Annotated in this window: 51 protein-coding genes and 2 pseudogenes (1 of these 53 running past the window's edge); 34 read left to right on the top strand and 19 right to left on the bottom strand. The window is 68.9% G+C overall.

Annotated features, from left to right (window positions below):
- Together ACE3OK_RS08940 and maiA are read left to right on the top strand one after the other, a co-directional pair.
- Positions 1–812 carry the 3' portion of a fumarylacetoacetate hydrolase family protein gene (locus tag ACE3OK_RS08940; RefSeq protein WP_374249183.1) on the top strand. Its footprint begins 175 nt before the window's first position, so the window shows 812 of its 987 coding nt (coding positions 176–987); its start codon lies off the left edge, out of view; its stop codon occupies positions 810–812.
- Positions 813–886: 74 nt separating this feature from the next.
- A complete protein-coding gene (gene maiA, locus ACE3OK_RS08935) occupies positions 887–1,588 on the top strand; it encodes a maleylacetoacetate isomerase (protein ID WP_374249182.1) in 702 nt (233 codons plus the stop codon).
- On the opposite strand, the gene ACE3OK_RS08930 is transcribed toward maiA, so the two are convergent.
- A complete protein-coding gene (locus tag ACE3OK_RS08930) occupies positions 1,564–2,667 on the bottom strand; it encodes a PilT/PilU family type 4a pilus ATPase (RefSeq protein ID WP_374249241.1) in 1,104 nt (367 codons plus the stop codon). The genes maiA and ACE3OK_RS08930 overlap by 25 nt on opposite strands.
- Before the next feature lie 95 nt (positions 2,668–2,762).
- On the opposite strand from ACE3OK_RS08930, the gene ACE3OK_RS08925 reads away from it, so the two are divergent.
- The 7 genes and pseudogenes from ACE3OK_RS08925 (at position 2,763) to ACE3OK_RS08895 (ending at position 9,719) form a co-directional block, all read left to right on the top strand.
- On the top strand, positions 2,763–4,025 hold the full coding sequence (locus ACE3OK_RS08925) for an OmpA family protein (RefSeq protein ID WP_374249181.1): 1,263 nt from the start codon (positions 2,763–2,765) through the stop codon (positions 4,023–4,025).
- Positions 4,026–4,443: 418 nt separating this feature from the next.
- Complete coding sequence (locus ACE3OK_RS08920; RefSeq protein ID WP_374249180.1) at positions 4,444–4,659, top strand: YdcH family protein; 216 nt, start codon at positions 4,444–4,446, stop codon at positions 4,657–4,659.
- 91 nt (positions 4,660–4,750) lie between these two features.
- A pseudogene (locus ACE3OK_RS08915) lies at positions 4,751–4,918 on the top strand (DUF1153 domain-containing protein); the annotation flags it as partial.
- Between the two features lie 51 nt (positions 4,919–4,969).
- Positions 4,970–5,356: pseudogene (locus ACE3OK_RS08910) on the top strand (CBS domain-containing protein); the annotation flags it as partial.
- A gap of 23 nt (positions 5,357–5,379) precedes the next feature.
- Positions 5,380–6,201, top strand: coding sequence for an ABC transporter permease (locus ACE3OK_RS08905; RefSeq protein WP_374249179.1), 822 nt, complete (start codon positions 5,380–5,382; stop codon positions 6,199–6,201).
- Positions 6,191–7,531, top strand: a complete 1,341-nt coding sequence (locus tag ACE3OK_RS08900) for an ABC transporter ATP-binding protein (protein ID WP_374249178.1) — start codon at positions 6,191–6,193, stop codon at positions 7,529–7,531. The genes ACE3OK_RS08905 and ACE3OK_RS08900 overlap by 11 nt, the downstream gene beginning before the upstream one ends.
- The gene (locus tag ACE3OK_RS08895; protein ID WP_374249177.1) at positions 7,524–9,719 is read left to right on the top strand and encodes a glycosyltransferase; all 2,196 of its coding nucleotides are present in this window, start codon (positions 7,524–7,526) and stop codon (positions 9,717–9,719) included. Before ACE3OK_RS08900 ends, ACE3OK_RS08895 begins: the two co-directional genes overlap by 8 nt.
- Positions 9,720–10,269: 550 nt before the next feature.
- On the opposite strand, the gene ACE3OK_RS08890 is transcribed toward ACE3OK_RS08895, so the two are convergent.
- Positions 10,270–11,211 carry an electron transfer flavoprotein subunit alpha/FixB family protein gene (locus tag ACE3OK_RS08890; RefSeq protein ID WP_374249176.1) on the bottom strand — a complete coding sequence of 314 codons (942 nt, stop codon included), beginning with the start codon at positions 11,209–11,211 and terminating at the stop codon, positions 10,270–10,272.
- Positions 11,211–11,957, bottom strand: a complete 747-nt coding sequence (locus ACE3OK_RS08885; RefSeq protein WP_374249175.1) for an EtfB protein — start codon at positions 11,955–11,957, stop codon at positions 11,211–11,213. The genes ACE3OK_RS08890 and ACE3OK_RS08885 overlap by 1 nt, the downstream gene beginning before the upstream one ends.
- Before the next feature lie 171 nt (positions 11,958–12,128).
- On the opposite strand from ACE3OK_RS08885, the gene ACE3OK_RS08880 reads away from it, so the two are divergent.
- Both ACE3OK_RS08880 and ACE3OK_RS08875 read left to right on the top strand, forming a co-directional pair.
- Positions 12,129–12,848: a CoA transferase subunit A gene (locus ACE3OK_RS08880; RefSeq protein ID WP_374249174.1), complete on the top strand. Its 720-nt coding sequence runs from the start codon at positions 12,129–12,131 to the stop codon at positions 12,846–12,848.
- A 1-nt stretch (position 12,849) separates the two neighbouring features.
- Entirely contained in the window at positions 12,850–13,476 is a 627-nt protein-coding gene (locus ACE3OK_RS08875) for a CoA transferase subunit B (protein ID WP_374249173.1), read from the top strand.
- Between the two features lie 187 nt (positions 13,477–13,663).
- Here ACE3OK_RS08875 and ACE3OK_RS08870 read toward each other — a convergent pair whose 3' ends face one another.
- The 5 genes from ACE3OK_RS08870 to ACE3OK_RS08850 all read right to left on the bottom strand — a co-directional run bounded on the left by ACE3OK_RS08870 (position 13,664) and on the right by ACE3OK_RS08850 (position 18,959).
- Positions 13,664–15,355, bottom strand: coding sequence for an electron transfer flavoprotein-ubiquinone oxidoreductase (locus ACE3OK_RS08870; RefSeq protein WP_374249172.1), 1,692 nt, complete (start codon positions 15,353–15,355; stop codon positions 13,664–13,666).
- A 75-nt stretch (positions 15,356–15,430) separates the two neighbouring features.
- Positions 15,431–16,087 (bottom strand): ABC-type transport auxiliary lipoprotein family protein, encoded by a 657-nt coding sequence (locus ACE3OK_RS08865; RefSeq protein ID WP_374249171.1) that lies wholly within the window; start codon positions 16,085–16,087, stop codon positions 15,431–15,433.
- A complete protein-coding gene (locus ACE3OK_RS08860; RefSeq protein ID WP_374249170.1) occupies positions 16,084–17,010 on the bottom strand; it encodes an MlaD family protein in 927 nt (308 codons plus the stop codon). The genes ACE3OK_RS08865 and ACE3OK_RS08860 overlap by 4 nt, the downstream gene beginning before the upstream one ends.
- Positions 17,010–17,834, bottom strand: a complete 825-nt coding sequence (locus ACE3OK_RS08855; RefSeq protein ID WP_374249169.1) for an ABC transporter ATP-binding protein — start codon at positions 17,832–17,834, stop codon at positions 17,010–17,012. The genes ACE3OK_RS08860 and ACE3OK_RS08855 overlap by 1 nt, the downstream gene beginning before the upstream one ends.
- 3 nt (positions 17,835–17,837) lie before the next feature.
- Positions 17,838–18,959 carry an MlaE family lipid ABC transporter permease subunit gene (locus ACE3OK_RS08850; RefSeq protein ID WP_374249168.1) on the bottom strand — a complete coding sequence of 374 codons (1,122 nt, stop codon included), beginning with the start codon at positions 18,957–18,959 and terminating at the stop codon, positions 17,838–17,840.
- A gap of 70 nt (positions 18,960–19,029) precedes the next feature.
- Here ACE3OK_RS08850 and ACE3OK_RS08845 point away from each other — a divergent pair, with 70 nt between their 5' ends.
- Positions 19,030–20,280, top strand: coding sequence for a threonine/serine exporter ThrE family protein (locus ACE3OK_RS08845; RefSeq protein WP_374249167.1), 1,251 nt, complete (start codon positions 19,030–19,032; stop codon positions 20,278–20,280).
- 87 nt (positions 20,281–20,367) lie between these two features.
- Here ACE3OK_RS08845 and ACE3OK_RS08840 read toward each other — a convergent pair whose 3' ends face one another.
- From ACE3OK_RS08840 to ACE3OK_RS08825, 4 genes are all read right to left on the bottom strand, one after another.
- Positions 20,368–20,733: an H-NS family nucleoid-associated regulatory protein gene (locus tag ACE3OK_RS08840; RefSeq protein ID WP_374249166.1), complete on the bottom strand. Its 366-nt coding sequence runs from the start codon at positions 20,731–20,733 to the stop codon at positions 20,368–20,370.
- 110 nt (positions 20,734–20,843) lie between these two features.
- On the bottom strand, positions 20,844–22,553 hold the full coding sequence (locus tag ACE3OK_RS08835) for a proline--tRNA ligase (protein WP_374249165.1): 1,710 nt from the start codon (positions 22,551–22,553) through the stop codon (positions 20,844–20,846).
- Positions 22,554–22,622: 69 nt separating this feature from the next.
- Positions 22,623–22,892: a DUF4124 domain-containing protein gene (locus tag ACE3OK_RS08830; RefSeq protein ID WP_374249164.1), complete on the bottom strand. Its 270-nt coding sequence runs from the start codon at positions 22,890–22,892 to the stop codon at positions 22,623–22,625.
- Positions 22,889–23,275, bottom strand: coding sequence for a DUF4124 domain-containing protein (locus tag ACE3OK_RS08825; RefSeq protein ID WP_374249163.1), 387 nt, complete (start codon positions 23,273–23,275; stop codon positions 22,889–22,891). Before ACE3OK_RS08825 ends, ACE3OK_RS08830 begins: the two co-directional genes overlap by 4 nt.
- 73 nt (positions 23,276–23,348) lie before the next feature.
- Here ACE3OK_RS08825 and pssA point away from each other — a divergent pair, with 73 nt between their 5' ends.
- From pssA to rimI, 3 genes are read left to right on the top strand one after another with little or no spacing between them, the layout of a single operon-like run.
- Positions 23,349–24,128, top strand: a complete 780-nt coding sequence (pssA, locus tag ACE3OK_RS08820) for a CDP-diacylglycerol--serine O-phosphatidyltransferase (protein WP_374249162.1) — start codon at positions 23,349–23,351, stop codon at positions 24,126–24,128.
- Positions 24,125–24,373 (top strand): hypothetical protein, encoded by a 249-nt coding sequence (locus tag ACE3OK_RS08815; RefSeq protein WP_374249161.1) that lies wholly within the window; start codon positions 24,125–24,127, stop codon positions 24,371–24,373. The genes pssA and ACE3OK_RS08815 overlap by 4 nt, the downstream gene beginning before the upstream one ends.
- A gap of 8 nt (positions 24,374–24,381) precedes the next feature.
- Entirely contained in the window at positions 24,382–24,864 is a 483-nt protein-coding gene (gene rimI / locus ACE3OK_RS08810; protein WP_374249240.1) for a ribosomal protein S18-alanine N-acetyltransferase, read from the top strand.
- A gap of 9 nt (positions 24,865–24,873) precedes the next feature.
- On the opposite strand, the gene ACE3OK_RS08805 is transcribed toward rimI, so the two are convergent.
- The 4 genes from ACE3OK_RS08805 to ACE3OK_RS08790 form a co-directional block, all read right to left on the bottom strand.
- Positions 24,874–26,166, bottom strand: a complete 1,293-nt coding sequence (locus ACE3OK_RS08805) for a diguanylate cyclase (RefSeq protein ID WP_374249160.1) — start codon at positions 26,164–26,166, stop codon at positions 24,874–24,876.
- A 79-nt stretch (positions 26,167–26,245) separates the two neighbouring features.
- On the bottom strand, positions 26,246–29,074 hold the full coding sequence (locus ACE3OK_RS08800) for a valine--tRNA ligase (protein WP_374249159.1): 2,829 nt from the start codon (positions 29,072–29,074) through the stop codon (positions 26,246–26,248).
- A gap of 5 nt (positions 29,075–29,079) precedes the next feature.
- Positions 29,080–29,505: a DNA polymerase III subunit chi gene (locus tag ACE3OK_RS08795; protein ID WP_374249158.1), complete on the bottom strand. Its 426-nt coding sequence runs from the start codon at positions 29,503–29,505 to the stop codon at positions 29,080–29,082.
- A gap of 3 nt (positions 29,506–29,508) precedes the next feature.
- Positions 29,509–30,990, bottom strand: a complete 1,482-nt coding sequence (locus ACE3OK_RS08790) for a leucyl aminopeptidase (RefSeq protein ID WP_374249157.1) — start codon at positions 30,988–30,990, stop codon at positions 29,509–29,511.
- A gap of 148 nt (positions 30,991–31,138) precedes the next feature.
- On the opposite strand from ACE3OK_RS08790, the gene lptF reads away from it, so the two are divergent.
- Together lptF and lptG are read left to right on the top strand one after the other, a co-directional pair.
- Positions 31,139–32,218, top strand: a complete 1,080-nt coding sequence (gene lptF, locus ACE3OK_RS08785; RefSeq protein ID WP_374249156.1) for an LPS export ABC transporter permease LptF — start codon at positions 31,139–31,141, stop codon at positions 32,216–32,218.
- A complete protein-coding gene (gene lptG / locus ACE3OK_RS08780; protein ID WP_374249155.1) occupies positions 32,215–33,312 on the top strand; it encodes an LPS export ABC transporter permease LptG in 1,098 nt (365 codons plus the stop codon). Before lptF ends, lptG begins: the two co-directional genes overlap by 4 nt.
- Before the next feature lie 19 nt (positions 33,313–33,331).
- Here lptG and ACE3OK_RS08775 read toward each other — a convergent pair whose 3' ends face one another.
- The gene (locus ACE3OK_RS08775; RefSeq protein ID WP_374249154.1) at positions 33,332–33,763 is read right to left on the bottom strand and encodes an RDD family protein; all 432 of its coding nucleotides are present in this window, start codon (positions 33,761–33,763) and stop codon (positions 33,332–33,334) included.
- A gap of 52 nt (positions 33,764–33,815) precedes the next feature.
- On the opposite strand from ACE3OK_RS08775, the gene xerD reads away from it, so the two are divergent.
- The 17 genes from xerD to ACE3OK_RS08690 all read left to right on the top strand — a co-directional run bounded on the left by xerD (position 33,816) and on the right by ACE3OK_RS08690 (position 52,711).
- A complete protein-coding gene (xerD, locus tag ACE3OK_RS08770) occupies positions 33,816–34,778 on the top strand; it encodes a site-specific tyrosine recombinase XerD (protein WP_374249153.1) in 963 nt (320 codons plus the stop codon).
- 78 nt (positions 34,779–34,856) lie between these two features.
- Positions 34,857–35,663, top strand: a complete 807-nt coding sequence (locus tag ACE3OK_RS08765; protein WP_374249152.1) for a DsbC family protein — start codon at positions 34,857–34,859, stop codon at positions 35,661–35,663.
- Between the two features lie 68 nt (positions 35,664–35,731).
- The gene (purL, locus tag ACE3OK_RS08760) at positions 35,732–39,631 is read left to right on the top strand and encodes a phosphoribosylformylglycinamidine synthase (RefSeq protein ID WP_374249151.1); all 3,900 of its coding nucleotides are present in this window, start codon (positions 35,732–35,734) and stop codon (positions 39,629–39,631) included.
- Positions 39,632–39,896: 265 nt separating this feature from the next.
- On the top strand, positions 39,897–41,612 hold the full coding sequence (gene gspE, locus ACE3OK_RS08755) for a type II secretion system ATPase GspE (RefSeq protein WP_374249150.1): 1,716 nt from the start codon (positions 39,897–39,899) through the stop codon (positions 41,610–41,612).
- A 4-nt stretch (positions 41,613–41,616) separates the two neighbouring features.
- Entirely contained in the window at positions 41,617–42,834 is a 1,218-nt protein-coding gene (locus tag ACE3OK_RS08750) for a type II secretion system F family protein (protein ID WP_374249239.1), read from the top strand.
- Positions 42,835–42,953: 119 nt separating this feature from the next.
- A complete protein-coding gene (gene gspG / locus ACE3OK_RS08745; protein ID WP_374249149.1) occupies positions 42,954–43,385 on the top strand; it encodes a type II secretion system major pseudopilin GspG in 432 nt (143 codons plus the stop codon).
- A gap of 14 nt (positions 43,386–43,399) precedes the next feature.
- Positions 43,400–43,861, top strand: coding sequence for a GspH/FimT family protein (locus ACE3OK_RS08740; protein ID WP_374249148.1), 462 nt, complete (start codon positions 43,400–43,402; stop codon positions 43,859–43,861).
- A complete protein-coding gene (locus ACE3OK_RS08735; RefSeq protein WP_374249147.1) occupies positions 43,858–44,280 on the top strand; it encodes a prepilin-type N-terminal cleavage/methylation domain-containing protein in 423 nt (140 codons plus the stop codon). Before ACE3OK_RS08740 ends, ACE3OK_RS08735 begins: the two co-directional genes overlap by 4 nt.
- Positions 44,277–44,915 carry a prepilin-type N-terminal cleavage/methylation domain-containing protein gene (locus ACE3OK_RS08730; protein ID WP_374249146.1) on the top strand — a complete coding sequence of 213 codons (639 nt, stop codon included), beginning with the start codon at positions 44,277–44,279 and terminating at the stop codon, positions 44,913–44,915. The genes ACE3OK_RS08735 and ACE3OK_RS08730 overlap by 4 nt, the downstream gene beginning before the upstream one ends.
- Positions 44,912–45,739 carry a general secretion pathway protein GspK gene (locus ACE3OK_RS08725; protein WP_374249145.1) on the top strand — a complete coding sequence of 276 codons (828 nt, stop codon included), beginning with the start codon at positions 44,912–44,914 and terminating at the stop codon, positions 45,737–45,739. Before ACE3OK_RS08730 ends, ACE3OK_RS08725 begins: the two co-directional genes overlap by 4 nt.
- Positions 45,736–46,875 carry a PilN domain-containing protein gene (locus tag ACE3OK_RS08720; RefSeq protein ID WP_374249144.1) on the top strand — a complete coding sequence of 380 codons (1,140 nt, stop codon included), beginning with the start codon at positions 45,736–45,738 and terminating at the stop codon, positions 46,873–46,875. The genes ACE3OK_RS08725 and ACE3OK_RS08720 overlap by 4 nt, the downstream gene beginning before the upstream one ends.
- A complete protein-coding gene (gene gspM / locus ACE3OK_RS08715) occupies positions 46,865–47,470 on the top strand; it encodes a type II secretion system protein GspM (RefSeq protein WP_374249143.1) in 606 nt (201 codons plus the stop codon). Before ACE3OK_RS08720 ends, gspM begins: the two co-directional genes overlap by 11 nt.
- Positions 47,460–48,218, top strand: coding sequence for a hypothetical protein (locus ACE3OK_RS08710; RefSeq protein ID WP_374249142.1), 759 nt, complete (start codon positions 47,460–47,462; stop codon positions 48,216–48,218). The genes gspM and ACE3OK_RS08710 overlap by 11 nt, the downstream gene beginning before the upstream one ends.
- Positions 48,219–48,243: 25 nt before the next feature.
- On the top strand, positions 48,244–50,421 hold the full coding sequence (gspD, locus tag ACE3OK_RS08705) for a type II secretion system secretin GspD (RefSeq protein ID WP_374249238.1): 2,178 nt from the start codon (positions 48,244–48,246) through the stop codon (positions 50,419–50,421).
- Positions 50,418–51,272 carry a glycosyltransferase gene (locus ACE3OK_RS08700; protein ID WP_374249141.1) on the top strand — a complete coding sequence of 285 codons (855 nt, stop codon included), beginning with the start codon at positions 50,418–50,420 and terminating at the stop codon, positions 51,270–51,272. The genes gspD and ACE3OK_RS08700 overlap by 4 nt, the downstream gene beginning before the upstream one ends.
- Positions 51,269–52,108 carry a glycosyltransferase family 2 protein gene (locus tag ACE3OK_RS08695; protein ID WP_374249140.1) on the top strand — a complete coding sequence of 280 codons (840 nt, stop codon included), beginning with the start codon at positions 51,269–51,271 and terminating at the stop codon, positions 52,106–52,108. Before ACE3OK_RS08700 ends, ACE3OK_RS08695 begins: the two co-directional genes overlap by 4 nt.
- A 132-nt stretch (positions 52,109–52,240) precedes the next feature.
- The gene (locus ACE3OK_RS08690) at positions 52,241–52,711 is read left to right on the top strand and encodes a YbjN domain-containing protein (RefSeq protein WP_374249139.1); all 471 of its coding nucleotides are present in this window, start codon (positions 52,241–52,243) and stop codon (positions 52,709–52,711) included.
- A gap of 109 nt (positions 52,712–52,820) precedes the next feature.
- Here ACE3OK_RS08690 and pyrF read toward each other — a convergent pair whose 3' ends face one another.
- Positions 52,821–53,654, bottom strand: a complete 834-nt coding sequence (pyrF, locus tag ACE3OK_RS08685) for an orotidine-5'-phosphate decarboxylase (RefSeq protein WP_374249138.1) — start codon at positions 53,652–53,654, stop codon at positions 52,821–52,823.
- Positions 53,655–53,712: 58 nt separating this feature from the next.
- The gene (gene ettA, locus ACE3OK_RS08680; RefSeq protein ID WP_374249137.1) at positions 53,713–55,377 is read right to left on the bottom strand and encodes an energy-dependent translational throttle protein EttA; all 1,665 of its coding nucleotides are present in this window, start codon (positions 55,375–55,377) and stop codon (positions 53,713–53,715) included.
- Between the last annotated feature and the right edge of the window lie 44 nt (positions 55,378–55,421).

Below are 55,421 nucleotides of genomic sequence, written 5' to 3'. Positions count from 1 at the left end.
GCACCGTCGCCACTGCGTTCGATCTCGACATGCACGCACTGGCCGCGCCGCTGCCGCGGGCCTATGAATTCGTCGACGGCAGCGCCTACCTGCCGCACGTCGAGCGCGTGCGCCGCGCCCGTGGCGCGCAGGTGCCGGAAAGCTTCTACGTCGATCCGTTGATGTACCAGGCGGTCAGCGCCGGTTTCAGTGGCCCGCGCGACCCGGTCAAGGTGGTCAGCGAGGATTACGGCATCGACCTGGAGGCCGAAGTGGTGATCGTCACCGACGACGTGCCGATGGCGGTCACGCCGGAACAGGCCGCCGGCCACATCCAGCTGGTCGGGATCATCAACGACGTCTCGCTGCGCAACCTGATCCCGCCGGAACTGGCCAAGGGTTTCGGTTTCCTGCAATCCAAGCCGCGCAGCACGCTGGGCCCGGTGTTCGTCACCCCCGACGAACTGGGTGAAGCCTGGCGTGACTGCAAGGTGCACCTGCCGATGCTCACCCACGTCAATGGCGAATGGTTCGGTGCGCCGGAAGCAGGCGTGGACATGCAGTTCAATTTCGCCCAGCTGGTGGCGCACGCCGCCAAGACCCGCCCGTTGTCGGCCGGCACGCTGGTCGGGTCCGGCACGGTGGCCAACCAGGACACCACGCTGGGGGCGTCCTGCTTCGCCGAACGGCGCACGGTGGAAACCCTGCGCGACGGCAAGCCCAGCACGCCGTTCATGGTCTTTGGCGATCAGGTGCGGATCGAGATGCTGGACGGTGAGGGTCGCAGCGTGTTCGGTGCGATCGAGCAGCGGATCGAGCGGCAGGCGGTTTGACGCGGGCGGGCAAGCGGTCGAAACGACGTGGTCAACGGTGTGGCGGCGCGGAAGCAAGCCGATAAGGTGGGCGGATGACCGAAACGTTGCAACTGTATTCCTACTGGCGCTCCAGTGCGGCCTACCGGGTGCGCATCGGCCTCAACCTGAAAGGGTTGCGCTACGACATCGTGCCGGTGCATCTGGTGCAGGACGGCGGGCAGCAGCATTCGGCGGCCTATCGCGAGCTCAACCCGCAGGGGTTGGTGCCCACCCTGTGCCACGGACACCGCCGGTTGGGGCAGTCGCTGGCGATCCTGGAATATCTCGACGAAGTCTGGCCGGACACCCCGCTGCTGCCGGCCACCGCGCGCGAGCGCCAGCGGGTGCGCGCGCTGGCGCAATTGGTGGCTTGCGACATCCATCCACTCAACAACCTGCGCGTGCTGCAATATTTCGAGCGCGAATGGAACGTGCCGCAGCCAGAGCGCGAGCAATGGGTGGTGCACTGGATCGAGGACGGGTTTGCCGCGGTCGAGGCCATGCTGGCGGGGCACCCGTCCACCGGTGATTTCTGCGAAGGCGAGCAGCCCACGCTGGCCGATTGCTGCCTGGTGCCGCAGGTCTACAACGCGCGTCGTTTCGGCATGGACATCACGCGCTACCCCACCATCGCGCGCATCGAAGCGGCTTGCCTGGCGTTGCCGGCGTTCGATGCGGCGCGCCCGGAAAGCCAGCCGGACGCACCCGCCACCTTCCGCAAAGCCGGGGATCAGCTTCCGAACACGTCGGCGTAGGGGTTGTGTTCGCCGCTGGCGCCTTCCGACAGACGGAACTTCAGCGCCAGGCCATCGCGCGAGTCGGCCGCCTTCAACGCTTCCTCCATCTCGATCCTGCCGTCCTTGTACAGCCGGAACAGACATTGGTCGAACGTCTGCATGCCGTCCTGCAGCGAGTCTTCCATCGCCATCTTCACCTCATGCACCTGCCCGCGTCGCAGCAGGTCGCGGATCATCGGGGTGTTGATCAGCACCTCGGTCGCCGGCATGCGGCGGCCGTCCACGCCCAGCACCAGGCGCTGGCTGACCACCGCCTTCAGGTTCAGGGCCAGGTTCATCAGCACGTTCTTGTGCGCGCCTTCGGGGAAGAAGTTGAGCACGCGCTCGATGGTCTGGTCGGCGTTGTTGGAGTGCAGCGTGGCCAGGCAGATGTGGCCGGTCTCGGCGAAGGCGATGGCCGCCTCCATCGTCTCGGCATCGCGGATTTCGCCGATCAGGATCACGTCCGGCGCCTCGCGCATCGCGTTCTTCAGGGCGGCGTGGAAGCTGTGGGTATCCAGCCCCACCTCGCGCTGGTTGACCACCGAGCGCTTGTGGCGGTGCAGGTATTCGATCGGATCTTCGATGGTGAGGATGTGGCCGGGGCTGGTGCTGTTGCGATGATCGATCATCGACGCCAGCGTGGTGGACTTGCCGGAGCCGGTGGAGCCGACGATCAGCACCAGCCCGCGCGGCGCCATGATGATGTCCTTCAGCACCGGGGGCAGTTGCAGCTCCTCGATGGTGGGGATCACGCTGCGGATGGCGCGGATCACCATGCCCACTTCACCGCGCTGCTGGAACACGTTGACGCGGAAGCGCCCGCAACCGGGCACGGACAGCGCCATGTTGAGCTCCTTCTCGCGCTCGAACTCGGCGATCTGCGCCTTGTCCATCAGCGAATAGGCGATGTCCTTGACTTCGCCCGAGCCCAGCGTGGCCTCGCTCATCGGCAGCAGTTCGCCTTCCAGCTTGACGTTCACCGGCGCGCCGGTGGACAGGAACATGTCCGAGGCGTCTTTTTCCGACATCAATTTGAAGAATTGACTGATATCCAACACGACGCGTGTACTCCCAGTGCGCGGCCCGACATTGCATCGTCGCCGGCGGCTTCCCACAATGACCGCGCCCCGACCACGAGCTGCGACCTCCCATGCGCCCAAGCTTCGCATACTTCCGTTCCAGCCTGCATGCCCCGTTGCTGGCCTGCGTCCTGTTCGCCGCAGGCTGCGCCAGCCTGCCCCCGCCGACCTCGGAACTGGCGGCGGCACAGCAGGCGCTGGCCCGCGCCGAGGCCGCCGATGCCGACCAATATGCCGCCGATGCCCTGATGGAGGCGCGCACCAGTTTGCAGGCGGCGCAGGCCGCAATGGCGCGTGGCCGCAGCGACCAGGCGCGGGCAGGCGCATTGGCGGCCAGTACCGCTGCCGACCAGGCCTGGGTGCGCAGCGGGGTGGCGCGCAGTCGTGCCGACTTCCGCCAGAAACAGGTGGAAGTGGCCCGGCTGCGGGCGCAGCTGCAGGTTGACGATGGCACTGCGGTTGCCGATCCGCTGGAGTTCCCGGTGACGGATGCGCCGCCCGAGCAGCGCCTGCAGGCACTGGATGCCGACATTCGCCTGAATCCGTTTGCCCAGTACGAACGCTTGCAGGCGCGGCAGGCGGTGGCCGCACTGGCCACGGCGGCGCGGCGCGACCTGCCGCTGGTGCTGGCGCAGGCCACGCGCCGGGTGGAGATCGCCGAGCAGGCGGCGCGGGTGGAAGCCACGCGCCGCGAGATCGAGCGACTGGAACGCGAGCGCAATGACCTGCTGGTGGAAGCCAGCCGCCGTGAAGCCGACCGTGCGCGGGCCGAGGCCGAGCGCATGCGCTTGCAGGCGCAGTTGCAGGCGGAGGAAGCCGAACGCCTGCGCGCACAGGCGCAGCAGGCCGAAGCAGCCCTCGATGGCGCCCAGGTGGAGCAGCAGGGCAAGGTGGATGCAGCGCGCGAGAAAGAGGCGGCCCTGGCGCGCAAGGAAGCGGAGCTGACCGCTGGCGGCAAATTGCCGGCCATGCACCGGGATGCGCGCGGCAGCGTGTTCACCCTGCCGGCCGAGGCCTTTGCCGGGGGCAAGGCGCAGCTCACCGCCAGTGCCGGCGCGAGCGTCAAGGCGCTGGCGATTTATCTTGCGGCGATTCCCGGTGGCGCGGTGCAGGTGCTGGCCTACACCGACAACCGCGGCAAGGCGGCGGCCAACCAGGCGTTGACCGACAAGCGCGCGCAGCTCGTGCGTGCCAGCCTGGTGGCGGCGGGCTTGCCGCGCAGCCGGGTCAGTGCGCAGGGCAAGGGCAGCAGCAGCCCGGTGGCCGACAATGGCAGTGCCGCAGGCCGCGCAAAAAACCGCAGAGTGGACATCGTGGTGTCGGATAATCCTTGAAAATCAATGAGATGTGGTGCCCGTGCGGGTGCCGGTCGGCGGCACTTGCCAAGCCATGCGGGCAGGCGTAGGGTCGAACTCCCGGGGTTCTCGGCGGTTCCGCCAGCCCCGGCCGGAGGCCGGTCGATGCATGACTTGTTCGACAACCCGGAGATCGCCGCCGCAAGCCGCACGCGCGGTGGGGGTGGGCGGGTGGTGAGTGTCGATGTCCGCGTGCCTGCCCCCGTGCAAGACCCCTTGACGCCCCGTGCCCCCGTGCCGGGGCGTTCGCATGTGTACGGCCCGGTCGTCACCGTGGCCCCGCAGTTCGCACTGCCCGGCTGGCTGGCCGGCGGTGCCTCCGGCAGCCCCCGCTGCCGTCCCCACGCTACCCCGGCCGTGCTGCCCGGGGTGGCTTCTTCGCGTCAGGAGGTTTTCCATGTTCGAAGGGCAATCACAGGCTGATATCGAAGCAATGATGAAAGTGAACAGCGAGTTCCGGCAGCTGTATTTCCGCCATCGGGAACTCGACAAGCAGGTGCTGGATGCCGAGCTCGGCGTGTTGCCGATCGACGATTCCACCCTGGGGCAGATGAAGCGCGAGAAGCTGGCCGCCAAGCAACGCCTGATGCAGATGTACGAACGCGCCAACTGAAGCGGCGCGAGGCGGTGGCGGCGCCCCTGTTTCGCCGCTGCCGCCTGCCGCGCCGGGTGCGTGGCGATGCTACCCTTCGCGGGTGGCATTCATGGGTGTGGCGATGAGCGGACAAGACACGCAATGGACGGCGCGGCGCAAGGCGGCGCTGGTGGTGGAGATCCTGCACGGCACCGTCTCGGCTGCCGATGCCGCGTGCAGGCACGGGCTGGCACCGGCGCAGCTGGAGGCGTGGGTCGCGGCGGGCCGGCAAGGCCTTGAAGCCGCGTTGGACACCGCCGCCGGCGACCTGCCGGCCGCCACGCCGTTTGGTGATTTGCGGGACCTGATCTCGCGCCCGGCACTGTCCGGCGACACCGTCACCGTGGCTCCGGACGAACCCTTGAACGTGGCGTGGCAGCGGATGCGTGCGCATGACGTCAGCCAACTGCCGGTGCTGGAGGGCGCGCGCATCGTCGGCATGCTGGACGAGTCCGACGTGTTGCTGCATGTCTATGGCGATGAAGCGCGCTTCACCGATCCGGTGGCGGCGGCAATGGTGGCGCGGCTGGACAAGGTGGACAGGCGCGCGTCGGTGGAGGCGTTGCTGCCGGTGTTCGACCGCGGCCACGTGGCCATCGTGATGGATGGCGAGCAGTTCCTCGGTCTGGTGACCCGGATCGACCTGCTCAATTACCTGCGCCAGCGCGTGCAATAGGGCCGGCGGGCCGGCGCGGCGGCATGCGGACGATGCAGGCGACAGGCCACGGTGCCGGGCCGTTGCCGAGGACCCGGCAGCACCTGTGGCTGGCGTGGGTACTGGCCCGGCGTGATCTGCACGGCCGCTATCGCGGCGCGGTGCTGGGCCTGCTGTGGGCGCTGCTCACGCCGATGCTGATGCTGGGCGTCTACCTGCTGGCATTCGGCCCGTTGCTGCGCGCGCGCTGGCCCGGCGTGGACAGTTGGCAGGCCTTCGCATTGATGGTGTTTTCCGGACTGGCGGTACACGGGCTGTTCGCCGAGTGCCTGGTGCGTGCCCCGGCGCTGGTGGTGGAGCGCGCCGGGTATGCCACCAAGGTGGTGTTTCCGCTGGACATCCTGCCGTGGCCGGCATTGGCCACGGCGTTGTTCCACTTCTGCATGCAGCTGCTGGTGCTGCTGGCCGGGGTGCTGTGGCTGCGCGGCGGCTTGCCGCCCACCGTGCTGGCGTTGCCGCTGGTGCTGCTGGCATGCGTGCCATTGTTGCTGGGCGTGCTGTGGGCGCTGGGTGCGCTGGGGGTGTTCCTGCGCGACATCGCGCAGCTGGTGGCGCCGCTGGTGACGGTGCTGCTGTTCCTGTCGTCGGCGCTGGTGCCGCTGGACGTGTTGCCGGCACGCTACCGCTGGCTGTTCGAGCTCAACCCGTTGACGCTGATCATCGAGCAGTTGCGGCGCATGCTGTTCTTCGGGCTGTGGCCGCAGTGGTCGCTGTTGGCCCTGTATGCGGGGTTGGCGCTGCTGGCGGGCGGTGCGGGGTACGCACTGTTCCGCAAGTTGCAGCCGGGGTTTGCCGATGTCCTCTGAGCCGGCGTCTTCCGCGCCGGTGGTGCAGGCGCGCGGGCTGGGCAAGTGCCACCTGCTGCACGCGCGGCCGTGGCCCCGGCTGCTGGGCCTGCTGGGCCTGCGCCAGGCCGGCACCCCGTTCTGGGCCTTGCGCGGGCTGGACCTGGAGCTGCGGCGCGGGGAAACGCTGGGCATCATCGGCCGCAACGGCGCCGGAAAATCGACCCTGCTGCAACTGCTGGCCGGCACCCTGCGACCCAGCGAGGGCACCGCCTGCGTGAACGGGCGGGTGGCCGCGCTGCTGGAACTGGGCAGCGGCTTCAACCCGGAATTCACCGGGCTGGAGAACATCCACCTCAACGCCGCGCTGCATGGGCTGGGACGTGCCGAAGTGCAGGCGCGGCTGCCGTCGATCCTCGCCTTCGCCGACATCGGCGCGCACATCCACCAGCCGGTGCGCACTTATTCCAGCGGCATGGTGGTGCGGCTGGCGTTTGCGGTGATGGCGCACGTGGATGCCGACATCCTGATCATCGACGAGGCGCTGGCGGTGGGCGATGCCTTCTTCGCGCAGAAGTGCATGCGCTTTTTGCGCGAGTTCCAGCAGCACGGCAGCCTGCTGTTCGTCAGCCATGACACCGCGGCGGTGAATGCGTTGTGCCAGCGTGCGATCTGGCTGGAGCATGGCCAACTGCGGATGGCGGGCGCGGCGCGGGCGGTGAGCGAGGCGTATCTGGAATCGCAGGTGGCCGCCCGCGAGGGCGTGGACGAACGGCGTCCGGCGCGGCGCGGCGGGCCGGCCACGGGCATCGATCGCGACGTGCGCGACGACCTGTTGCAGCGCACCGCGCTGCGCAACGACATCCATGTGCCGGTGTTCGACCCGGCCGCCAACACCAGCTTCGGCGAGGGCAGCGCGCGCCTGCTGGACGTGGTGCTGCTGGATGCACGCGGGCGACGCCTGCCCTGCGTGGTGGGCGGCGAACAGGTGACGCTGGAGATCGTGGCGGAAGCCCGCGCCCAGGTGGATGCGCCGATCATCGGCTTCTACCTCAAGGACCGGCTGGGCCAGTTGCTGTTCGGCGACAACACCTACCTGAGCACGCACGCCGCGCCGATCCGGTTGGCGGCCGGCACCCGCTATCGCGCGCGCTTCACCTTCACGATGCCGCGCTTGCAGGCGGGCGACTACGCCTTCGCCATCGGCCTGTCGCGCGGCACCCAGGCCGAGCACGTGGTGCAGGACTGGTCGCACGCGGCACTGGTGGTGCACGCCGACGGCCAAGGCCTGCCCACCGGCATCCTGGGCTTGCCGATGGCGGAGATCACGCTGGAGCCGCTGGATGGTTGAATACCTGCCCTGCACCCTGGCGCTGCCGGCGGGTGCACAGGCCCACCCTGGCGGCTGGTATCTGCTGACGGTGCGGCCGGCCGCCGTACAGGCCGTGCCCGACCGCTTGTATCTGCAAGTGGAGGATGCCGGGCCGCCGTGCGCGCACGAAGCCTGCGTGGTGTTGCCGCAGGCCGGCCCGGACGGCTGCGCGCGCGCGCTGGTGCGCCTGCGCATGGACACGCAGGTGCTGCGGCTGGGTGGGTTGCACTGCGGTGCCGAGCCGGTGCCGGTGACGGTGCGCCTGCGCCGGGTGGGCAAGCTGCGCGCGCTGGCGGCGATGCTGGCGTTGGTGTGGACGCGGGCCACGCCGCGTGCGGCACTGGGGCTGCTGGCGCAGGCGCTGTGGCGCATGTTGCGGGGTGGCTTGCGCGCGGGCGGGGACGCCGCGTACGCGCGCTATCGGGCGCTGCTGGGGGATGGCGGCGGTGAATATGCGGGCTGGGTGCTGCGTCAGGCGCTGGCACCGGAGGCGCAACCTGCCGCATTGCAGGCGCGGCTGGCGGCGTTGCCGCACCGGCCGCGGGTGTCGCTGGTGCTGCCGGTGCACGCGCCGCCGGAGCGGTGGCTGCGGGCCTGCCTCGACAGCGTGCTGGCGCAGGTCTATCCGCAGTGGGAGCTTTGCATCGCCGACGATGCTTCGCCCACGCCGCGCACCCGCGAAGTGCTGGCCGAGTACCAGCGCCGCGACGGCCGCATCCGCGTGGTGACGCGCCCGAGCAACGGACATATCGCCGCGGCGTCCAACAGCGCGCTGGCATTGGCGACCGGCGACTGGGTGGCGCTGCTGGACCACGACGACATGCTGGCGCCACAGGCGCTGCTGGCGATGGTGGAAGCCGCCCAGGCGCATCCGCAGTGGCGACTGCTGTATTCCGATGAAGACAAGGTCGATGCCGACGGGCGGCGCTTCGACCCGTACTTCAAGCCCGACTTCAACTATCCGCTGCTGCTGGGGCAGAACTGCATCTGCCATCTCGGCATGTACGCCGCCGACTTGCTGCGCGAGGTGGGCGGCTTCCAGCCCGGCGTCGACGGCAGCCAGGACTGGGACCTGGCGCTGCGCTGCGTGGAACGCCTGCAGCCCGCGCAGATCGGCCACGTGCCGCAGGTGCTGTACCACTGGCGCGCCATCCCCGGCTCCACCGCGACCGCCGCCGCCGCCAAGGATTACGCCACCGCGGCCGCGCAACGTGCCGTGCAGGCCCATCTGGACCGCACCGGGCAGGCGGCCCGCGCCACGGTCGCCGCACCGGGGCGCATCCGCGTGCATCGCGCGCTGCCGGTGCCACCGCCGCGGGTGTCGCTGATCGTGCCCACCCGCGACCGCGTGGACTTGTTGCGGACGTGCCTGCACGGCCTGCTGGAACGCACCGACTATCCGGCAATGGACGTGCTGGTGGTGGACAACCAGTCGCGGCAACCGGAGACCCATGCGTACCTGGAAACGGTGGCGCGCGACCCGCGCGTGCGGGTGCTGCGCTTCGATGCACCGTTCAACTATTCGGCGATCAACAATGCCGCCGCGCGGCAGGCCCAAGGCGACGTGCTGGGCCTGATCAACAACGACATCGAAGTGCTGGACGCGCACTGGTTGCGGGAAATGGTGGCCGAGGCGGTGGTGCCGCAGGTGGGCGCGGTGGGTGCGCTGCTGCTGTATCCGGACATGCGCATCCAGCACGCCGGGGTGATCCTGGGCATCGGCGGGGTGGCGGGCCACCCATGGTGCGGGATGCCGCGCGACAGCGACGGCCAGATGGGCCGGCTGCGGCAGGTGCAGGCGCTGTCGGCGGTCACCGGCGCCTGCCTGCTGTTGCGGCGCGCGGTGTTCGATGCGGTGGGCGGGCTGGACGAAGCGCTGCCGGTGGCCTTCAACGATGTCGATCTGTGCCTGCGCATCCGCGCCGCCGGCTACCGCAACGTGTGGACGCCGCATGCGGTGCTGGTGCACAACGAATCGGCCACCCGCGGCTACGACACCACCGCGGAGAAACACGCGCGGCTGTTGCGCGAAGCGGCGTTCATGCAGGCGCGGTGGGGCGCGGAATTGCTGTCCGACCCCGCCTACAACCCCAACCTGGACCTGGACGGCAACCATTTCGGGCTGGCCGCCGCGCCGCGCGAGCGGGCGCGGGGTGGGCACGGATGATGCGCTTGATTCTGCGTTTGGGCAGGACGAGGCCCGGGTTCGCATTCGGTGCTGGTGCAGGCGTGGCGGCGGTTAGGGCATCGCAGGCCATTCGATGCGCCGGTGATCGTGGGTGTGAGGAGGGCAAGTGAAATTCACGCGGATGCTGAAAATATTTATCCCATACCTTTTTCTCGCTCCAGCGTCAGCATGCGCAAGTAGTCGGCGACACAGGCTTCGACTTCTTCGCGCGACCAATCCATTCCCGGCATTTTGACGCCCATTGCGACTGCGATGGCCTTAACCCTACCAGGTCTTCTGATCGCTCAGGTTGTATGTGGAAGGCGGGCCAGTCCAGATTCGCTTTTCCACCCATGCCGCTCTTGCCGGCAGTCATGCATCCAGCTTCGGATGCGGTGTGGGCACTCGCGTGAGTGCAGGCCGCACGATACCTGGCCGCAAAAAAAACGCCCCTTGCGGGGCGTTTTGCATGATCGCGGGGCGCGGTGCTTTGTACAGGCGGGTTGCCGCGCGCCCGTGTGCCTCGGGGTGCCGGTGAGGCGCGGGCCGGTCAGCCCAGCGCGGCTTCCAGTTCCGGCAGCACGGCGAACAGGTCGCCGACCAGGCCGATATCGGCGATCTCGAAGATCGGTGCGTCGCCGTCCTTGTTGATCGCAACGATCGTGCCGGCGTCCTTGATGCCGGTGAGGTGCTGGATGGCGCCGCTGATGCCCACTGCCACATAGAGCTCCGGCGCGATGATCTTGCCGGTCTGGCCCACTTGCAGGTCGGAGGGCACGTAGCCGGCATCCACGGCCGCGCGCGAAGCGCCGACAGCGGCCCCCAGGTTGTCGGCGAGCTTGTAGATGATCTGGAAGTTCTCGGACGAACCCACGCCACGCCCACCAGACACCACGCGCTTGGCCGATTGCAGGTCGGGGCGGTCGGAGGCGCCGGCGGCCAGGCCCAGGTAGCGGGTGTGGCTGGGCAGGGCGGCCTCGACATTGGCGGCCTCGATCGTGGCACTGCCGCCTTGCGCGGCTTCCGGCCACGAGGCAGTACGCACGCTGGCGACCACGATCTGGTCTGCCGGTGCTTCGACGGTGATGATGGCGTTGCCGGCGTAGATCGGGCGCTTGAAGGCATAGCTGCCTTCCACCGCCATCAGGTCGGAGATCTGGTTCACGCCCAGCAGTGCGGCCACGCAGGGCAGCAGGTCCTTGCCGAAGGTGGTGGAGGGTGCGAACACGTGGCTGTAGCCCTTGGCCAATGCGGCCACCTGCGGTGCCAGCACCTGCGCGATGGCATGCGCGTTGGCGGGATGGGCAACGGCCAGCACCTTGCGCACGCCGGCGATCTGCGCGGCCTGCGCGGCCACGGCGGCCGGGTCGGCGGCCAGCACCACGATGTCGATGGCGGCAGGTGACAGCGCGGCAGCGGCGCTGACGGTCTTGGCGGTGGCGGCGTTGAGCTTGCCTTCCAGGTGTTCGGCGACGATCAGGATGTTGGACATCACAGGAGCCCCTTCTGCTTGAGCGCGGCCACCAGTTCGGCGGCATCCTTCACCATCACCCCGCGGCTGCGCTTGGCCGGCGCGGCGTAGTGGGTGGTCTTCAGCGAATCGTTGGCCTCGACGCCAAGATCGGCGAACGCGATCGTTTCCAGCGGCTTGCTCTTGGCCTTCATGATGTCGGGCAGCTTGATGAAGCGCGGCTCGTTCAGGCGCAGGTCGGTGGTGACCACCGCCGGCAGGTCCACTTCCAGCGTTTCCAGCCCGGCATCGACTTCGCGCACCACGGTGGCCTTGCCGCCTTCCACGGTCAGCTTGCTGGCGAAGGTGGCCTGCGGGCGGCCCCACAGCGTGGCCAGCATCTGCCCGGTCTGGTTGGCGTCGTCGTCGATCGCCTGCTTGCCCAGCAGCACCAGGTCCGGCTGCTCCTTTTCGATCAGCTTGAGCAGGGCGCGGGCGGCGGTCAGCGGCTGGATGGCGGTGTCGCAAACGACGTGGATGGCGCGGTTGGCGCCCATCGCCAGGCCGTTGCGCAGGTGCGGCTGGGCATCGGCCGGGGCCATCGTGGCCACCACCACCTCGGTGGCGATGCCGGCGTCGCGCAGGCGCAGTGCTTCTTCCAGCGCGATGTCGTCGAATGGATTGGGTGACAGCTTGACGCCGTCGGTGACCACGCCGGAGCCGTCCGGCTTGACCTGAATGCGGACGTTGTAGTCCACCACGCGCTTGTAACCGACGAGGATTTTCATCGTGGGGTTTTCCTTGGAAAACGGGAGAGTGGCCGTTGCCGGCCCAGTCGGACATTTTAACGGACGTTCGCCGCGGCTGCCCGCAGCGGACGCGATTGTCCGAAGGTACGCTGGGCATTGACGCATGCCCGGCTAGAATGTGGGCTCTACAACGCATCCGGAGATCCGCCCGTGGCTTCCGCCAAGAGCAAGCTCTACCCCAGTGCCGCTGCCGCCCTCGACGGGCTGGTGGCGGATGGCCAAACCCTTGCCGTGGGCGGCTTCGGCCTGTGCGGCATCCCCGAAGCATTGATCGCCGCGCTGCGCGATTCCGGGGTGAAGGGGCTGACGGTGATTTCCAACAATGCCGGTGTGGACGGGTTCGGCCTGGGCCAGCTGCTGGCCACCCGGCAGATCAGGAGGATGATTTCCTCCTACGTGGGCGAGAACAAGGAATTCGAACGCCAGTTCCTGGGCGGGGAACTCGAACTGGAATTCAATCCGCAGGGCACCCTGGCCGAGCGCCTGCGCGCCGGTGGCGCGGGCATCCCGGGGTTCTTCACCGCCACCGGCTACGGCACGGTGGTGGCCGAAGGCAAGGAGACCCGCGAATTCGACGGCCGCATGTACGTGCTGGAAACCGCGCTGAAGGCCGACGTGTCGCTGGTCAAGGCGTGGAAGGCCGACACTGCCGGCAACCTGGTGTTCCACAAGACCGCGCGCAACTTCAATCCGGCCTGTGCGATGGCCGGCAAGGTCTGCGTGGTGGAAGTGGAGGAGCTGGTGGAGATCGGGCAGATCGACCCCGACCACGTGCACCTGCCCGGCATCTACGTGCAGCGCATCGTGGTCAACGCCGCGCCGGAAAAGCGCATCGAGCAACGCACCATTCGCCAGCCGGAGGACAACTGACATGGCCTGGACCCGTGACCAGATGGCGGCACGCGCCGCACACGAATTCAGCGACGGTGCCTACGTGAATCTCGGCATCGGCCTGCCGACGCTGGTGGCCAATCACATTCCCGACGGCATGCACGTCTGGCTGCAAAGCGAGAACGGTCTGCTGGGCATCGGCCCGTTCCCGACCGAGGACGAGATCGACGCCGACCTGATCAACGCCGGCAAGCAGACCGTCACCGCGGTGACGGGCGCCAGCTATTTCGGCAGCCACGATTCCTTCGCGATGATCCGCGGCGGCCACATCGACCTGGCGATCCTCGGCGCGATGGAAGTCACCGACAAGGGCGACCTGGCCAACTGGATGGTGCCCGGCAAGATGGTGAAGGGCATGGGCGGCGCGATGGACCTGGTGGCCGGCGTGCAGCGCGTGGTGGTGCTGATGGAGCACACCACCAAGGCCGGCACCTCCAAGATCCTGCCCGAATGCACCCTGCCGCTGACCGGCGTGGGCGTGGTCGACCGCATCATCACCGAGCTGGGCGTGTTCGACGTGACGCCCGACGGCCTGAAGCTGGTCGAGCTGGCCGACGGCGTCAGCTTTGATGAAGCGGTCGCGAAGACCGGCGTGCCGCTGCGCTGAGGGATCACGGGGGCCGCCAACAGGCGAACCCCTTCCGCGAATGTCCTCCGGCAGCGGCGTTGCCGCTGCCTCCCCCTTGATTTCGCTACAGGGGTTCGCCTGCCGACGGCCCTGCGGAGTTGCCCGCCACGGCCGAAACCTCCTCCATGACGAAAAAGCCGCCTCGAAGGCGGCTTTTTCGCGTGCGTCACATGTTCTGGTAATTCGGCCCACCGCCGCCCTGCGGTGCCACCCAGACGATGTTCTGGGTCGGATCCTTGATGTCGCAGGTCTTGCAGTGCACGCAGTTGGCGGCGTTGATCTGCAGGCGCTCGTTGCCGGGCTCGCCGACGAATTCGTACACGCCGGCCGGGCAGTAGCGCGCTTCGGGGCCGGCGAATTCCTTGAGGTTCACGGTCACCGGGATGGCCGGGTTCTTCAGGGTCAGGTGCGCCGGCTGGTTCTCGTCGTGGTGGGTGCTGGACAGGAACACCGAGCTGAGCCGGTCGAAGGTCAGCACGCCATCGGGTTTCGGGTACTCGATCTTCGGCTGGCTCGCCGCCGGCTGCAGGCAGGCGTGGTCGGGTTGCTGCCGGTGGAGCGTCCACGGCGGGTTGCGGATGCCCAGCTTCGGCAGCAGCCACTGCTCGATGCCGGTCATCAGGGTGGCAAAGTTGCGGCCCTTCTTGAACCACTGTTTGAAGTTCTTCGCTTGCCGCAGTTCGGCATGCAGCCAGCTGTTCTCGAACGCAGCCGGGTAGGCGGTGAGCTCGTCGCGCTGGCGGCCTTCGGCCAAGGCCGCGAATGCGGCTTCGGCAGCGAGCATGCCGGTCTTGATCGCGGCGTGGCTGCCCTTGATGCGGCTGGCGTTGAGGAAGCCGGCCTCGCAGCCGACCAGCGCGCCGCCGGGGAAGATCGTCTTCGGCAGGCTGAGCAGGCCGCCGGCGGTCAGCGCACGCGCGCCGTAGCCGATGCGCTTGCCGCCTTCCAGATGCTTGCGGATCGACGGGTGGGTCTTGAAGCGCTGGAATTCGCCGAACGGGCTCAGCCACGGGTTCTTGTAGTCCAGTCCGATCACGAAGCCCACCGCGATCTTGCCGTCCTCGGCGTGGTACAGGAACGAGCCGCCATAGGTATCGCTCTCCAGCGGCCAGCCGGCGGTGTGCACGACCAGGCCGGGCTGGTGCCTGGCCGGATCGGCCTGCCACAGTTCCTTGATGCCGATCGCGTAGCTCTGCGGGTCCTTGCCTTCGTCCAGTTTGTACTTGTCGATCAACTGGCGGCCGAGCTGGCCACGCGCACCCTCGGCGAAGATCGTGTACTTCGCGTGCAGCTCCATGCCCGGCTGGTATTGGTCGGTGGGCTGGCCGTCCTTGCCGATGCCCATGTCGCCGGTGGCCACGCCCCTGACCGCACCGGCTTCGTCGTAGAGCACTTCGGCGGCGGCGAAGCCCGGGAAAATCTCCACCCCCAGCGCTTCCGCCTGCTGTGCCAGCCAGCGCGCCAGCGCGCCGAGGCTGACGATGTAGTTGCCATCGTTATGGAAGCACTCCGGCAGCAGCCAGTGCGGGGTGGCGCGCGCGGAGGTTTCATCGAGACCGGGCTCGCTCAAGAACAGGAACTCGTCGCGGGTCACCGCCTGCTTCAGCGGCGCGCCGCGCTCTTTCCAATCCGGGAACAGTTCGGTCAGCGCCTTCGGATCGACGATCGCGCCGGACAGGATGTGCGCACCCGGCTCGGAACCCTTCTCGAGCACGCAGACCGAGACCTCGCGGCCGGCGTTGGCCGCCTGCTGCTTGAGCCGGATCGCGGCGGCCAGGCCGGCCGGGCCGGCGCCCACCACCACGATGTCGTATTCCATCGACTCGCGGTCGACAGGGGCTGGGCTGGCTGGGTGCATGCGGCGTTCCTCGGGCTGAGCCGCCCATTGTCCGGGCTTTGCCGGCGGCCGGCAACGCGCCGGCGATCCCCCCGCTCAGCGCTTGGGCGATGCCGCTGGCGTGGTGCGCGGGGCGGCCTGCAAGGCCCAGCCGCTGATGTCGTGGCCCAGCGTGGCCAATGCGCCGGCGAAGGCATCGACCACCTGTGCCACGGTGGTGCCGGCCGCCGGCTGCGAGACGCGGAAGTTGCGACTGGCAATGACGCCCTGGCCACTCGTGGCCACCAGCGTGGCATTGACCTCCAGCACCGCCGCAGGCACGGGCTGGCCGGCGTAATCGGCCTGGAAGCGACGGACATCCAGCAGCAGCCGGTAATCGGTGGCGATGCCGCTGCCCTGGCGCACCACGGCGGCCAGCTTGCCGCTGTCTTCCAGGGTGCGCAGCACGGCGTCTTCCACCATGCCGGCGGGGTGGCGTACCCACTCGGCGGCCCGGTACACCTGCAACTCGCCGGCGGTGGGGCTGACGGCGATGCGGGTATCGTCCAGCGCGGCGTCGATGCTGGGCATGACGACGGTGAGCGACCCGGACGCGGTGGGCCATGCGGGATCGGCCTGCACGCGGGGGGCAGGGTCGTAGCGGGTGGGCGATGTCTTGCCGCCGCCGACGAGGCTGCACGCGGATGCCAACAGGGCCAGGGTCAGGGCCAGCAGGGCGGGCAGGCGGGAGTGCGGACGGGGCGAAGGCTTCATCGGGGGTCGAACTCCTTGGGCTGCTCGCGGCCAAGCAGGTAGCGTGCCGGGTTGCGGTCCAGCCGCGTGGTCACGCCGCGCAGTTCGCGCACCAGCGCGCGCAGCTCGACCAGGGTGGGCTCCACTTGCGGCAGGCCTTCCTGGGTGAAGTTGCGGATGGCCGGGCGGTTCTCGGCGATCATGGCATTGGCGTTGCCCGCCGCTGCATCCAGCTTGGCAATGGTGGCGTCCAGCTTGTCCAGCAACGCGGGCAGGCGCTGCACCAGGTGCTGGTCGATGCCCTGGATGGCACCGTTGGCGCTGTCCATGGTGGTCTTCAGCGAAGCGGTGGCATCGCGCGCATTGACGATCAGCTGGGCGATGTCCTGCCGGCGCTCGGACAGGCTGGTGGTGACTTTCTGCAGGTTGTCCAGCGACACCGAGATGCGCGCGACGTTTTCGTCGCTGAGCAGCTGGTCCATCTGCGCCACCAGCCGGTTACCGGCGTCGGTGATGTTCTGCAGCGCCGACGGCTCGGTGCGGATCACCGGCAGGCCGCCGTCGGCGGGGGCCAGCAGGGCCGGGGCATCCGGGCTGCCACCGGTGAGCTGGATGAACGGCACGCCGGTGATGCCCTGCTGCGACAACTTGGCGCGGGTGTCGGTCTTGATCGGGGTGTTGGACTTGAGCTTGAGCACCGCGATCACCTTGCGCGCGTCGTGCTCGTCCAGGCTCAGGTCTTCCACCGTGCCTACCGCCAGGCCGTTGTACTGCACGCTGCCGCCCTCGGTCAGCCCGGTCACCGGCTCGCTGAACACCACCTCGTACTGGTGCCAGTTGCGCGACGAGGAGAACTTGCTGGCCCACAGCGCAAACAACAGCAGCAGCACGGTGGTGAGCACGGTGAAGGCACCGATCAGCACGTAATTGGCACGCGTTTCCATCAGGGGGCTCCTTCCGTGGCGCTGCGCGCTGCGCGCGCGCGCGGGCCGTTGAAATACTCCTGCACCCAGGGGTGGTCCAGCGTTTCCAGCTGGCCCAGCGGGCCGATGGCCAGCACCTTGCGGTCGGCCAGGATCGCCACGCGGTCACAGATCGCGTACAGGGTATCGAGGTCGTGGGTGATCAGGAAGACGGTCAGGCCCAGTGCCTGGCGCAGGGTCAGGATCAATTGGTCGAACGCCGCCGCACCGATCGGGTCGAGTCCGGCGGTGGGTTCGTCGAGGAACAGCAGCGGCGGGTCCAGCGCCAGCGCGCGCGCCAGCCCGGCGCGCTTGCGCATGCCGCCGGACAGTTGCGAGGGGAGCTTGTCGATGGCGTTGGCGGGCAGGCCGGCCAGCTTGATCTTCAGCAGCGCCAGTTCGTAGCGCAGCGAGTCGGACAGCGCCGGGTAGTACTCCTTCAGCGGCACCTGCACGTTCTCGCCGACGGTCAGCGAGGAGAACAGCGCGCCGTCCTGGAACAGCACGCCGCTGTTGCGCTCGATGTGGCGGCGGGTGGCGGCGTCTTCCGCCCGCGCGTCCACCCCCAGCACCTGGATGCGCCCGGCGTTGGGCCGGCGCAGGCCCAGGATCGAGCGCATCAGCACCGATTTGCCGGAGCCGGAGCCGCCGACCACGCCGAGGATCTCGCCGCGGCGAACGTCCAGGTCCACGCCGTCGTGGACGAGCTGCTCGCCGAAGCGATTGACCAGCCCCTGCACGCGGATGAAGGGTGCATCGCCGATGTCGATGCCGTCGAGGGTGCGCATGGCGGTGGCGATGGCCATCGTTCAGTAATCCATCTGCATGAACCACAGCGCGGCGAAGGCATCCAGCACGATCACCAGCGAGATCGCCTGCACCACGCTGGAGGTGGTGCGCTCGCCCAGCGACTGCGCGGTGCCCTTCACCTGCAAGCCTTGCAGGCAGCCGATCAGGCCGATCACCATCGCGAACACCGGTGCCTTGGCCATGCCCACCACGAAGTGCCGGACTTCCAGCGTCTCGTGCATGCGCGCCAGGTAGGCCACCGACGGGATGTCGAGGCTGAAGGCCCCCACGGCCATGCCGCCCAGCAGGCCGGCCATCATCGACACGAAGGTCAGCAGCGGCAGCATCGCCAGCAGCGCCAGCACGCGCGGCAACACCAGCAGGTCGACGGGATCCATGCCCAGTACCCGGATGGCATCGACTTCCTCGCGATTGACCATCATCCCGATCTGCGCGGTGAATGCGCTGGCGGTGCGGCCGGCCAGCAGGATGGCGGTCATCAGCACGCCGAATTCGCGCAGGAAGGCGGCATCGACCAATTCCACCACGTAGATGGTGGCACCGAAGTCGGCCAGCACCATCGCGCCGAGGAACGCGATCACCGCGCCCACCATGAACGACAGCAGCGCCACCAGCGGCACCGCATCCAGCCCGATCTGCTCCATGTGGTGGATGGTGGCGGTGAGGCGGAAACGGTGCGGCTGCTTGAACAGGCGCAGCAGCTTGACCTGCGCCTCGCCGAAGAAGCTGGCCAGTGCGGTGACCTCCGCGCCGGCCTCCACCACCGCGCGGCCCAGCCGCTCCAGTGCCGCGCGCACGCCGTATTCGCGCACCAGTTCGGGGCGGTCGTCGCGCACGTCTTCGATCGCTTCCACCAGCGGCTGCTGGTCGTCGCGGAACAGGAAATCCGCAAGTGTCAGCCCGCGCTGTTCGGCATGCCGCAACAGTTGCAGCACGCCGAGGGTGTCCAGCCGCTCGCAGCCACGCGCATCGATCACGACGATCCCGGGCGGCGCGCGTTGCAGCTCCTGTTCGATGGCGGCGGCGAAGCGCAGCGTCCAGCGCCCGTGCAGGCACAGCGTGGCGCTTCCGTCCTCGGCGAGGCGGGCGGCGGGGGCAAATGGCTGCGGGGTCTGACTCATGTGCCGGGCAAGCTTACGCAATCAGGCGTCGGCGTGTGAATGCGTCGGTGCGGCATGCCATGCTAGGCCGATGCAGACACGTGATGCCATGACCGTCGCCAGCTACACCGAACGCATCGCCTTCGTGGTCGAGCTGGCCAGGCACCTGCACGCCTATGGCACCACGTCGCAGCGGCTGGAAGCGGCCATCGAACTGGTGGCGCACAAGCTGGGGCTGGCCTGCGAGCCCTGGTCGAACCCCACCGGCATCATCCTGGCCTTCAGCGACCCGTCGCGGCCGGCCGGCGAGACCGATACCACGCGCCTGATCCGGCCCGGGTTGGGCGATACCAACCTGTACAAGCTGTGCGAGGCGGACCGAATCGCCGAGGACGTGATTTGCGGGCGCATGGGCGTGGTGGCCGGGCACGAGGCCTTGCGCCGGCTGGATCGGCCAACCGGCCGCCGTGGCCAGGTGATGCTGGTGCTGGGGTTTGCCTTGGCATCGGCCGCCGTGGCGGCCTTGTTCCGCCTGCCGAACCTGGATATCGCCACCGCCGGCATGATCGGTTGCCTGATCGGCGGGCTGGTGCTGGCCGCGCAGCGTCGGCCACGGCTGCACGAAGGTTTCGAGGCCCTGGCCGGGTTGCTGGCCGGCACCGTGGCGATCCTGGTCAGCAGCCTGGTGGCGCCGCTGAACCTCAACACCGTGGTGATCGCCTCGCTCATCGTGTTGCTGCCGGGCATGACGCTGGCGCTGGCCACCAACGAATTGACCAGCCGCCACTTAGTGTCCGGCACGGCGCGTTTCGCCGGTGCGCTGATGACGGTCATCAATCTCACCATCGGCACCGCGATTGCCCTTGGAGGGGCCGAGTTGCTGGGGATCGCCCCGCACATCCGGGCCTTGCGTCCGCAACCGGATTGGGTGGCGTGGGTGGCGATGGTACTGGCGGCCTATTCGTTCGCGGTGCTGTTCCAGGCGCATCGCCGCGATTATCCGCTGGTCATGCTGTCGGCCATGGCCGGTTATCTGATTTCCCGGTTCGGCGGCGAATGGCTGGGGGCGCAGGCGGGGGTATTCCTGGCGGCATTGGCCACGACTGCGGCCGGGAATGCCTATGCGCGTTGGGCCAACCGCCCCGGTGCGCTGATCCGGTTGCCGGGCATCATCATGCTGGTACCCGGCAGCGTGGCCCTGCGCGGGGTGATTTCGCTGGTGCAGGCGCAAAGCCTGAATGCCGGCCAGGATGCGGCATTGGCCGCACTCAATACCTTGATGGCATTGCTGGCCGGGCTGATCTTCGGCAACCTGCTGGTCAGTGCGCGCCGCAACCTGTGATTGCACGGGGCAAAAACGGCAACTGCAGCGGAACCGGAAACGAAAACGCCGGCACAAGGCCGGCGCGTCCGGTGAAGCAGTATCCGATTACTTGATCAGGAACTCTTCCAGCTGCTTGCCATTGGCGATTTCCGCCATCAGCCAGCGCGGCTGACGGCCGCGGCCGGTCCACTTGTCCTTGGCATTGGCAGGGTTCTGGTACTTCGGCGCCACTTTGCCGGTGCTGCGGCCCTTGGCAGGCTTGCGGGCTTTCTTGACGGCCGGGGCAGCGCCATTGCCCGGCTTGCCGAACAATTCCTCGAACGTCCAGCCGGTGGCCTTCAGGGCCTTGGCCACGGCGGCCTTGGCCATGGCGGCGGGTTTGCGCTTGGCCAGCACCTTCTTGCGCTTGCTGGCGCGGGAAATCAGGGCTGCCAGCTCCTGCGGGCTCATGTTTTCGATATTCAGGCTCATGGTTTTGATTTTCTTCGGTTTGGAAAGGGATTATCCGATCCTTGGATGGGCGGATAATACGCGTCCGCTTCCGGAATGCAAATGCGGGGTCCGGAAATTGAATTGCCGGTTCAGGGCGAAAGCCGGGCCAGCAGGGCGGCGAGGTCAAGGTTTTCCGATTCCGCCGCATCACGCGCCCGATATTCGAACGTGCCGGCGTCCAGCCCGCGCCCGGACACCACCACCCGGTGCGGGATGCCGATCAGTTCGATGTCGGCGAACATCGCGCCCGGGCGCAGGCCGCGGTCGTCCAGCACCGTGTCGAAACCGGCCGCCTGCAATTGCGCGTGCAGGGTTTCGGCGGCGCTGGCGACGACGGGGTCGTTTTTCGGATTGATCACGCAGACCGCCACGTTCCACGGTGCCATTGCCTGCGGCCAGACGATGCCGGCGTCGTCGTGATTCTGCTCGATGGCCGCCGCCACGATCCGCGACACGCCGATGCCATAGCAGCCCATCGCCGGATGCACCGCCTTGCCATTGGCATCCAGTACCGTGCATTGCATCGCTTCGGAGTATTTGCGGCCGAGCGCGAACACATGGCCGACTTCGATGCCGCGGCAAAGCCCCAGCGTGCCCTGGCCATCCGGCGATGCATCGCCTTCCACCACGTTGCGGATATCGGCGGTTTCCGGTTCCGGCAAATCGCGGCCCCAGTTCACCCCGGCGATGTGGAAACCGGGTTTGTTGGCGCCGACCACGAAATCGGCCATCGCCGCGACGGTGCGGTCGGCCACGACCCGGATCGGCTTTTTGGCATGCAGCGGGCCCAGGAATCCGGGTTCGCTGCCGAGGTACTCCAGCAGTTCGGCCTCGGTGGCCAGCCGGTAGTCGGCCAGCCCCGGCAGCTTCGCCAGCTTGATTTCATTCACCACGTGGTCGCCGCGCACCAGTGCCAGCACGAATTGCGGGTTGCCATCGGCATCGCTGCCCATCAGCGCCACCGATTTGGCGGTGCGCGCCAGCGCGATGCCCAGCAGCGCGGCGACGTCCTCGCAGGTTTTCTGGGTGGGCGTGGCCACTTCGCGCAGGGCTTCCTGCGCGGGTGCGCGGGCGCCGGGGGCCAGCGCTTCGGCCAACTCCACGTTGGCGGCGTAATCGGATGCGGTGGAATAGGCGATGGAATCCTCGCCGGAATCGGCCAGCACGTGGAATTCGTGCGAGGCGCTGCCGCCGATCGCGCCGGTATCCGCCGCCACCGCGCGGAACTTCAGCCCCAGCCGGGTGAAGATGCGCGAATAGGTGTCGTACATGTTGCGATATTCGCCATGCAGCGAATCGTCATCGGCGTGGAAGGAATAGGCGTCCTTCATGATGAATTCGCGCGCCCGCATCACCCCGAAGCGCGGGCGGATCTCGTCGCGGAATTTGCTGGTGATCTGGTAGAAATTCACCGGCAACAGTTTGTAGCTGGAAATCTCCTGCCGGAAGAAATCGGTGACGGCTTCTTCGGCGGTGGGGGTGAAACAGTAGTCCTGTTCCTTGCGGTCGCGGATTTTCAGCAGTTGCGGGCCGAACTTCGCCCAGCGCCCGGTTTCTTCCCACAATTCCTTCGGCTGGATCGACGGCATCGCCATTTCGATCGCGCCGGCGCGATTCATTTCCTCGCGCACCACGGTTTCCACCTTGCGCAGCACGCGCAACCCCAGTGGCGACCAGGTGTACAGGCCGGCGGCGAGCTTGCGGATCATGCCGGCCTTGAGCATCAGCTTGTGGCTGACGATTTCGGCATCGGCGGGCGTTTCTTTTTCGGTGCGGAGGTGGAATCGCGACAGGCGCATGGCGTTCGGGCGTGGGGAAAACCCGCATTCTGCCATGCACGCGTGTCGCCCTGCCGGCGCTGGCGCGGATCAGCCGCGGTGGCCGTCGACCTCGATCCCGTCCCGCGGGGTCTTGCGGATGCGTTCGTACTTGCGGCCCTTGGGCGGGGTGTCGCTGACGTGCAGGTTGCCGGCGTCATCGCGCCAGCGATACAGCGAATCGGCGCGCCGCGCCTGGATCGCGGCGGCCTCGGCGGCTTCGATGCGGGCATGTTCGCGGCGCGGCATTTCGGCGGTGAACCACCACCACGCCGCCGCTGCCAGCGCCAACGCCAGCAGCACCATGCCGGCCTGTTTCATGGCGTGGCGGGCGGGCAGAACGCCTTCACCCCTGCCTGGTTGAGCTCGGTCTGCGACTTGCGCTCGGCATCGGTCAGGTTGCGGTCCGGCTTGCCGTCGCCGTTGCTGTCGATGCCGATGGCGTCGTTGCCCTGCAGGCGTTGCAGGTTGGAGCGCGCATTGCGGCACTGCTCGCTTTCCTGCGGCTTGGTGGCGGTGGTCTCGGTGGTGGTGCCGGTGCGCGCGTCGATGTCGCGGGCCTGGTGGTTCTGCTTGGGCGCGGTGTCGGCGTAATGGGTGACGCCTTGTGCATCCTTCCATTGGTAGACGCGTTGCTGGGCGGTGGCGGGGGCGGCAAGCGCGAGGGCCAGCGCGGCCAGGGCAACGGGGTGGGCGAGGTTCATGGGAAGCTCCGGGGGATGCAGGTGTCGATTGCAGCACCGCGCCGCCGCCGCTGCAACCCCGTAAACTGCCGGGATGGACGAAACCACTGCATCGACGCCTCGCCCGCGCCCGCGCGGCATCTACCTGCTGCCCAACCTGTTCACCACCGGCGGGCTGTTTGGCGGGTTCTTCGCCATCATCGCCGCCTCGCAGGGGCGGTTCGAAGCGGCCTGCATCGCCATTTTCGTGGCGGCGGTACTGGACGGGCTGGATGGTCGGGTGGCGCGGCTGACCAACACCCAGAGCGAATTCGGGGTGCAATACGACTCGCTGGCGGATCTGGTCAGTTTCGGCATGGCGCCGGCGATGCTGATGTACCACTGGGCGCTGCTGGCGCTGAAGCAGGACAGCCTGACGCTGGGCAAGATCGGGTGGCTGGGGGCGTTCCTGTATGCCGCCTGCGCGGCGCTGCGGCTGGCTCGCTTCAACAGCCAGGTGGGCACGGTGGACAAGCGCTGGTTCGTCGGCCTGGCCAGCCCGGCGGCGGCCGGCCTGATGGCCAGCGCGGTGTGGGTGTGCGAGGTGTACGACTGGTCCGGCGAGACGTTGCGCTTTGGCGCATTGGCGCTGACCGTGGTGACCGGGCTGCTGATGGTCAGCCGTATCCGCTACAACAGCTTCAAGGGCAGTGGTCACGGCCCGAAAGCCGACCGGGTGCCATTCTTCGTGCTGGTGCTGGTGGTGGCGATCCTGATCGCGTTGTGGATCGCCCCGGCGCAGACCCTGCTGGGCACCTGCACCTTGTACGCGCTGTCCGGGCCGCTGCTGTGGTTCCGCCGCCGCCATTCCGCCGGGCAGGACGCCGCAACGTGAGTTGGGACCCGTTCCAGCGCGCGGTGTTGGCGGAGCTGGGCTACGCCCTGTATCGGCCGGCTGCGACGCTGCCGGCCCTCGATGCGGACATGCTGGCGCGGCTGGCGCGGGCCGCCGCCGCCACGCCCGACGTCTTGCAGCAGCATGCCGACCTGGTGGCCGCCAGCCTGCGCTTGCGCGGGGATGCCGCCGGCAAGCGGGCACTGTGGCCGCGCCTGCGCGCGCTGCGCCGGGGCCTTGCGTGAACACGCGGGTGCAGGCCTACGGCGCACTGGCCATGCCGCACCTGCGGCCGATGCGCGCCGCTGACCTGGACGCGGTGATGGCGATCGAAGTACGCGCCTACCCGTTTCCGTGGACGCGCGGAATCTTCCACGACTGCCTGCAAGCGAATTACCCGATGTGGCTGCTGGAGCACGCCGATGGCGGGCTGGCGGGGTATGGCGTGCTCAGCATCGCCGCCGACGAGGCCCATGTGCTCAACCTGTGCACCGCCCCCGGCCAGGAGGGGCGGGGGCTGGGGCAACGCATGCTGCACGCCTTGCTGAAGATCGCGCGTGGCCACGGCGCGCAGCGGGTGTTCCTGGAAGTGCGGCCGTCCAACCCGCGTGCGATTACCCTGTATGAACGCAGCGGCTTCAACGAGATCGGCCGTCGGCCACGCTACTACCCGGCCGCCAACAACGGCCGCGAGGATGCGATCGTGATGGCCATGGAGCTGCTTGAGCCGGCCTGAGGGCGGCGTTCAGGCGCTTGCGGCCACGGCCACGCGGTTGCGCCCCTGCTCCTTGGCGACGTACAGCGCACGGTCGGCCCGGGCGAACAGGTTGCCGAACTGCGGGTCGGCCTGCGCCATGGCCGCAACGCCGAAACTGGCGGTGATTTGCAGCTCCGGGTGTTCCTGGCAGGGATGGCAGGCGGCGGTCATGGCACGGATGCGTTCGGCAATGGCGACGGCGTCGTCGCGGCCGGTCTCCGGCAGCAGCAGGCAGAACTCCTCGCCGCCGGTGCGGGCGCACACGTCCTCTTCGCGCAGGGCTTGCTGGCAGCAAACCGCGAAATCCCGCAGGACCAGATCGCCCACCGGATGGCCATAGCGGTCGTTGATCTGCTTGAAATGGTCGATGTCGATGGACACCATGGCCAGCGGCGTGCCGTGGCGGCGGCTGCGCGCGAACTCGCTTTCCGCGCGCTCCTGGAAGCTGCGCCGGTTGGCCAGCCCGGTCAGGCTGTCGGTGCGCACCTGCCGCTGCAGTTCTTCCTTCAGCGCGTGCAGCTCGGTGATGTCGGTGACCAGGCCGATCAGCGCGGGACTGCCGTTGAAGTCCGGCCACGGCACCACCACGCTCCAGTAGTGGCGCAGGCGGCCCTGCGCGTCGATGAGGGATTCCTCGCCCGCATAGCGCTCGCCGGTGGCCAGCATGTGCAGGTCCTTTTCCCAGAACGCATCGGCGGCCTCGCGCGGCATCAGCTCGCTGTCCAGCCGGCCGATGATGTCGCCCACCGGACGCCCGAATACCTGGGCCAGGTGGCGGTTGGCATACAGGAAGCGGCGGTCGGCGCCCTTCACGTAAACCAGCCCGTGGACGTTGTCGAGGACGGTGTCCAGCAGCTCCTTCTGCTTGCGGACCCGGTCTTCCAGCTGCTTCTTCTCGGTGATGTCGTGGGAAATCCCGATCATCCCGACGATGGCGCCGCTGGCGTCGCGCAGCGGCTTCTTGATCGACCAGTAGCTGCGCGATTCGCCGGTGGCGTGGATGTAGTTGGTTTCCTCGCGGGCGATGGTCTCGCCCAGCTCCAGTACCCGCCGATCGGTCTTGCGCAAGGTGTCGCCAGCCTCGCCGATGTCCACGAAATCCGTGAACGACTTGCCCAGCACGTCTTGCAGCCGCAATCCGTTGCCCAGCAGATCCAGCACCAGTTGGTTGGCGTAGGTGTAGCGGCCGGCCAGGTCGGTGGTGTAGACGAACGCGCCTACCTCGTCCAGCAATTGGCGGTAGGCGGCATTGGTTTCTGGAGGTTGGGCGGCGTCGGGCATTGCGGATGGCTCCCTTTCAAGGGGCAGACGGGAAACGGCGCCGCGACCGGGCACGCGGGGGGCGTGCCCGGCACCGGGATCATGCCAGCCGCGCCCGTTGCGTGGAAAGCGCGACGAGTTTGGCGCTCCAATCGGCCAGCCGGGCTTGTTCCTGTTCCACCACCGCCGCCGGCACCCCGGCACCGAACTTGGCCAATTTGGTTTCGCTTTTCTCTTTCTCGGCGACGATTCTTGCGATTTCCTTGTCCAATCGCGTGCGCTCGGCGTCCAGATCGACCAGACCTTCCAGCGGTACGAACAGTTGCAGCTCGCCGACCAGCGCCGGGGCGGCGGCGGGCGGCTCGCCGGCCAGCGTTTCGATGCGTTCGAGTTTGCACAGGAAGCGCAGCTGCGCGTCCAGTCGCGTGATGCGGGTGGCGTCTTCGGCATTGCCGCCGCGCAGCAGCAGGCCGACCTGCTTGGCCGGGGAGACCCCCAGTTCGCTGCGAATCCGGCGCACCGCGCTGACCATGGCTTTCAGCCATTCGATATCGGTATCGGCGCTGGCGTAGGCGGCCACATCCAGATCGCCTGCTTGCGGGTAGGGCTGCAGCATCAGGCTGCCGCTCTTGCCGAGCTTGGGCGCAACCGATTGCCACAGCTCCTCGGTGACGAAGGGGATCAGCGGGTGCAGCAGACGCAGCAGGGCGTCGAGCACATGCAGCAGGGTGTGGCGGGTGCTGTCAGCGGCTGCGGCATCGTCACCGTTGAGCGCCGGCTTGGCCAGCTCCACGAACCAGTCGCAGAACTGGTTCCAGGCGAATTCGTACAGGCACTGCGCCAGCAGGTCGAAGCGGTAGCTGGCGAAGTGTTCCGCGGCTTCCGCGCTGACCCGGTCGAGCTGCGACAGGATCCAGCGTTCGGCGTCGGTGCCGGGCTGCGGCTTGCCGGTGAAGGTTGCGTCGCCGACGTTCATCAGCGCGAAGCGCGTCGCGTTCCACAGCTTGTTGCAGAAATTCTTGTAACCCTCGGCGCGGGCGAGGTCGAACTTGATGTCGCGGCCGGGGCCGGCCAGCGCGGCCATGGTGAAGCGCAGCGCGTCGGCACCGTGCGGGTTGATGCCGTTCGGGAACTCCTTGCGGGTGTCCTTCTCGATCTTCTCGGCCATCTTCGGCTGCATCAGCCCGAAGGTGCGCTTGGCGACCAGGTCGTCGGCGCTGATGCCGTCGATGATGTCGATCGGATCCAGCACGTTGCCCTTCGACTTCGACATCTTCTGGCCGTTCTTGTCGCGCACCAACCCGGTGATGTAGACGTCGTGGAAGGGCACCTGGCCGGTGAAGTGGTCGGTCATCATCACCATCCGGGCGACCCAGAAGAAGATGATGTCGAAGCCGGTGACCAGCACGTTGGATGGCACGTGCTGCGCGAAGCCGCGCTCGGCCATCGCCGCCGGGTCCGGCCAGCCCTGCGTGCTGAACGGGAACATCGCCGAGGAGAACCAGGTCTCCAGCACGTCCGGGTCCTGCCGCAGCGGCGCATCGCCGAGGCCGTGCGCCGCGCGCACCTCGGCCTCGCTGCGGCCCACGTAGACCTTGCCCGCCTCGTCGAACCACGCCGGGATGCGGTGGCCCCACCACAGCTGGCGGCTGATGCACCAGTCCTGCAGGTTCTCCATCCAGTGGCGGTAGGTGTTGATCCAGTTCGACGGCACGAACTTCACCGCGCCGCTCTCCGCGAGTTCCAGCCCGCGCTTGCCCAGCGTGTCCATCTGCACGAACCACTGGTCGGTCAGGTAGGGCTCGATCACCTGGCCGCTGCGGTCGCCGCGCGGCACCTGCAGCTTGTGCGGCTTGACCTCGACCAGCAGGCCGGCGGCGTCGAGGTCGGCGACGATCAGCTTGCGTGTATCGAAGCGATCCAGCCCGCGGTACTTCTCCGCGATGTCGTCGCGGCTGGAAACCACCCGCGCGTCGTCGGTGAAGATGTTGATCAGCGGCAGCGAATGCCGTTGGCCCACCGCGTAGTCGTTGAAGTCGTGCGCCGGCGTCACCTTGACCACGCCGGTGCCGAAGGCGCGGTCGACGTAGTCGTCGGTGATGACCGGGATGCGGCGGCCGGTCAGCGGCAGCTCGACGGACTTGCCGTGCAGCGCGAGGTAGCGCGGGTCTTCCGGATGCACCATCGCGGCGGTGTCGCCGAGCATGGTTTCGGGACGGGTGGTGGCCACCACCACGTAGTCGCGGGTCTCGCGCAGGATCTCGTTGCCGTCGGCATCGACCTCCACGTGCTCGTAGCTCGCGCCGTCGGCCAGTGGGTAGCGGATCGACCACAGGTGGCCGTTCTCTTCCTCGCTCACCACCTCCAGGTCGGAGATCGCGGTCTTCAGCACCGGGTCCCAGTTGACCAGCCGCTGGCCACGGTAGACCAGGCCCTGCTCATGCAGGCGCACGAAGGCTTCGGTGATCGCGGCGGACGGCATCGGGTCCATGGTGAACACGCTGCGCGACCAGTCGCCGGACGCGCCGAGGCGGCGCATCTGCCGCTCGATGGTGTCGCCGCTGTGCTGCTTCCACTCCCAGACTTTCTCGATGAACTTCTCGCGGCCCAACGAATCGCGGGTGTCGCCCTTGCCCTCGATGGCAAGGTTGCGGCTGACCACCATCTCGGTGGCGATGCCGGCGTGGTCGGTGCCCATCTGCCACAGGGTGCGGTAGCCGCGCATGCGGTGGTAGCGCACCAGCGCGTCCATCAGCGTGTGCTGGAACGCATGGCCCATGTGCAGCGTGCCGGTGACGTTCGGCGGCGGCAGCAGGATGGTGTAGGCCGGGCCGTCGCCGGTCGGCACGAACGCGCCGCTGCCTTCCCACTGCTGGTACAGGCGGGTTTCGAAGGATTGCGGGTTGAAGCCGGCGTCGAGATTGGTCATGGGGGTCACATGTCGAACTTTTTCAATTCAAAACCCAGCGCCTGGTAGTGCTTCCAGCGTTCGCGCAGCGGGCCGCGCGCAGCCGGGTCGGCCGGTACCACTTCCAGCACGCGGTCGAAGGCACCCTGCGGCGGTTCGTCGCGCAGGTTGATCAGCAGCGGGCGCAGCGCGGCATCGGTGTCGGGCGTGGCGATCAACACCGGCGCTTCGTCTTCGTCTTCGTCCTCACCGGCAATCTGGTGCGGCAGGTACTCGTCGGGGTCGAATGCCCACAGCAAATCGTCCAGCGCCTCGGCCTGCGCGCGGTCGCGCGCCAGCACCAGGGTGGGCAGTTCCGCCGCGTACGCCCGCTTCGCCAGCTCGCACACCAGCAGCAGCGGCTGCTCGCGGAAGCGCGGCTTGTCGATCAGGTAGAAGTGGGCGCGCTGCACGGTTTACCCGGCGCGGTCCAGCAGCCATTGCGCCAGCATGCCGACCGGGCGGCCGGTGGCCATGCCCATCTTGCCGTCGTCGGAGGCCGCGCCGGCGATGTCCAGGTGCACCCAGCGCTGGCCGTCGGTGAAGCGCGACAGGAAGCAGCCGGCGGTGATCGCGCCGGCCCAGCGGCCGCCGATGTTGTAGACGTCGGCGAAGGCGGAATCCAGCATCGGCTGGTATTCGTCCCACAGCGGCAGCTGCCAGCCGCGGTCGAACACGGTTTCGCCGGCGTCCAGAAGCTCGCGCGCCAGGTCGTGACTGGTCTTGGTCATCACGCCGGTGGCGTGCTTGCCCAGCGCGACCATGCAGGCGCCGGTCAGCGTGGCCACATCCACCAGCGCGGCCGGCTGGAAGCGTTGTGCGTAAGTCAGTGCATCGCACAGGATCAGGCGGCCTTCGGCGTCGGTATTGCCGACCTCGACGGTCTTGCCGGACATCGAGGTGATGACGTCGGACGGGCGGTAGCTGTCGCCGTCGATGGCGTTTTCCACGGCGGCGGCGATGCACACCAGGTTCACCGGCAACTGCATGCCCACGGCGGCGACGAAGGTGCCCAGCACGCTGCCGGCACCGCACATGTCGTACTTCATTTCCTCGATGCCGCCCTGCGTCTTCAGGTTGACGCCGCCGGTGTCGAAGGTGATGCCCTTGCCCACCAGCACGTAGGGCTTGGCGTCGCCGCCGTTTTCGTATTTCAGCACCACCAGCCGCGGGCGCTGCGCGCTGCCACGCGCCACCGCCAGCAGCGAGCCCATGCCGAGCGCTTCCATGTCGGCATCCTCCAGCACCTCGCAGCTGACGTGCGCCTTGCCCTGCGCGAAGTCCCGCGCCTGTTGGGCCAGATACGCCGGGTTGCAGATGTTCGGCGGCAGGTTGCCCACCGCGCGGGCGAATTGCACGCCCTCGGCAATGGCGATGCCCTGTGCCAACGCGGTGGCGTCGTCACCGGGCAGGTGCAGCGTGGCCAGGCCCTTTTCATCGCGCTTCTTGTTCTGCGTGCCCAGGGTGGCGACGTAGCGGTAGCAGGCGTGGTCGGCGGCGATCACCGCCTGGCGGAGATTCCACGCGGCATCGCGGTCTTTCACCGCCACCTCGGTGAGGGTGAGCAGTGCGCTGGCCACCGGGCCGGTCTTGAGTGCGCGGGCGGCATCGCCCACTGCCTTGATGTATTGCGATGCGCCGAACTTGCCGGCCTCTCCCAGCCCGACCAGCAACACGCGCGGTGCGGTGACGCCCGGCAGGTCGTGCAGCAGTGCGGTCTTGCCGGTCTTGCCGGTCACGTCGCCACGCGCCAGCAGGGCTTGCAGGCGGCCGCCACTGGCGGTGTCGAGGGCTTGCGCGGAGGGCGACAGGCTGCCGTCGGCAAACACGCCGGCAATCACGCAGTCGACGTTGACGGTTGCGGGGGGGGTCTGGTTCAGGCTGAATTCGAGGCTCATTAAGCAAGGTATCCGTGCTGGTTTGCCCATGGGCGGGCATGGCACCCGCGGTGGGCGGGCGGGTGTCGCTTACAATGCGCGGCCGCGTGGCGTTGCCGCGCGCGGTGGACTCATCATTCTAAAGCATGTTCTGGAGCACGCCGGCCCGATGCCGAAGCTGGATCGCTATCTCAGTGCCGAATTCGCGCGTGCCGTACTGGCGGCGCTGGTGGTGCTGGGCATGGTCAGCCTGGGCGGGGTGTTCGCCGATCTGATCGGCGAGATGGCGCGTGGCAAGGTGCCGCCGGTGCTGCTGCTGTCGCAGCTGGGCCTGCGCCTGCTGGGCTATCTGCCCTTGATCCTGCCGCTGGCACTGTTGCTGGGCCTGTTGCTGGCCATCGGGCGGCTGTACCGCGATTCGGAAATGCACGTGCTCACCGCGCTGGGGGTGGGGCCCCGGCGGCTGCTGCGGCCGCTGGCGCTGGTGGTGCTGCCGACCCTGGTCACCATCGCGCTGTGTTCGCTGTGGCTGGGGCCATGGGCCAACCGGTTGGCGCGCGGGATGGTGGTCGAGGCCAACCGGAACCTGCTGGTGGCGGGGCTGGAGCCGGGCCGTTTCACGCCGCTTGCCAACGGCGGCGTGGCCTACGTGGGCGACATGTCCAGCGATGGCACCCGGTTGGCGCGGGTGTTCCTGTACCGCGAACGCGGGGCGCGGATGGACGTGGCCACCGCCCGTGATGGCGTGCTCTATCGCGATGCCGGTGCGCGCGTGCTGGCGCTGCTGGACGGCTTCCGGGTGGAAGGGCCCGCGGCCGGGCCGGCGCTGGACTACCGCCTGATGCATTACGCCCGCAACGAAATCCAGCTGCCCGATGCCGACGCGCCGCGCTTGCTCGATGCCCCGGAGTTCCAGCCGACGGCCACGTTGCTGGCCAGTACCGCGCGGCCGGAGCGCGCGGAGCTGCACTGGCGGATCGCGCCCACCCTGCTGGCGCTGGCGTTTGCGCTGCTGGCGGTGCCGTTGGCGCGCAGCGCGCCGCGCCAGTCGCGGCATGGTGCGCTGCTGCTGGCGTTCCTGGCCTACCTGCTGGGCGTGTTCCTGATGATGCTGGGCACGCAATGGCTGGCCGAGGGACGCCTGCCGCTGGCCCTGGGGTTGTGGTGGCTGGTGCTGCCGATGCTGCTGGTGGGCGCGCTGGCCTATGCCCGGGATGGCCGGGTGGCGCGGCCGAGGAGCAACCGATGAAGCATTGGCCGCGCTTGCACGACAGCTACCTGGCCAGCGTGGTGCTGGGTGGCGTGCTGATGGCATGGGGCGTGCTGCTGGGGCTGGACCTGGTACTGGCCTTCGCCGGCGAAATGGGCGACGTCGGCAAGGGGGCCTACACCGTCAACCACGCCATTGCCGCCACCGGGTTGACCATTCCCAGTCGCGCGTACGGGCTGTTTCCCACGGCGGCGGTGATCGGCATGTTGATGGGGCTGGGCCAGCTGGCCGCCACCTCCGAGCTGACCGCACTGCGCGCGCTGGGGTTGTCGCGCGTGCGCCTGGGCACCTCGGTGACGCTGGCGTTGAGCGTGTTGACCGTGCTGATGGTGATCAATGGCGAGACCCTGGCGCCGTGGGGCGACGACCGTTCACAGGCGATCCGCTCGGTGCGGCACAAGGAAATGGTGGTTTCCAAGTACAGCGGGATGTGGGCGCGGGAAGGCGACATGTTCCTCAACGCCCGGGGTGGCGAGGAAAAACAGCGCGGCACCGAGCGCTGGCTGGAATTGCGCGGCGTGCGCATGTTCGAGTTCGACTCCGCCGGCCGCCTGCGTTCGATCGCCACCGTCGACATGGCCGAGCACCGCGCCGGATACTGGCTGCTGCACGGGGTGGAGCGCACCGTGTTCGGCACCCGGTCGGTGCAACGCGCGAAGGTGGCGCAGGAGCGCTGGGACTCGAAGCTGGACGAGTCGGCGCTGGCATCGGGGGTGACCCGGCCGGGCAACATGGGCAGCGCGGAACTGCGCGCCAGCATCGATTACCGCAAGCGCAACGGGCTGGAGTCGGCCGACTTCGAGAACGTGTATTGGGGGCGCTGGTTCTATCCCTTGAACGTGCTGGCGCTGTGCCTGGCGGCGATGCCGTTCGCGTTCGGCTCGTTGCGCAGTGGCGGCTACGGCAAGCGCGTGTTCATCGGGATGGTCTTTGCGCTGGGGTTCTGGGTCAGCCAGCTGATTTTTTCCAAGCTGGCCGGGATCTACCGTTTCGATTTCCGCATTGCCTACGCGATGCCGCCGTTGTTGATGCTGGGGATTTCGTTCCTGCTGTTCCGTCGCCGCAGCAGCTGAGGCACCTGCGTCCCGGGCCTTACGCCGCAGGCCGGCGCTGCATCCGCGTTCCACTGGCGCGGTCGTGCCATGCGAGCCGGTCGCGGTCGATCCACGCCCACCACAGGCCCAGCCCGCCGCACAGCAGCGACACCCCGCCCACCGCATAGCGCAGCCACAAGGCGCGGGTGCCGGGTGCGCCCCCGGCGCTGGCCACCACCTGCAACCGCCACGGCCGCATGCCGATGGTCTGCCCGCCGCGCCGCCAGCTGAGCACCGCATACAGGCCGGCCACCAGCCACAGCGCGCCGAATTCCAGCCCGCCCAGCCAGCCACCGCGCACCGCATCGCCATGCAGCAGCGTGAACACGCCGGCGGTGATGAACCACAGCGCCAGCACCGGGAAGAAGTCGTACAGCAGCGCCAGCAGGCGCCAGCCGATCAGGGCAGGGGGACGATGGGGAACGGGCATCCGCGCAGGATACCGCGTGCGCATTGCGCGCCGGGTGCTCTACCCTGCGGCCATGCCGACCGCCACCGACCGCCGCCAGTGGTTCCGCGCCTTGCCGCCGCTGGCGGACACGGATGCGGCGGCCATCGAGCGCTTCCTCGATGCCGCCTGGGCCGAGGGCGGGTTGGCGCAGGCCACGCTGGCGGCGTATCGCAGTGATTTGCAGGGGCTGGCACGCTGGTTGTCGCGGGAGGCCCGCCCGGGCCTGCCGCAGGCGCGTCGGGAAGACCTGTTCGCTTACCTGGCGGTGCGCGCCGGGCTGGGCTACCGCGCGCGCAGCACGGCACGACTGTTGTCCTGCCTGCACGCATTCTTCGCACAGGCGCTGCGGCGCGGCGAACGCCACGACGACCCCACCGCCCTGCTGCAAGCCCCGAACCTGCCGCGCCTGCTGCCCAAGGCGCTGTCCGAGGCGCAGGTGGCGGCGCTGCTGGAAGCGCCGCAGCTGGCCACCCCCGCCGGCCTGCGTGATCGCGCGATGCTGGAATTGATGTACGCGGCGGGCCTGCGGGTGAGCGAGCTGGTGGGCCTGCCCGGCACCGCAGTGAACCTGCGCCAGGGCGTGCTGCGGGTGGTCGGCAAGGGCGGGCGGGAGAGGCTGGTGCCACTGGGCGAGGAATCGCGACACTGGCTGGAGCGCTACCTGCGCGATGCGCGTCCGGCGCTGTTGCGGGGCGCGCGCCAGCCGGCCGCCAGCGTCGGCCTGTTCGTCGAGCCGGGCGGCGGTACGCCCAGCCGGCAGGCGTTCTGGGCGCTGGTGAAGCGGTATGCGCAGGCGGCCGGCATCGACCCGGCCCGGGTCAGCCCGCACGGCCTGCGCCACAGTTTCGCCACCCATCTGCTCAACCACGGCGCCGACCTGCGCGCGTTGCAGATGCTGCTGGGGCACAGTGCGTTGTCGACGACGCAGATCTACACGCTGGTGGCGCGCGACCGCCTGCGCAATCTGCATGCCCGGCACCATCCGCGCGGCTGAACCCGGGCGTGCGTGCGAGAATGCGGAACCTCGGGGCGCATCGGCAGGTCACAGGTGCGCCCGGCCTTCGGAGTCATGATGAAACATCTTTTCCTCGCCTTGTTGCTGGGCCTGAGCCTGTCCGCCTGTGCCCAGCCCGCCCCCGGCCGTGGGTCCGCCAAGCCGGATGCCGATGCCCCCGCCGCCGCCGCGCAGAGCTTCGCCGCTGGCACCCCGGAGGCGCGTGCCCGCGAAGCCGTGCTGGCCTTGGGGCCCAACGTCACCATCGAGCGCATCGGCGCCGCGCCGATCCCCGGATATCGGGAAGTGGTGGCCGGCGGCAGCGTGGTCTACGTCAGCGACGACGGCAAATACATGTTCCAGGGCGGGCTGGTGGATATCGCCAAGCGCGAGGACCTGAGCGAAACGGCGATGGCCAAGGTGCGCAAGGACATCCTGGCCGCGTTGCCGGAAGCCGACCGCATCGTGTTCGCGCCCAAGGGCGTGACCCGGCACACGGTGGTGGTGCTCACCGACGTGGAATGCGGCTATTGCCGCAAATTCCATTCCGACATCGCCTTGTACAACGCGCTGGGCATCCGGGTGGAATACCTGGCCTTTCCGCGTGGCGGGCTGGCCAGCGACGACTACCGCCGGATGGTGGCGGTGTGGTGCGCGCCGAATCGCCAGAAGGCGTTGACCGACGCCAAGAACGGCGTCCCGGTGCAGCAGGGTGCCTGCCCGCGCACGCCGGTGGACATGCAGTACCGCGCCGGGCTGCGGATGGGGCTGGAAGGCACCCCGATGATCCTGAACGAGGACGGCCGCATGCTGGGCGGCTACTTGCCGCCGGAGCGCCTGCTGCAACGGCTGGATGCGCTGGCGGAGGCCCGCAAGGCCGGGTAAGGGGCGGCGCCGGCCGGGTGTTGGCGGCTCGGCTACAATGGCAGGCCGTCCACACCCAGTCACCGGACATGATCGTCCTCGAGGGCACTTCGGCCCTGTCGCCGTTTCGGCGCGACCGCTTGCAAACCCGCCTTCAAACCATCGCCCCCGGCGTGCGGATCGCCGGGGCCTGGCATGGCTACTGGGTGGACCCCGAACCCGGCAGCGCGCCCGATATGGCCGCGCTGTGCCGCATCCTGCAAGCCGGTGAGGAGATCGCCGCTGCTGCCCCCGGCAGCCTGACCCGTTTCGTGGTGCCGCGGCTGGGCACGCTGTCGCCGTGGGCCAGCAAGGCCACCGAGTTGCTGCGCGGCGCCGGCCTGCCGGTCAGGCGCGTCGAGCGTGGCCTGCGCATCGACCTGCTCAGTTGGCCACAGGCGGCCGCACAGCAGGCGGCCTTGGCGAAGCTGTTGTGCGACCCGATGACGCAATCGCTGCTGGAGGCCCGCGCCGATGGTGCGGCGCTGTTCTCCGCGCAGCCGGCGGGCGACGTGGAAGTGATCCCGCTGGCGCAGCTGGAAGCGGCCAATGCGCGGCTTGGGCTGGCGCTGGCGGACGACGAGATCGAATACCTGCGCGCACGCTATGGCGAACTGGGCCGCGACCCCCACGACGTCGAACTGATGATGTTCGCGCAGGCCAATTCCGAGCACTGCCGACACAAGATCTTCAACGCCAGCTGGACCATCGACGGGCAGCCGCAGCCGCTGTCGCTGTTCAAGATGATCAAGCACACCCACGCCACCACCCCGGCGCACACCCTGTCGGCCTACAGCGACAACGCGGCGGTGGTGGCGGGTCATGCGGCCTCGCGCTGGCGTCCGGACCCGGCGTCGCAGCAGTACCGCAGCGAACCGGCCACCGACAGTGCGTTCTGCATCAAGGTGGAAACCCACAACCATCCGACCGCGATCGCGCCATTCCCCGGTGCGTCCACCGGCGCCGGCGGCGAAATCCGCGACGAAGGGGCCACCGGCCGTGGCGGTCGCCCGAAGGCGGGCCTGGCCGGGTTCTCGGTGTCGCACCTGCGCATCCCCACGTTGCCGCAGCCATGGGAAGGCGCGCGCAGCCTCAACCCGCGCATGGCACCGGCGTTCGAGATCATGCGCGACGGCCCGCTGGGCGCGGCGGCGTTCAACAACGAATTCGGCCGTCCCAACCTGGTGGGTTACTTCCGCAGCTTCGAACTGCACGAAGGCGAGGGCGTGGACGGTCACACGCTGGTGCGTGCCTACGACAAGCCGATCATGCTGGCCGGCGGGCTTGGCGCGATGGACCGCACCCAGGTGGAAAAACTGCGGCTGTCGCCCGGCGATGCCGTCATCGTGCTGGGTGGCCCGGCGATGCTGATCGGCCTCGGCGGCGGTGCCGCCAGTTCGGTGGCCTCCGGCGACACCAGCGAGGACCTCGACTTCGCCTCGGTGCAGCGCGACAACCCGGAAATGGAACGCCGCGCGCAGGAAGTCATCGACCGCTGCGTGGCGCGCGGCACCGACAACCCGATCCTGTGCATCCACGACGTCGGCGCCGGTGGCCTGTCCAACGCCATCCCCGAACTGCTGCACGACTCCGGCGTGGGCGGCGTGATCGACCTTGGCAAGGTGCCGAAGGACGACCCGTCGCTGTCGCCGATGCAGCTGTGGTGCAACGAATCGCAGGAACGCTACGTGCTGGGCGTGGCCCCGTCGCGGGTCGCCGAATTCGCGGCGCTGTGCGCGCGCGAGCGCTGCCCGTTCGCGGTGGTCGGCACCGCCACCGCCGAGGAACACCTGCGGGTGGGCTACGCCGGCCAGCCGCCGGCCATCGATTTGCCGATGGACGTGCTGTTCGGCAAGCCGCCGAAGATGCACCGCGACACCGCGCATCCGGCACCGCCGCGCTGGCCGCAGGCCGACACCGACGCGCTGGACCTGCGCGTCGCCGGCCTGCGCGTGCTGGCGCATCCGTCGGTGGCCGCCAAGTCCTTCCTCATCACGATCGGCGATCGCACCGTCGGCGGCCTCACCGCGCGCGACCAGATGGTGGGCCCGTGGCAGATGCCGGTGGCCGACTGCGCGATCACGCTCGCGGGTTTCGACGGCTTCACCGGCGAGGCGATGAGCGTGGGCGAGCGCACCCCGCTGGCCCTGCTGGACGCCGCCGCCTCGGCGCGGATGGCGGTGGGCGAGGCGATCACCAACCTGATGGCGGCGCCACTGGAGTCGTTCGACCGCATCAAGTTGTCCGCCAACTGGATGGCCGCCGCCGGCCATGCCGGCGAAGACGCGCGGCTGTTCGACGCGGTGAAGGCCGTGGGCATGGAACTGTGCCCGGCGCTGGAGCTGAGCATCCCGGTTGGCAAGGACTCGCTGTCGATGCAGGCGCAGTACCAGGCCGATGGGCGGATGCACAAATCGGTCTCGCCGGTGTCGCTGGTGGTGTCCGCGTTCGCCCCGGTGGCTGACGTGCGCGACCAGTTGACGCCACTGCTGCGTCGCGACGTGGAGTCGGAGCTGTGGCTGATCGGCCTCGGCGGCGGGCGTCAGCGCATGGGCGGTTCGATCCTGGCCCAATGCTTCCCCGATGCCAATGAAGGTGCCGCGCTGCCCGCGTTCGGCGGCGAAGCACCGGATCTCGACGACCCGCAGCGCCTGCGCGCGCTGTTCGAACTGGTTCGCGATGCGCGCACCGACGGCCTGTTGCTGGCCTACCACGACCGCTCCGATGGCGGCGTGTTCGCCGCGCTGTGCGAAATGGCGTTCGCGTCCCACCTCGGGCTGGACATCCGCCTCGACGGCTGGGGCGACGGCCGCACCGGCGACCCGTTGCGGGTGCTGTTCAACGAAGAGCTGGGCGCGGTGGTGCAGGTGCCGACGGAGGAACGCGCCGCGTTCGCCGACCTGGTGGCCCGCCACGGCCTGATCGAATGCGCGCAGCGCATCGCGGTGCCCACCACCGCGCCGGTGGTGCGCATCGCCGATGGCGGCGACGTGCTGGCCGAGTGGCGCTGGGACGAGCTGTTCGATGCCTGGTGGTCGGTCACCCACGCCATGCAGCGGTTGCGCGACAACCCCGACGGTGCCGACAGCGAGCGGGCCTCGGTGCGCCGTTTCGATGCCCCCGGCCTGCAACCGAAATTGACCTTCGATGCAGCCGAGGACATCGCCGCACCGTTCATCGCGACCGGCGCGCGGCCGAAGGTGGCGATCCTGCGCGAGCAGGGCGTCAACAGCCAGGTCGAAACCGCCTACGCATTCGACCGCGCCGGCTTCGATGCCTTCGACGTGCACATGAGCGACCTGATCGCCGGCCGCTTCGACCTGGCCGATTTCCACGGTTTCGTCGCCTGCGGCGGCTTCAGCTACGGCGACGTGCTGGGTGCGGGTCGTGGTTGGGCCACGTCCGTGCTGGAGCGCGCCGCGCTGCGCGCGATGTTCACCACTTTCTTCGCCCGCGACGACAGCTTCTCGCTGGGTATCTGCAACGGCTGCCAGATGCTGGCGCAGCTGCGCGCCATCATCCCCGGCGCCGAGCACTGGCCGACCTTCCAGCGCAACGCCAGCGAGCAGTACGAAGCGCGGCTGGCACTGCTTGAGATCGGCGAGTCGCCGTCGCTGTTCCTGCGCGGCATGGCCGGCTCAAAGATCCCGGTGGCGGTGGCGCATGGCGAAGGTCGCGCGGTGTTTGCCAACGTGATCGACCAAGGGGCGGTGGACGTGGCCGCGCGCTACGTCGAGGGCGGTCGCATCGCCGACAGCTACCCGGCCAACCCGAACGGCTCGCCCGACGGCATCGCCGGCGTCACCAGCCGCGATGGCCGCGCCACCTTGCTGATGCCGCATCCGGAACGCACCCTGCGCACCGCCAACTTCAGCTGGGCCCCCGCCGACTGGCCGGAGGATTCCCCGTGGCAGCGCATGTTCCGCAACGCGCGGACGTGGCTGGGGTGAGCGGGGGTTTCGAGCGGCGCTAGCCGCGAGCCCGCGAACGCCCGGCGGCTTGCAAGCCGACGGGCCGGGGGTGCCACCGAGCGGCGCTAGCCGCGAGCCCGCGAACGCCCGGCGGCTTGCAAGCCGACGGGCCGGGGGTGCCACCGAGCGGCGCTAGCCGCGAGCCCGCGAACGCCCGGTGGCCCGCAAGCCGCCGGGTGTCGTCGTTTCGGCACCGGCCTGCGGCCTGTTAAAGTCCGCAGCGGATTGTTGGAGAGCCCGCTGCGTGAATGCCGTTGCAAGCCAGACTTCGCCTGAGCCGGTGGATGCCGATGCGCGCATCGCCGCCCTGTTGCTGCAACGGGGCAAGCTGAAGGACGCCGACCTGGCCTCCGCGCGCCGCCTGCTGGAGCAGGATGGCGGCAGCCTGCTGCGCTTGCTGGCGCGGCTGGGGCTGGTATCCGAGCGTGATCACGCCGACGCCTGCGCGGCGGCGCTGGGCCTGCCGCTGCGCAGCGCCAAGGACGCCCCCGAGCTGCCGCCGGATGACGTGGCACTGGGCGTGAAGTTCATGAAGCAGTTCCACGTGGTGGCCACCGCCACCGACGCGGACGGCATCGACGTGCTGCTGGCCGACCCGCAGGATGCCTATGTGCTGGAGGCGGTGCAGCTGGCTTGTGGCCGCCCGCTGCGGGCCGCCGTGGGGCTGCGCAGCGAAATCGACGAGTTGATCGAGCGTTGGCACGGCTCCGGCCGCAGTGCGATGGACAGCATCGTCGATGTGGCCGAAAGCGAGGCCGCCTTCGATGATGTCGAACACCTGCGCGACCTGGCCTCGGAAGCGCCGGTGATCCGGTTGGTGAACCTGGTCATCCAGCGCGCGGTGGAGCTGCGCGCCTCCGACATCCACATCGAGCCGTTCGAAACCCGCCTGAAGGTGCGCTACCGCATCGACGGCGTGCTGGAAGAAGGCGAAAGCCCGCCGGCCAACCTCACCGCGGCGGTGATCAGCCGGGTCAAGATCATGGCCAAGCTCAACATCGCGGAACGGCGCCTGCCGCAGGACGGCCGCATCGTGATGCGCGTGCAGGGCAAGGAGCTGGACCTGCGCGTGAGCACGGTGCCCACCGCACACGGCGAGTCGGTGGTGATGCGCCTGCTGGACCGCGAGACGGTGGTGCTGGACTTCGAGCGCCTCGGCTTCGGTTCGGCGTTCATGCCGCGCTTCCAGAAGGTGCTGGAGCAGCCGCACGGCATCCTGCTGGTGACCGGCCCGACCGGCTCCGGCAAGACCACCACCCTGTACACCGCGCTGAGCAAGCTCAACACGCCGAAGGTCAAGATCATCACCGTCGAAGACCCGGTGGAGTACCAGATCGAGGGCATCAACCAGATCCAGGCCAAGCCGGCGATCGGGCTGGATTTCGCCAACGCGCTGCGCAGTATTGTTCGCCAAGACCCGGACATCATCATGATCGGCGAAATGCGCGACCTGGAAACCGCGCGCATCGCCATCCAGTCCGCGCTCACCGGCCACCTGGTGCTGAGCACGCTGCACACCAATAACGCCGCCGGCGGCATCACCCGCCTGCTGGACATGGGGGTGGAGGATTACCTGATGACCTCCACCATCAACGGCATCCTCGCCCAGCGGCTGGTGCGCCGGTTGGAACCGACCCATGCCGAGCCATATCCGGCATCGCCGGAGGAAATCGAGCGCTTCGGCCTGCGCCGTTTCCAGCCGCAGGGCGAGATCCTCCTGTACCGCCCGAAACCCTCGCCGTTGTCGCCCACCGGCTACCTGGGCCGCACCACCATCATGGAACTGCTGGTGATGGACGACGACATCCGCCGCGCGGTGATGCGCCACGCCGGCATGGACGAAATCGAGAAGCTCGCGCGCCAGGCCGGCATGGCCACGATGTACGAAGTCGGCATCGCCAAGGCGCTGCGCGGCGAGACCACCATCGAGGAAGTGCTGCGCGTGACGGAGGATGCCTGAGGCGATGGCGCTGTATCGCTACAAAGCCCTGAGCGCCCGTGGCGAGTTGCTGGACGGGCAGATGGAGGCCGCCAGCAGTGCCGAGGTGGCCGCGCGGCTGCAGGAGCAAGGGCACTTGCCGGTGGAGGCGTTGCCGGCGGAGGCCGGCGGGGCGGGTTTCGACTGGCGCGTGCTGCTGAAGCCGCGGCCATTCACTGGTGGCAACCTGGTGTTGTTCACCCAGCAATTGGCCACGCTGCTGGCGGCGGGGCAGCCGCTGGATCGCGCGTTGACCATCCTGCTGGAATTGCCGGAAGACGAGGCGGCCCGGCGCACGGTGGCCGACATCCGCGATGCGGTGCGCGGCGGGGCGTCGTTGTCGACGGCGCTGGAGCGCCAGCACGGCACCTTCGGCCGCCTGTACGTGAACATGGTGCGTGCGGGCGAGGCCGGCGGCAGCCTGCATGACACCCTGCAACGGCTGGCCGACTACCTGGAGCGTTCCGCCAGCCTGCGCACGCGGGTCATCAACGCGCTGGTCTACCCGGCGATCCTGCTGCTGATGGTGGGGCTGTCGCTGCTGTTCCTGCTGGGCTACGTGGTGCCGCAGTTCTCGGCGATGTACGACAGCCTGGGCGCGCAATTGCCGTGGTTCTCGCGGCTGGTGCTGGGCGTGGGCGGGTTCGTGCGCGACTGGTGGATCGTGCTGCTGGCGCTGCCGCTGCTGGGGCTGCTGGGGCTGGAGCGCAAGCGTCGCGATCCGGTGTTCATGCGCCGCTTCGACGGCTGGCTGTTGCAGCGCAAGTTCGCCGGGCCGCTGGTGGCCAAGCTCGACACCGCGCGGCTGGCGCGCACGCTGGGCACGTTGCTGCGCAACGGCGTGCCGCTGCTGGCGGCGCTGGGCATCGCCCGCAACGTGCTGGACAACCGGGTGCTGGCGGAGGACGTGGATGCCGCCGCCGCCGAGGTGAAGAACGGCATCGGCCTGTCCGCCGCGCTGGGCAAGGGCAAGCGTTTCCCGCGACTGGCCTTGCAGATGATCCAGGTGGGCGAGGAGTCCAGTGCGCTGGATGCGATGCTGCTGAAGACCGCCGACACCTTCGAACAGGAAACCCAGGCGGCGATGGATCGCCTGCTGGCCGCGCTGGTGCCGGCGGTGACGCTGGTGCTGGCTACCGTGGTGGGCGTCGTCATCCTGTCGGTGCTGGCACCGATCTACGACCTCACCAACGTGGTCGGCTGAATGCGGCCGGCGCATTTTGCCGCCGATGCGTGTTTCAATCCGAAGCCTGGCGCGCCGAATCTGCCGCAGCGTGCCAGCGTGAATTCCAACGGCAGTGCAGGTGAACCCGGGGCAGTTGGATGCGCAGTCACAAGCAGTATCGTTCCCTTTCCAAGGCATCGCAGCGCGGCTTTTCGCTGATCGAGATCATCGTTGTGGTGGTGCTGATCGGCGGCATCGTGGCGTTTGCCGCTTCGCGCATCCTCGGCGGCGGCGACCGCGCCAAGGTCAAGCTGGCGCAGGCACAGGTACAGACGCTGGCGGAGAAGGTGGACCAGTACAAGATGGACACCGGCGCGCTGCCGCCGGACCTCAACGCGCTGGTCACCGCGCCTGGTGGCACCGAGGGCTGGTTGGGCCCGTACGCCAAGGCCATCGACCTCAACGACCCGTGGACGAACCCCATGCAGTACAAAGTGCCGGGGGACGGCAAGCCGTTCGACATCGTGAGCTACGGTGCCGATGGCAAGCCCGGCGGTGACAGCGTGAACGCCGACATCAAGTACGAATAAGCCCGCGGCACGCCATGCGCACGCGCATCGAAGCGGCAGGCTTTTCCCTGCTGGAAATGCTGCTGGTGCTGGTGCTGGTCGCCGCCGCCAGCGTGCTGGCGATGGCGGCCTTCGGCGGCAGCCTGCGCGGTGCGCGCCTGCATGCGGCCGCCAACGAGGTGGCCGCGCAATTGCGCTTCACCCGTGCGGTGGCGATCCGCAGCGGTACGGCGCAGGAGTTCCTGCTGGAGCCGCAGACCCGGCGCTGGCGTGCCGCCCACGGGCGCAAGGGCCACCTGCCCGAGACCGGAACGCTGACGTTCACTGGCGCGCGCGATCTGCAGCCGGCCAGCGGTGTCGGCGCCATCCGCTTCTTTCCAGACGGCGCCGCCAGCGGCGGCCGCATCCGCTTCGCCGCCGGTGGCGGGGGCTGGGACGTGGATGTGGCTTGGCTGACCGGCGAGGTGCGTGTGCGCCGCCTGCGGGGGGCACCATGAGCCGGCGTGCCGAGGCGGGCTTCACCCTGATCGAGATCATCGTCGCCTTCACCATTCTGGCGCTGGGCCTGACCTTGCTGCTGGGCACGCTGTCCGGCGCCAGCCGCCAGCTGCACGATGCCGGCGATGCCGGGCGTGCGGCGCTGGTGGCGCAATCGCTGCTGGACGAGCAAGCCGGGTTGCCGCGCCAACCCGGACGCTGGGCCGGCGAGGCCGAAGGCGGTCGCTACCGCTGGCAGTTGCGCATCAGCCCCTGGCAGCCACCCGGGTCGCCGCCGGCGGTGCTGCGCGAAGACCCGGCCGCCGCGCGCCTGCTGCACCTGCAATTGGACCTGCAATGGGGTGCGGGCGGGCCGCGCCAGCAATTGCACGTGTCCAGCCTGCGGCTGGTGTTGCCGCCGCCGGAGGCAGGGGCATGAAGCGGCGCGCGCATGGATTCACGCTGATGGAGGTGCTGCTGGCAGTCAGCCTGCTGGCGGCGGCGCTGGCGCTGGCCTTCGGCATCCTGCGCGCGGCCGGGGCCACGGTACAGCGCGGGGATGCGCAAGCGCAGCGCGATGAGCGCATGCGCGCGGTGTCCACCTTCCTGCGCAGCCGCATCGGCGGGGCGCAGGTGATCGTGTTCGATTTCGATCGCGACAACGGCCGTTCGCTGCGTTTCGTCGGTGATGCCACCTCGATGCATTTCGTGGCCGACCTGCCGGACTATCTCGGTCGTGGTGGCCCATATCTGCATCTGCTGCAGGTGCGGCCGGCGGCCGGTGGGCGCACGCTGACGGTGGAATTCCGCATGGTGCAGGCCGCCCGGGCATTGCCGTCCGCCCGTCCGCCGGAGGCACTGGCCACGGAGCTGCGGCAGGTCGAGTTCGCCTATCGCGGGTTGGCCGACGATGGCCGGCCCGGCCCGTGGCAGCCCCGCTGGGAAGCGGCGGACACGCTGCCGCTGCAAGTGCGCGTGCGCATCGCGGATGCCGCCGGTGCGTGGCCGGACATGCTGGTGACGCTGCCGCTGGCCGGCACCACCCACGCCGCCAGCGGCGAGGTGCGGCAATGACGTCGGTGCGCGGCGCGGCGCTGTTGCTGGTGCTGTGGATCACCCTGCTGCTGGCCGGGCTGGTGGCCGGCTATGCGATGACGGCGCGGATCGCGTCGTTGCAGGGCCATGGCGAGGCCCGCGCGCTGCTGGCGCGGGAAGCGGCGCGGGCGGGCGTGGAACTGGCGGTCTCCCGCTTGCTGGAGCCCGACCCGGCGCGTCGCTGGGCGGTGGACGGGCGCGTCCAACACCTCACTTTCGATGGCACCCCGGTGCAGGTGTCGGTGCGCGACGAGGCGGCCCTGATCGACCTCAACGCCGCATCCCCGGACGTGTTGCAAGCGTTCTTCATGCAATTGGGCGAACCCCGGGATGCCGCCACCCGGTTGGCGGGGGCCATCCTCGATTGGCGCGATGGCGACAGCCTCACCCAGCCCGGCGGCGGTGCCGAGGATGCCGACTACGCGGCGGCCGGCCTGCCGTGGGGGGCCAAGGATGCGCCGTTCGAAAGCGTGGCCGAAGTGGAGCAGGTGCTGGGCATGCGCCCGGACCTGTACGCCCGTGCCGCGCCACACCTGACCATCCATTCCGGACAGGCGTTGCCGGATGCGAATTTCGCCGACCCGGTGGTGCGTGCGGCGCTGGGGCTGCCGGAAAAAAATGCCCCGCTCGACCCCGACGCGCCGCCGTTGGCCGGTAGCGGCACGTATAGTATCGACAGCCGTGCCCGACTCACCGATGGGCGCAGCGCGCGTCTTTCGGCGGTGGTTCGCATGGGGGGCAACGGTTTGCCGGGTTCAACGTACACGACACTGCGCTGGCAGGTGCCGGGGGCCGCGCGATGAGCGCGCCGTGGGCACTGCCGGCCCTGCTGGCCCAGTCCGGGAGCAGCGCGCGCGGTTTGCTGGCATGGTGGGGCGCGGGCCTGGCGGCGTGCCTGCCGGCCCGGTGGCGCGTGTTGCTGACCGCGGGCGGGGACCGCCTGTTGCTGCAGCCGCAGCCCGATGGGCTGGGCGTGCTGCGCCAGCGTGAAGGTGGCGTGCGCGCATTGGCGGTGCTGCCGCTGCCGTTGCCCGCCGGTGCCGACCCGCTGGCACGCCTGCTGCGCGAGCCTGCCCGGGCGCTGCCGCGCTGGCTGGTGTTGCCGGCCACGCTGGGCCTGCGCCGTACCCTGCTGCTGCCGGCTGCTGCCGGCGAACGCCTGCGTGACGTACTGGCGTTCGAAATCGAGCGCCAGACGCCGTTCGCAGCGGAGGCCGTGCTGTATGACGGGCGCGTGCTGCAAGCCCGCGAGGACGGCCAGCTGCTGGTTGAGCTGGTGGTCCTGCCGAAGCGCCAGCTGGAGGCCGCCACGGCGGGTTTCGGCGCGCTGGTCGATGGATTGACCGGGCTGGATCTGGCCGATGCCGAGGGGCACGGGCTGGGTCTCAACCTGTTGCCGCCCGCGCAGCGCCAGCGCCGGCGTGACCCGTGGCAACGCTGGAACCTGGGGTTGGCGGTGCTGGCCCTGCTGGCGCTGGTGGCCGGGCTGGCCCAATTGCTGGACAACCGTCGCGCCGCACTGGCGACCTTGCAGGCTGCCGTGGCCCAGCGCGAAACCGCCGCGCACGCGGTGGCAACCCAGCGGCAGCGGGTACTGGATGCCGTGGAGGGCGGCGCATGGCTGCGCGCCCAGCGCAACGGGCGGGCCTCGACAGTGGAAGTGATGGATGCACTGGCGCAGCGGATGCCGGACGGCACCTATCTGGAAAAGCTCGCCATCGATGGTGACCAGGTGACCCTGATCGGCCTGTCCAACCAGGCGGCGGCCCTGGTGGGCAAGCTGGAGGGCGCGCCGCAATGGACTGCGCCGGCACTCAGCGGTGCCTTGCAGCAAGACCCGCGCACCCGCATGGATCGCTTCACCCTGCTGGCGCGGCTGGCGCACGCACCGGCCCCGGCACCGGTTGCCGGCAACGGAGGGCGCCAGGATGCGCGCTGACCATCACCGCGGGTTGGCATTGGCTTTGCTGCTGCTCGTGCTTGGCCTGCTCTGGCTGTTGTTGCTGCGCCCGTTGTTCACCGCGCCACTGGCCGAGGTGGATGCGAAGATCGCCGACCTGCAGCAGCGGGATGCCCGCCTGCGCAGCCTGTTGCAGCAGCAGGGGCAGGTTCGGCAGCGGCTGGCCGCGCTGGATGCGCAGGGTGGTGGTACCGGCTTCCTGGCCGAACCCACCGCCGAGCTGGCCACTGCCGCCTTGATCCAGCAGTTGGAGGGCGTGGTGGGTGGTGCCAGCCCTGCCGGGCGCGGCTGCGCCATCGTCAACCGCACCCCGCTGGAAGACGACGGCCAATCCGGCCGCTACCGCAAGGTGGTGGTGCAGGTGCGCCTGCGCTGCGGCAATGCCGAGACCCTGGCCGTGCTGCATGCGCTGGAATCGGCGCGGCCCTATCTGTTCGTGGACGCGCTGGGGATTACTGCACAACGCTATTTCGCGGTACCCGGCAGTGCCCAGCCGCAGGAAGGCGGGCTGGACGTGAGCTTCAATCTGTTCGGCTACCTGCGGCCCAGTCCGGGGGGTGCCCGTGGCCGCTGAACAAAGCATCGCCCGCCGCCTGTTGCAGGCCGGCCCGTGGACCTGGCTGCTGGCCGCGCTGTGCGGCTGGGCGCTGCTGGTGTGGCTGGCGGCACTGCTGGGCATGGGCGCGCACCCGGGCGAGGTGGCTGCCGCGCCCGCCGCGCGGTTGCCACAGCCAACGGCACCCAGCCCCGACCGGCTGGGCCCGCTGGCGCAATATGCCGAAGCGGCCTCCCGCCCGCTGTTCACCGACGATCGCCGCCCGCGCGCATTCGTGGCCACCGGTGCGGAGGAGGGCGGTGCCGGCAGCGATGCCGCGGCGTTCGATTACCTGCTCACCGGCGTGCTGATCAGCCCGTCGCTGCGGATGGCCATCCTGCAACCCAGTGCCGGCGGCGCGTCGCAACGCGTGCGCGAAGGCCACGCCCCGGAAGGCGCCAATGGCTGGCGGTTGCTGGAAGTGCGGCCGCGCAGCGCGCTGTTCGACGGCCCCGGCGGGCAGATGACGCTGGAGCTGCGCACTTTCGGTGTCGCCGGCATGCCGCCGAAGCCGGAGCCGGTGGCCGCCGATGCCGCTGCCGCAGCTACCGATGCGGTCAGCGCCACCGTCGAGCCGCCGCCACCGCCACCGCACGATGATGCTGCCGGCATCGACGACATCCGGCGTCGCATCGAAGCGCGTCGCGCGCAACTGCAACAACAACAGCCCGCCCATGCCGGTGACGGCGATGCCCCACCCCGCCCGTTGTCGGGGCCCGGGAAATGACGATGAAGTACGAGCCATGAGCCTGATGCCACACAGCCTGTCCCCCCGCATTGTCCTTGCTTCGCTGCTCGCCGGCCTGTTGGCCGCCTGCGCCGGCATTCCGCAGCCGCAGATGCACCGCAGCGGGCAGACGGACGCGCAGGCCCGCGCCAGCCAGCCGGATGCCGCCGAAATCCGCCGCGACGTCCTGCAGGAACTGGGCAGCGAAAACCCGCAGCCGGTGATCCGCCGCGGCAGCGGCACCGTCCTCAACCAGTCCGTGGCCAGCGCGCCGCCGCCGGCGCTGGCCAGCAGCGGCCAGGCCAGCTTCAATTTCGAAGGCGAATCGTTGCAGGCGGTGGTGAAGGCCATCCTGGGCGACATGCTGGGACAGAACTACAGCATCGCCCCGGGGGTGCAGGGCACGGTGACCGTGGCCACCCAGAAGCCGGTGGGCGCGGCCGGTGCGCTCAGCCTGCTGGACCAGGTGCTGGCGCAGAACGGCGCGCGCATGGTCTACAGCGACGGCCGCTACAACATCGTGCCCAACGACCAGGCGCTGGTGAACGGCGTGGTGCCGCGCACCGGTTCGCCGGCGGCTGCACGTGGCTTCGAATCGCGGGTGGTCACCCTGCATTACATCTCCGCCACCGAGATGGAGAAGATCCTCAAGCCGTATGCGCGGCAGGGATCCATCGTCAGCGTGGACGGCGCGCGCAACCTCATCACCATCGCCGGCACCCGCGCCGAGCTGGAAAACTACCTGCGCACCATCCAGGTGTTCGACGTCGACTGGATGGCCAGCATGTCGGTGGGCGTGTTCCCGCTGCAATCCGGGCGCGCGTCCGACGTGGTGCAGGACCTGGAGCGCGTGTTCGGGCGCGATGGCAACACCCCGGTGGCCGGCATGTTCCGCTTCATGCCGCTGGAGTCGGCCAATGCGGTGATGGTGATCTGCAGCCAGCCCAGCTACCTGGAGGACATCCGCCAGTGGATCGACCGCATCGAAGGCGGCAGCGGCGATGGCCGCCTGTACAGCTATGAGTTGAAATACATCAAGGCGCGCGACCTGGCGGACCGGCTGGCGGAGGTGTTTGGCGGCAGTGCCGGCGGCGATGCCCGCGGCAGCGTTGCGCTGATGCCCGGGCTGGAGGCCACCGACATCCGGGATGCCGGCGGCAGCGACGATCGTTCCGGACAGTCCGGCACCGACGGCAGCAGTACGCGCGGCGATGGCAGCCCGCTGCCGCGCGGCGGCAACGGCAACGGCCGGGTGACGCTGAAAGTGGGCGGCAGCGAGGTCGGCGTGTCGGCGGTGGAAGACACCAACTCGTTGCTGGTGCGCGCCAGTGCCGCGCAGTGGAAATCCATCCGCGAAGTGATCGAGCGCCTCGACGTGATGCCGATGCAGGTGCACATCGAGGCGCAGGTCCTCAGCGTGGCCTTGAAGGGCCAGCTGCAATACGGCGTCAGCTGGTTCTTCGACAACGCGGTGTCCTCGCAGGCGGCCGGCAACCTGCCGTTCCCCACCGGTCGTCACAGCTGGGGCAGCCATGCCGGCAGCGTCGCGCCGCAGGCCAATGGCAACGGCAACCTGCTCAGCTGGACCTTCCTTGGCAACAGCGCCGCCGCCATCGTGCAGGCACTGGACAACGTCACCGACGTGCGCACCCTGTCCTCGCCTTCGGTGATGGCGCAGAACAACCGCGAGGCCACGCTCAACGTCGGCCAGAAGATCCCGATCGCCTCGGTCAGCTTCAACCCGGCCAATGGCGGCACCAACGGCACCTACAGTTCGGTGCAGTACCTCGACACCGGCATCATCCTGAAGGTGCGGCCGCGCATCACCCGCGACGGCATGGTGTTCCTCGACATCGTGCAGGAAGTCAGCAAGCCGGGCAGCGTGGCCGACATCTACGGCAACGTGCGCATCGACACCAGCAAGGTCTCCACCAGCGCGATGGCGCCCAGCGGCGAGACCGTGGTGCTGGCCGGCCTGATCAATGACGGCAGCACCCGCAGCGCCACCGGCGTGCCGGGCCTGAGCCGGATCCCGGTGCTGGGTGGCCTGTTCGGCCAGCAGGGCAGCGGCAAGACCCGTGACGAGCTGGTGGTGCTGATCACCCCCACGGTGGTGCGCAATCCGCAGGAAGCGCGTGCCCTGACCGACGAGTACGGCAGCCGCTTCCGCGCGTTGGAACCGATCTACAAGCCGAAGAAGTGAGCCGCAGCGACACCGCCCTGCCCATCGTGCTGGTGCCGGTCGGCACCGACGAAAACGCGCTTGACGCCTGCCTGGCGGCACTGGAGGCCGGCCCGCGGGCGGGCCGGGGGGGGGGGGGGGCGGCCGCTGCCCGGGCCGGCCCGCGGGGGTTGGCCACCCCCCCGCGCTGGATGACCGCCACCCGCCTGCAAGCGGCGCACACTCGCCGCACTGCGGCGATCGGCGAAGCCCGGCATCTGGACGAAGCCCTGCGTGCCTGTGGCGGCGAAGACGTGGCGGTGCTGGCCAGCGATGCCCGTCCCGCACCGGGGTGGCTGGCGCGGCTGGCGGCCTGCCTGGCCGCGGACGCCGGCATCGCCACCGCCACCCCGTGGTGCAATGCCGGCGAAGTGGCGGCCTGGCCGCGGATCGGCGAAATCGTGCCGGTGTCGCAGCCGCTGCCGGTGCTGGCCGAGGCCTGCGCCGCGCTGCCGGCGGTGGTCCCCGTGTTGCCGGCGGCGGTCAGCCATGCGGTGGTGTTGCGTGGCAGCGCGCGGGTGCAGGCGGGCGGGTTGGATGCCGCCAGCTATCGGTCGTGGGCGGCGGCGTTGACCGATCTGTCGTTGCGGATGGCCGGCTTCGGCGGGCGCAGCGTACTGTGCCCGGCCACCTTCGTGGTGCGCGAGGTGGAAAGCGCAACCCGGGAAGGCGACATGGACGCACTGGCCGCGCGTTGGCCGGCATGGCACGCACGCATCGCCGACAGCCTGATGCACGATCCCCTGCGCGCGCTGCGCGAACAGTTGGCAGCGCACCTCGCGCGCCTGCAACACCTGCCGCCGCAGCCGGACTTGTTCGCGGGCGCGTCGTGACCGTGGCCGGCATCGCCGTGGTGGTGGTGGCCTGCAACAGCGAGGAAACCATCGACGAATGCCTGCTGCGGCTGCGCCGATCGCAGGCCGTGGCCGCCATCCGCGTGGTCGACAATGCATCCCGCGACGCCACGCTCGACATCGTGCAGCGCCATGCCCTGGCCGACGCGCGGGTGCGCTTCATCGCCAATCCGGACAACCCCGGCTTCGCCGCTGCCTGCAACCAGGGCGCGGCGACCGTGGACGCACCCTGGCTGGTGTTCGTCAATCCCGATTGCTTCGTGGAGGCGGATGCGCTGGCGCGCTTGCGCGATGTTGCCGCCGCCACGGGCGAGGCGCTGCTGGGCGTGGACCTGGTGGACGAGGCCGGCGTCCGCGACCCCGCCGCCCGGCGGCGCGATCCCGGCTTCGCGGCGATGCTGGCCAACCCCGCCCGGGCGCGGCTGGGCGTGCCGGTGGCGGCGGGGGCGCTGCAGCGCGTGGAGGCGGTTTCGGGTGCACTGATGCTGCTGCCGCGTGCGCTGTTCCAGCGGCTGGGTGGTTTCGATGCCGGCTACCGGCTGCACGTCGAGGACCTCGATCTGTGCCGGCGCGCGCGCCTGGCCGGGGCGGTGGTGGCCTGTGCCAACGACGTGCGCGTGGTGCATGTGGGCGGGGTGTCCTCGCGGCGACGCCCCTGGTTCGTGGAATGGCACAAGCATCGCGGCCTGTGGCGTTATTTCCGCAAGTTCGAGGCCGCTGGTTGCGGGTTGCCCGTGCGGCTGTTGGTGGGCATCGCGATTGCGTTGCATTTCCCGTGGGCCGCGCTGCGCGCCGCGATCCATACCGGCAGCTGAACGCTGCAAGCGCAGCCACCCAGATGCGGGATGGCGGGCTTGCGGGAGCAAGCGGGACACTTCACGATAAAGCGTGCACGCCATTGGGGCGGGCATGCCCACGACGATGGGTCACAGCAAGGGAGGAAGGCAATGTCCGGGAATCAGGCGGTTGGGGGAATCAGGAAACGATGGCTGGGGGTGCTGGCGGCGCTGGTGCTGCTGATGTGCATGCCCGCGGCCTACGCGCAGCAGGTGTACAAATCGGTGACCTCGGCACAGGTCAAGTCGATCATGGTCGGCGAAGGCTTCGCGGTGGAAACCAGCGACAGCGGCAAGCTGATCTGGAAGATCGATGGTTACAAGACCGCGATGCTGCTGGGCGACGACGGCTTGTCGTTGCAGTTCTATGCGGCTTTCGCGGGTGGCGGCTCGTCGCTGGCCAAGGTCAACAAGTGGAACAAGGATAAGCGTTATTCGCGCAGCTACATCGACGATGACGGCGACCCGGTGCTGGAGCTGGACCTGGACGTCACCGGCGGTGTCACCCGCGAGCGCATCATCGATTTCCTGAAGACCGCGCGCATGTCGTTCACGGCATGGCACGAAGAAGTGGTGGAGTGACCCTCGTGCGGGCCCTTGCGGAAGCGGGGCGCGCGCGCTGGAACGAAAAATGCCGGCCATGCGCCGGCATTTTTTTCGTGCATCCGGCGATGGGGAAATGCCGGCCGGCTCAGGCGCGGTGGCGATTGATCTCGTCGCGCAGCGACTTCGCTGCATCGGCCGCCGCTTCCGCATAGCCCTCGCCGCGCGAGGCGTACAGGATGCCGCGCGAGGAATTGATCATCAGGCCGGTGCCGTTGGCGGTCTTGCCGTTTCTCACGACGGCTTCCACGTCGCCGCCTTGTGCGCCGACGCCGGGGATCAGCAGCGGCATGTCGCCCACGATGCCGCGAATCACCTGCAACTCTTCCGGGAAAGTCGCGCCCACCACCAGCGCGCAGTTGCCGTCGGCGTTCCACTCGCCGGCGATGGTGCGGGCGATGTGCTGGTACAGCGGCACGCCGCCCACCTGCAGTTCCTGGAAGTCGCGCGCGCCGGGGTTGGAGGTGTGGCACAAGAACACGCAGCCACGGTTGTTCCACGCCAAGAATGGTTGTGCCGAATCCTTGCCCATGTAGGGGTTCAGCGTCACCGCATCCGCACCGAAGCGTTCGAAGGCTTCTTCCGCATATTGCTGTGCGGTGCTGCCGATGTCGCCGCGCTTGGCATCCAGAATCACCGGGATGTCCGGGCAGGTGGCGTTGATGTGCGCGATCAAGCGCTGCAACGCTGCCTCGCCGCCATTGTGCGCGGCGAAGTAGGCGATCTGCGGCTTGAACGCGCAGGCGTACTCGGCGGTGGCGTCGACGATGTCGCGGCAGAATGCGAACAAGGCCTCGCTGGCGTCCTCACCGGCGGCTGCCAGGAAGTGCTCAGGCAGCTTGGCAAGATCCGGGTCCAGCCCCACGCAAAGCAGGGAGTTGGCCTGTTGCCAGCGGTTGCGGAGTTTGGCGGTGAAGGTCATGGGATGCCTTTGCACAAAACCCTCCCCTTCAAGGGGAGGGTGAGAGGTCGTGTTCCGCTTATTTAAGCGCCTTGAACCGCAGCCGCTTCGGCGCGGCGTCGTCGCCCATGCGGCGCTTCTTGTCTTCCTCGTATTCGCGGTAGTTGCCCTGGAAGAACTCCACATGCGAGTCGCCTTCGAAGGCGAGGATGTGGGTGGCGATGCGGTCCAGGAACCAGCGGTCGTGCGAGATCACGAAGGTGTTGCCCGGGAACTCCAGCAGCGCATCTTCCAGTGCGCGCAGGGTTTCGATGTCCAGATCGTTCGACGGTTCGTCGAGCAGCAGCACGTTGCCACCTTGCAATAGCGTCTTGGCCATGTGCAGGCGACCGCGTTCACCGCCGGAGAGGCTGCCGACCAGCTTCTGCTGGTCCTGGCCCTTGAAGTTGAAGCGGCCGATATAGGCCCGCGACTGGATCTCGATGCCGTTGATGTTGAGGATGTCCAGGCCGCCGGAGACTTCCTGGAACACCGTGTGGTTGCCCTCCAGCGCGCCGCGGCTCTGGTCCACGTAGGCAAGCTGCACGGTTGGGCCGATGTCGATCTGGCCCGAATCCGGCTTCTCCTGCCCGGTGATCATCTTGAACAGCGTCGACTTGCCGGCGCCGTTGGGGCCGATGATGCCGACGATGGCACCCGGCGGCACGATCATCGACAAATCATCGATCAGCAGGCGGTCGCCGAACTTCTTGGAGACGTTCTTGAACTCGATCACCGAGTTGCCCAGACGCTCGCCCGGCGGAATGAAGATTTCATTGGTCTCGTTGCGCTTCTGGTAGTCGACCGACTGCAGCTCGTCCAGCCGCGCCAGACGCGCCTTGCCCTTGCTGCGGCCGCCCTTGGCGTTCTGCCGCGACCATTCCAGTTCTTTCTGGATGGCCTTCTGGCGCGCCTTTTCCTGATTCTCTTCCTGCTTCAGGCGCTCGTCCTTCTGCACCAGCCAGTCGGTGTAATTGCCCTTCCACGGGATGCCGCGGCCGCGGTCCAGTTCCAGAATCCACTCGGCGGCGTTGTCGAGGAAGTAGCGGTCGTGGGTCACCGCCACCACGGTGCCGGTGTAGCGGTGCAGGAACTGCTCCAGCCATTCCACCGACTCGGCGTCGAGGTGGTTGGTGGGTTCGTCCAGCAACAGCATGTCGGGCTTTTGCAGCAGCAGGCGGCACAGCGCCACGCGGCGCTTTTCACCGCCCGACAGCTTGCCGACGATGGCGTCCCACGGCGGCAGGCGCAGCGCGTCGGCGGCCACTTCCAGCTGGTTTTCCAGCGTATGCGCGTCGCCTGCGGCGAGAATGGCTTCGAGGCGCTCCTGCTCCTTGGCCAGCGCGTCGAAATCCGCGCCTTCCTCGGCGTAGGCGGCATACACCTCGTCCAGCCGTGCCTGCGCCTGCAACACTTCGCCCACGCCTTCCTCGACGGCCTGGCGCACGGTGTGCTCGGGATTGAGTTCCGGCTCCTGCGCCAGATAGCCGACCTTGATGCCGGGCTGCGGGCGCGCCTCGCCTTCGAAATCCTTGTCCACGCCGGCCATGATCCGCAGCACGGTGGACTTGCCGGCGCCGTTCAGGCCCAGCAGGCCGATCTTGGCACCGGGGAAGAAGCTCAGCGAGATGTCCTTGATGATCTGCCGCTTCGGCGGAACCATCTTGGACACGCGGTTCATGGTGTAGATGTATTGCGAGGACATGCGCGCTCCGGGCGTACGGCGGCGGCCTGCACCGAATGGGCAGG

Origin of the sequence: Thermomonas sp., from assembly GCF_041905325.1 — a bacterium.
GTDB lineage: Bacteria > Pseudomonadota > Gammaproteobacteria > Xanthomonadales > Xanthomonadaceae > Thermomonas.
The sequence above is the reverse complement of the archived record's forward strand: the minus strand, read 5'-3'. Positions and strand labels throughout refer to the sequence as shown.

Coding starts and splice junctions, on each gene's coding strand:
- ACE3OK_RS08845 (WP_374249167.1), top strand. CDS start 19,030: ATGCAGACACGTGATGCCATGACCGTCGCCAGCTACACCGAACGCATC.
- ACE3OK_RS08720 (WP_374249144.1), top strand. CDS start 45,736: ATGAGCGCGCCGTGGGCACTGCCGGCCCTGCTGGCCCAGTCCGGGAGC.
- ACE3OK_RS08850 (WP_374249168.1), bottom strand. CDS start 18,959: ATGAGTCAGACCCCGCAGCCATTTGCCCCCGCCGCCCGCCTCGCCGAG.
- ACE3OK_RS08825 (WP_374249163.1), bottom strand. CDS start 23,275: ATGAACCTCGCCCACCCCGTTGCCCTGGCCGCGCTGGCCCTCGCGCTT.
- ACE3OK_RS08775 (WP_374249154.1), bottom strand. CDS start 33,763: ATGCCCGTTCCCCATCGTCCCCCTGCCCTGATCGGCTGGCGCCTGCTG.
- lptG (WP_374249155.1), top strand. CDS start 32,215: ATGAAGCATTGGCCGCGCTTGCACGACAGCTACCTGGCCAGCGTGGTG.
- maiA (WP_374249182.1), top strand. CDS start 887: ATGACCGAAACGTTGCAACTGTATTCCTACTGGCGCTCCAGTGCGGCC.
- ettA (WP_374249137.1), bottom strand. CDS start 55,377: ATGTCCTCGCAATACATCTACACCATGAACCGCGTGTCCAAGATGGTT.
- ACE3OK_RS08920 (WP_374249180.1), top strand. CDS start 4,444: ATGTTCGAAGGGCAATCACAGGCTGATATCGAAGCAATGATGAAAGTG.
- lptF (WP_374249156.1), top strand. CDS start 31,139: ATGCCGAAGCTGGATCGCTATCTCAGTGCCGAATTCGCGCGTGCCGTA.
- ACE3OK_RS08730 (WP_374249146.1), top strand. CDS start 44,277: ATGAAGCGGCGCGCGCATGGATTCACGCTGATGGAGGTGCTGCTGGCA.
- ACE3OK_RS08925 (WP_374249181.1), top strand. CDS start 2,763: ATGCGCCCAAGCTTCGCATACTTCCGTTCCAGCCTGCATGCCCCGTTG.
- ACE3OK_RS08865 (WP_374249171.1), bottom strand. CDS start 16,087: ATGAAGCCTTCGCCCCGTCCGCACTCCCGCCTGCCCGCCCTGCTGGCC.
- ACE3OK_RS08890 (WP_374249176.1), bottom strand. CDS start 11,211: ATGTCCAACATCCTGATCGTCGCCGAACACCTGGAAGGCAAGCTCAAC.
- gspG (WP_374249149.1), top strand. CDS start 42,954: ATGCGCAGTCACAAGCAGTATCGTTCCCTTTCCAAGGCATCGCAGCGC.
- ACE3OK_RS08835 (WP_374249165.1), bottom strand. CDS start 22,553: ATGCGCCTGTCGCGATTCCACCTCCGCACCGAAAAAGAAACGCCCGCC.
- ACE3OK_RS08740 (WP_374249148.1), top strand. CDS start 43,400: ATGCGCACGCGCATCGAAGCGGCAGGCTTTTCCCTGCTGGAAATGCTG.
- ACE3OK_RS08800 (WP_374249159.1), bottom strand. CDS start 29,074: ATGACCAATCTCGACGCCGGCTTCAACCCGCAATCCTTCGAAACCCGC.
- ACE3OK_RS08895 (WP_374249177.1), top strand. CDS start 7,524: ATGGTTGAATACCTGCCCTGCACCCTGGCGCTGCCGGCGGGTGCACAG.
- ACE3OK_RS08885 (WP_374249175.1), bottom strand. CDS start 11,957: ATGAAAATCCTCGTCGGTTACAAGCGCGTGGTGGACTACAACGTCCGC.
- ACE3OK_RS08905 (WP_374249179.1), top strand. CDS start 5,380: ATGCGGACGATGCAGGCGACAGGCCACGGTGCCGGGCCGTTGCCGAGG.
- ACE3OK_RS08750 (WP_374249239.1), top strand. CDS start 41,617: ATGGCGCTGTATCGCTACAAAGCCCTGAGCGCCCGTGGCGAGTTGCTG.
- ACE3OK_RS08725 (WP_374249145.1), top strand. CDS start 44,912: ATGACGTCGGTGCGCGGCGCGGCGCTGTTGCTGGTGCTGTGGATCACC.
- ACE3OK_RS08790 (WP_374249157.1), bottom strand. CDS start 30,990: ATGAGCCTCGAATTCAGCCTGAACCAGACCCCCCCCGCAACCGTCAAC.
- pssA (WP_374249162.1), top strand. CDS start 23,349: ATGGACGAAACCACTGCATCGACGCCTCGCCCGCGCCCGCGCGGCATC.
- ACE3OK_RS08765 (WP_374249152.1), top strand. CDS start 34,857: ATGAAACATCTTTTCCTCGCCTTGTTGCTGGGCCTGAGCCTGTCCGCC.
- pyrF (WP_374249138.1), bottom strand. CDS start 53,654: ATGACCTTCACCGCCAAACTCCGCAACCGCTGGCAACAGGCCAACTCC.
- ACE3OK_RS08860 (WP_374249170.1), bottom strand. CDS start 17,010: ATGGAAACGCGTGCCAATTACGTGCTGATCGGTGCCTTCACCGTGCTC.
- ACE3OK_RS08840 (WP_374249166.1), bottom strand. CDS start 20,733: ATGAGCCTGAATATCGAAAACATGAGCCCGCAGGAGCTGGCAGCCCTG.
- ACE3OK_RS08855 (WP_374249169.1), bottom strand. CDS start 17,834: ATGGCCATCGCCACCGCCATGCGCACCCTCGACGGCATCGACATCGGC.
- ACE3OK_RS08735 (WP_374249147.1), top strand. CDS start 43,858: ATGAGCCGGCGTGCCGAGGCGGGCTTCACCCTGATCGAGATCATCGTC.
- gspM (WP_374249143.1), top strand. CDS start 46,865: ATGCGCGCTGACCATCACCGCGGGTTGGCATTGGCTTTGCTGCTGCTC.
- ACE3OK_RS08900 (WP_374249178.1), top strand. CDS start 6,191: ATGTCCTCTGAGCCGGCGTCTTCCGCGCCGGTGGTGCAGGCGCGCGGG.
- ACE3OK_RS08830 (WP_374249164.1), bottom strand. CDS start 22,892: ATGAAACAGGCCGGCATGGTGCTGCTGGCGTTGGCGCTGGCAGCGGCG.
- xerD (WP_374249153.1), top strand. CDS start 33,816: ATGCCGACCGCCACCGACCGCCGCCAGTGGTTCCGCGCCTTGCCGCCG.
- purL (WP_374249151.1), top strand. CDS start 35,732: ATGATCGTCCTCGAGGGCACTTCGGCCCTGTCGCCGTTTCGGCGCGAC.
- ACE3OK_RS08870 (WP_374249172.1), bottom strand. CDS start 15,355: ATGCACCCAGCCAGCCCAGCCCCTGTCGACCGCGAGTCGATGGAATAC.
- ACE3OK_RS08805 (WP_374249160.1), bottom strand. CDS start 26,166: ATGCCCGACGCCGCCCAACCTCCAGAAACCAATGCCGCCTACCGCCAA.
- ACE3OK_RS08690 (WP_374249139.1), top strand. CDS start 52,241: ATGTCCGGGAATCAGGCGGTTGGGGGAATCAGGAAACGATGGCTGGGG.
- gspD (WP_374249238.1), top strand. CDS start 48,244: ATGCCACACAGCCTGTCCCCCCGCATTGTCCTTGCTTCGCTGCTCGCC.
- ACE3OK_RS08875 (WP_374249173.1), top strand. CDS start 12,850: ATGGCCTGGACCCGTGACCAGATGGCGGCACGCGCCGCACACGAATTC.